Source organism: Sphingomonas faeni, assembly GCF_024273235.1.
In the GTDB taxonomy this organism is placed as follows: domain Bacteria; phylum Pseudomonadota; class Alphaproteobacteria; order Sphingomonadales; family Sphingomonadaceae; genus Sphingomonas; species Sphingomonas faeni_A.
Map to the genome: position 1 here is coordinate 1 of NZ_JANBVH010000012.1, position 57,671 is coordinate 57,671.

Genomic DNA, 57,671 nt, shown 5'->3' on the forward strand with positions numbered 1-57,671 from the left:
ATCACCTTACGGCGCATGATGCAAATGACCATCCCGGCAAGGAAAAGAAGTATGATGGGGGATGTCCAGAATGTTCCAGCCGTTCCCAGGCCGTGCAGTGTCAGGCCCGCGACCGTCAGCAGCACAAGAGTGCCTACAACGAAGGCGATCCCTATTTTACGGGCTGACAACACCAAGCCCAGCGCAAAAATCGCGTAAAACAGCACTTCGTAATTCAGCGTCCATCCCAGCGCAAAAACCGGGTAGGGTTGCCCGTTGTACGCGTTGGCATGCGGGATGAAGAGCAGCGATTTGATGATGTTGACAACAGGCGTCGCCTCCTTGGCAAACGCCGCATAAGCAAGTGTCAGCAGCCAGTATAAGGGAAATACGCGGATCGCGCGATCCCTGAGGAATCGAACGGCCTGTCCTTCGGTACCGAATCTGCGCCAACTCACGTGCAGCATGATGAAGCCGCTAATCACGAAAAACGTCCACACCCCCAGACTGCCGAGTTGGGCAACGAGGTCCGCGATCCTCGGATCGTGAGGAACGTCGCGAAACGCTCGAACGATGACGTGCGAGAACACGACCAAGAGCGCCGCCGCGGCGCGTAACTGTTGTAAGCCGTGATATTTGGCGGCCGGCGGTTGATCTCCCGGCAAGACAGCACCTTCTTGCAGGACGGGGTTTGGCGCGGGCACTGAATCGATCATTGTTCGCCTTAACAGTGCGAGGACCCCTGTAAAGATAGCGAACACCATCGGGGCGTGGTCTTCGATCTGGCCCAGGCGGCGAGGCCTCAGGGTAGAGCACGTCGGCAACCACGTGATCGATCCATTCTAGAATTTCTGGAATGAAGTGCCGTTGCAATGCCGAATATGCCTGAAACTCAAGGCCATGAGCGGCCGCGCCTATTGCGGCGAGCCGCTCATCGGATTGATATCGATCGGATTGTCAAAGGCTGGGCGTCAGTTCGGTCGCTGGATACCAACGATAAGATCTGAACGTCGCAGCCTGTCTCCGGGACGGTGACCGTCACACCGGAAAGCGCATTGCCCGGCGTCGCGAAACGGCGGATTAGTGCCGTGCCGGACGGAGAGCACGCTAGCTGCCATTCAGCCGGTGCCTGCTGTACCGAGCCTTGAACGATATTCGCATCGATCGTGTGCGTACCCGGTGTCAGCATTAGGGTCTGCCTGATCAACGGCACGCTAACGTCGGTGGCCGGATTGACGTCCAGCAGATAGCCGTAATTGTCTTGGCGGAATGAGACGAACTGCGGGGCGTCGTCGCCAACGCTCCATTCGAACGGACTAACCTGAGCCGTCTTCGACCGCGTCGCGACAGCGCGAAACGCAGGATCGTAGAGTACCTGGCTATGGGCAGCCGGTGCGATATGGAATGTGCGTATCCAGTAGGTACGTGCCTTCGCGCCTTGGCCTGTTTCCGTCATCCGAGCAATGAACGTCATGCGCTCAGCCGATGATGGCGGCATCTTCGATCGATCGAGCAGATCGAGCAGCGCTTCCATCCGGTCATAAGACTGAGGCTGAAGATTGACGCGCGTATCCGCGAAAAAACTACTCCGCCAAGGTGGATTATTTGCCAACTTTTCAGCTAGCGCTTGACGCGAAACCGCATCATCGAGGCCAGCGTAAAACAGGCTTTGGACCAGTTTAAATTCGGTCTGGCGCCGGGCAAGCGCATCTAACTGGCCCAAGATCCGCGGCAAATTTCTCTGTAGAGCGGCATCGTGTAAAACCCACATGCTCGTCGGTGTATCGCGCCAACTCAACGTTTCGGCAGCGCGCATCACGCGCGTCGAGGCCGTCTTCTTGTCGCTAGCTTCTAACGCCAAGCCAAGCGTGCGGACAACGCGCACCTCCATTGGATTGGCCAGCGTCGCGGGGCGCGCCATCTCGACCGCCTTGTCGGGTTGCCTGGCCGTCAAATAAATGCGAGCAAGCTGATAACCGACTGCCGGGTGCGCCCCAGGATCAAACAACTGCAAAAGCGCGGGACTGGTACTTTTTGCAGCGATCGCGGCAAGCCCTTGCACGCCGACGAACCAGGCAAGCGACGCGGCTGCCACGATAACCGCGCCCTTGCGTGCGAGGGCGAGCGTGGACCGCTCCGTACCGGTGTGTTCGGCGTGCATCATTCAACCTTACGCAGGGCGCTCGCCGTAATTGTAGACGTAGCCGTAATCGTTCGAAGAATATCCGATCGATTTTGCATCGAACTTGGTTAGCAGCACGCCGAGGACGTGCGTGTTGCCCGACACCAGACGCCCCAGTGCGTCCTTTGCTTGACGTCCGTGCACGCGGTTGGCTTCGACAACAAAGATCGTGCTGCCGACATTGGCGACCAGCGTAGGCGCATCGGCGAGGCCAAGGACAGGTGGCGCATCGATGATGACGATATCGTAGGCGCGCTCGCACCGCTCGATCAAGGCTTGCATCCCAGGTGCTGCAATCAATTCAGCAGGATTGACGGGTACGGGACCGGCAGTGATGAGATCGAGGCCGGGCTGATCGCTGTCGATCAGGACATTCTCAAACGTCTCTTGGCTGGCAAGCAGACTAGACAGGCCGCGCGCATTGTCGACTTCGAACCGCTTATGCTGAGACGGACGACGCATATCGGCATCGATCAGTATCACCTTGCGACCGATCTGCGCGAAGCTACGCGCGGTAGCGAGTGCACTCGTCGACTTGCCCTCACCTGGCCCACTGCTGGTGAAAATCAGGCTTTTCGGTGCGCCCGTTGGTGTCGAGAGCAACAATTTGGTCCGCAGTGCCGCATATGCTTCGGACATGTCGGATTTGCGATCCGCCATTTCCTCGCGGGCGTTGGTGTCTTCCTTCAACTTCGGAATGACCCCGATCGCCGCCAACCCGAGCATGCGTTCGACATCGTTGGTCGACCGGATCAAGTCGTTGAAGTTTTCGCGGAGGAATATGAGCCCAGACCCTGCCAAAAGGCCTGCGACGATCGCCAACGCAAGGTTCAACAACGGTCTCGGTGATACGGCGCCGATAGGTGGATCCGCACGATCGATAATTGAGATGTTGTTGGCCGAAATGCCTGACGCCGCACTGATCTCCTTATAGCGTTGGAGCAGCCCGTCGTACAGCGTACGGTTGGTGTCGACTTCGCGGCGCAGGATATTGTAGCGGACACCGCGATCTTGCTCGGCCAGCGTCGTGCTCTTGAACTGGGTAAGCTGTTCCTTAAGCGCATTTTCCTGACGCTGGGCGACAGCATAGTCCTGACGAATACCGTCTCGCAGTTCGGTCGCAATGCGCGTGGCCTGCGCGGAAAGAGTGTCCATCTGCGCCTGCAGCTCCTGCTGCGTCGCGTATGACGGATCGTAGCGCTTGCTATTTTGCTGATACTGGGCGCGCAGCTGAGCTCGTTGCTGGACCAGGGCAGAGATAGCGGGATTTTGCTGAACGATCGAGAGATTCATCAACGGCGAAGCCGTCGTCTCGCGCCAGCGCTCTTCGGTCTTGATACGATCAGCGATTGCCTGAGACAGGTTTTGGTTAAGTTGGATCAGGCTCGATGTCGTCAGGGAGCTTGGCCCGGAGGATTGCGCACCGCTCTGGCCCGAACCTGTATCAATCAGCCGCGCGGACCGTGCATAGTCGATCAACGCGCGCTCGGATTCCTCCAGCCGCTGACGCGTTTGCTTGAGCTGGTTCTCTAAGAACTGCCGTGCATAGGCACTGGTATCAAACTTGCGCCGTAGATTGCTGGTGATGAAATTGTCCGCGAAACTGTTCGCGATTTTCGCCGACAACGCCCGATCGGGACTTTGAAACGAGACATTTACCGCGCTGGAATCGACCGGCAGCTTAACTTTTAAATTGGCCTCGAGTGCGTTCACCACCTGCTCGCGTTGGGTCTGTGCAAGGTTGAACGAACCTTGCGGAGCCTCGGCGACCTTCATGTGCATTAGCGGCAGGAAGGTTGGATCGCGGAACAGGCCAAGCTGGGTCGCGACGGCACGAGCGAGCGAACGGCTCTGCAGCACGTCGACCTGCGTTTGGAGAAAGCGGTCGGCGTCCTGCGAAGGCGCCTTAACATCGGCGCCCTCGATGATCTTGGCTTCCTGAATGTCGATCTGAATCTGGGCCGTTGCCTTGTAGATCGGCGTGCTCAAAAACGTGACTATCACGCCCAACGCGATGCAGACGACGAGCGCGCCGATCATCAGGAACCGGTTGCGGTACACTGTTGACCAGATCGCGCGCACATCGATCAGGTGCTTTGTAGCATGATCCTGCGATTGGCGCGCGACCACGCCCGGCGGCAGTCCGTTATCCACGGGCCCTCGGGCGGTCTTGCCAGGCAGGTCGTTATGGTAAGCATCGTTCATACAGGGCTCTGCGATTTCGTGATGTGCTGAAGCAGTTCGATCATCGGACGAGCGCTACGAACGTAGCGAATGTCGGGAGAACGGCCAAAATATCATAGTAGCGGGATTTGCTCGAGGATGTTCCCACGATCACGTAATCCCCGCTCTGGATGTAAGGGTCCGCCATGCGTCCCTCGCGAATGGCCATCACGTCGAACAGTGCGCCGCTACGGACTCCGTTGATCGTCCGGAATATCGCCACACGATCGAGCTTGGCGACTTTGCTCGCCCCCTTGGCCATCGCGATGCTTTGGAGCAGCGTAGTCTGTCCCAGAAGCTGATACACGCCAGCCTCTTGAACAGCGCCATCGACGACGACGTTTTGTGACTTCGTCGAGGCAATGATTACCGAGACGCGAGGCTGACGCAAACCGCGTTGACGTAGCGCGGTCTCGATATCTGCTGCCAGCTCGGAGCTCGTACGCCCAGCGGCGTGAACTTCTCCGATTAGCGGGAGCACCAGCCCGCCGCCCGATTCTACCGGCGCCTCCTTGACCCCAAGCTCCGCCTCTCTGAACACGGTTATCGTCAGACTATCGCTCGGATTGATCCGGTAGGCAGTCTGATTGGCCTCAATGCGCTGGGGAGGGATTACCTCATAGGCTTGCTGACCTTGGGGAAGATCGAATTGTTCGGAGGTCGCGCAGGCGGTCAAACAGACCGCCATGCTCAAGAGACCGGCTGCAACTGCCTTTGTCATAGTGTTACCGAAACTCTCTTAGGGACTCGACCGGACGGTTCCGGTCCACCTCAGGGCGCGCACGACTGCGATTTCCACGTCGATAGCGACTGAGCTCTTGTAAATCCAGCGCAGTTGGTCGGTTAGAAAGGACCGCGCAATAAACGCTGGCTAGGGTGGCGAGCGCAAGCGTGCGAAGCGGATAGTCTAGAACCGAATGCAATAGCAGCTCGGTGATGCCAGCGACCGCGATCGCAACCGGCGCGAAGCCCACCTGTCCTCGCCGGCAGGTTCGCAATCTGACGATCGCGGTCGCCGCAAACCAGACGATGAAGGCGAGCATAAGTATGACGGCTACCAAGCCGCCTTCCAGCGCGATTTCCAGGTAATCGGAATGGGCGTGGTTGACGTATGTGGGCTTGACGATGGAAAGCGGTTCGAGCGCGGCGAAGACCGGCTGGAATGTGCCAAAGCCTGAGCCGACCGGAAAATAGGCTCGGATGCCGTCCTTGACGACCGGCCAGAACTGGTATCGCAGATCCGATGTAGCGTCGAAACGGGCCAGCGCCCGCGCTACGACGTCGGTTTTTGGCAATATGACCACAAGCAACAGCATCAGTGCCACGAAGCACCCGAAAGCCACCGCGGTGCGCCGCCCGCCAACTGCGCCTGGTGCCAAGATTACTGCCGATACTGCAATGCCTAGGGGCAGAAGACCCAGTCCTGCGCGCGAAAGGCAGCCAAATACGGCGAGCGACAGGAAGCCAATGGTGCCGACCGCGATCCAGCGGCGGGTCGTGATCGCGACGGTCTGCCGGCTTTCCATGATCGCCCAGGCCACCGCAGGCATTGCCGCCACGAGGAAGACCGCGCTATGGTTTTTGTTGGCGAACAGGCCGGTGCCAGGCCGGCCATAGGTGCTGTAGAAGGTCAGCCACGAAAAGCCCTGGAACTGGGCCATCACCAGAAAGCCGTTCAGCAGGCAGAAGGCCGCGATCACCATAAGCAGGCGTCGTTGTGCGTCGCGGTCGATACGTAGGACTGCGACAAACATGGACAGTGGTACAAGGAAGAAAGCGATCGTGTCGCGCGTAGCGGAGGAATTGAGGCTGATCGGCGCCCAGCGGTCGGGGGCGCCGGCCGCAGTGTAGACGTCCAGTTGATGCTCACGGCCCGGAAGGCTGTGCCATATCGATGGCGATACCGGTACCAGCTGCACCAGCAGTAGTAGCAGGGTCGCTACGATCAGCCCGATTATGACCTTGGTGGAGATGCCCGTCGTATTTCCCTGCGGCATCCGCCCAGGGCGTAGGCAGAACCACGCAAGGACTAGTACCGCTGCGATCTCGACGATCATGCGTTGCAGGGGGAAAAGCCAATTGCCCCCCCCAAGGAATAAGGCAACGACCAGCAGGCCCCCAGCCGCAATGGCGTCGCTGCGAGCGCCGGCTTGCGTCATTTCGTCTTTTCCTTAACGTGTTCCATCGTTATGGGGCTGCCTTTCGCATAAGATGCCCTGAGTGGCAATCTGACCATCAATCCATTGCCGTACCGGGGAGCAATTTCGGATGCCGAACCCCAGCGACATGGCTCCTGTGTCGATTTCTGACTCACCTTCAGACCCCACCTTGCCTCCTCCGCGGGCAGGGGGGCAACTTTGGTTTCTCGCCTCTCTGCCTCCGCCCATCAATGGTCAGGCGAACTGCAACGCGGCCATGTGGACGCTGATGTCTCGAACCATGCGTCTGAGGCCGCTCTTGTTGGGCCGCTCGACGCTCGGCAAGATCGGTCGGTCCCTAGCGAATAGCTGGAGGCTTCTGCGCGCAGGGCGGCGGGGCGATGCGGTCTATATATCAATTCCGGGACAATTGGGCGCATGGCTGTTGTTGCCAACGATTGCTGTGGCACGGCTGCGCGGGCTTACGATGTGGTTTCATCATCATTCGTTCCGATCGATCAATCTTGGGCCCATGCGGGTCATGCGCACCCTTGTTGCCTGGGCGGGGCCTGCGCAGAACCATATTCTGTTGTCGGATGGCATGCGCGATCGCTTTGCAGGCTTGTATTTGCCTCCCGGCGCGGGACGCGCCCACACGATGTCGAACACGGTTCTGCTAGGTTCTGACATACGGAGCAAACTCTCCCCGCGACCGGGCCGACCACTGACATTGGGCCATGTATCCGTACTGACTCGCGAAAAGGGCGTATCGTACCTGTTCGAGCTGTTTGACGCTCTATGCCGCGAGGTACCCGGCATCCGCCTCGTGATTGCCGGTCCTTCGAGTGACCCAGCGCTTCTCGCGACAGTGCGTGAGGCTGAGGTACGCCACTCTGGAGCGTTCGACTATCGCGGAGAAGTTGCCGGGGAGGAGAAGGAGCGCTTCTACCAGGATATCGATCTGTTTGTGTTGCCGACCACCTTGGTGGACGAAGCTGAACCGCTGGTTATGATCGAGGCGTATTCGCGCGGTGTCGATGTTTTGGCAACGTCTACCGGCTGTATTCCCGATCGCATTCGTGACCCCGGATTGCTATTGTCGCTTAATATTGCGGGCGATACGGCGCTCGTCGCCTCGGCCGCACGTTTCGGTGCGTCCGATTGGGCAAGGCGACGCGAAGATTGCCTGGCCCATCTCGCAAGGCTGGCAAAGAACGGCGAAGAGCAGGGGGCTGCGGTGCTCAAGGCAATGTACGACAGCGTTCAGCAGGTCCGTATGGGGCACGACAAAACGGCTCGCGCGAACGCGACGAAGGCAGGCGAACCTTGAACTTTTATTTCATTCTTTTCCTATTATATGTAGTATCTCCAAAGATCTCACTTGTTGGAGAGGGCGCACCCGTGCGTCCGGAAGATCTCATCAGCATTGTTGCGATTGTAGCATTTATTATGCTGCCTAGGCGGCGAGATATATCAGTATCTCTTCCAGTAAAATTATATTGCGTATTCATTTTTGTAAATTTCGCATCGGTCATCATCAACTTCGCCGATATCGGGCCAACGGGACTTCTCTATGCATTTAGACTGATCCAGTATCTCGCCTGGTACTTTATACTTTACGAGGCATGTCATGAAGTGAGCTGGTTGACGATGCGTCGATCGTTCATCGTAATTAGTTCTATTTTCATAATATGGGGCGTGCTGGAAGCATCTGCCGTTATCCCGGTAATCGGTAAGTTTGCAGGCGCGACGCAGCGACTGACAATCAATACCTCAGGCCCCTTCGAAACGTCGGTGATGTTGGCAATGCTGGCCTATGCGGTATCAAGTTACATCGTTGCGGTCCCGCTTCTGGTGCTGGTGTTCTTCACTCAGTCACGGGTGACGCTTGTAGGAATGGTGGTAAGCTATTTTTCGTCAAGACCGCTAAGGGCCGTAGTCGCCGGGATGCTCGTCTTCGTCCTGTATCCGCTTGCAATTCAGCCTTTGATGAATTCGCTGAGCGATACGCGGATCGGGCAGTCCGAGTCACCCGAGCGCATGGCGAACGTCTTGATCGTATCGTGGCAACGCGCGCCAGTTCTTGATGATCCCAGCTTCTTTCGCGAGCGCTTGCTCGATGGCAACACGATTACGCGCTACATGGTCGATACCAAGGGCGATATGAGTTTCCGTCTTCGGGCGGTGCGTTGGCCCACACTCATCAAGTCCACATTCAACAACCCGCTCGCTTTGCTTATCGGATGGTCGCCCGGCGCTTGGAGCAATGCGCTCGACAATTACTACGTGCGGATATTCGGCGAGACCGGGTTGATAGGGCTCGTTACGTTCCTGATCTGGCTTGGGGTGACAATCAAGCGCCTCGAGCCCAACGGCGTGGCACGATATTCGTTGATCATGATGGCGGTGGTGGGCGTGTTCATCGATATTTTTACCTCGTCTAAGGTGATGCCGCTCCTATGGGCTTTCATCGCGTTCGAAGAAGCCCGGCATCCGTTTGCGCTTCCCCAGAAGCTGAAACCGGGCGAGATGCTGCGGCGACCGCGCGGTCGGTGGCTGGGCTTCGGCGGGGGGGCAGCACGATGATTGCCCCCTCTACACGCTCTGTATCGGGCATTCCTGCGCCCAGTGACGTCGTCGTTGCGCTCGTGACGTACGGGGACCGCAAATCGATGCTGTTATCCGTGCTCGATCGCCTTCGCGAGGAAGGTGTGGGGAAGGTCGTGGTCGTGGACAACGGCGCGCGCTGGCCGGTTGAAACGGACCTGGCGGCGCTGTTCGGCGATTGGGTCGAGATCGTCTCGATGGGCGGCAATATGGGCAGTGCGCACGGTTTCGTCGTGGCATTCGAGACGGCCATACGAACCGGCAAGCCTTTCGTCTGGATACTCGACGACGACAATCGCCCGAAACCCGGCTGTCTGGCGGCGTTGCAGGCGGCGTATGCCGAAGAGGCGGAGCGTACGCCTCCTGCGCTATTGGCGGTTGTCGCCATGAGGGCTGAGCATGCCACGGGCGATGTCTCTGCCAAGCAGTTGATGACGCGGTGGGACAGTTTCAGCGGTTTTCACATCGCTGATATCGTCTCGAAGATCGCCCACCGCCTGCCTGGGCGACGCAAGGCCCAGCCACACCGCGTCACGCTGGGGATCACGCATTTTGGCGGAATGTTCTTTCACCGTTCGCTGGTGGACAGCATCGGGTTGCCGCGGCGCGATTTCTTCATGTACGGCGACGACACCGAATTTACGTGGCGGATTACCTGCAAAGGCGGGCGCATCGTCCAGGTGCCCGAGGCGCTGGTCGAGGATCTCGAAGGCTCCTTCCAACAGACGTCGCACGTCCGCAACCGGTTCATCGGCGCGCTTTTGTCGGACAGCGATTTCCGGACCTATTATTCGGTGCGCAACCTTGCTTATTTCGAGAGCCGTTTCCGGCGTCGTCAGCCTGCAATGTTCGCGTTGAACCGCCGGCTGTATTTCGCGATCCTGCACCGGTATGCGCGACGTCTCGGGCGGATGGACCGCTATCGCTTCATCCGAGAAAGTATGGACGAAGGGTTACGCGGCCAATTGGGGCCGAACGACCGCTATCCTTTGGGATAGGCCTCCGCACCAGACCGACGCGCGCCCTGCCGCAAACCTATCGCGCTAACCCCTGCGCCGACATCCGGATCAAGACATGCGTATCCTCACCATCAGCCAGAACCACTACGTCGTCGGGGGCATGGACCGGATGATGTTCGAGCAGACGCGTATCCTCCAGGAGCGCGGGCACGAGGTCGTGCCATTCACCGCATCCGATCCTGCCGACCAGTCCAGTCCTTGGGCAGACCGGTTCCCGTCGGCCGCGCGGACCGATCACACCCCGCTCGCCGAAATGCCGGCCACGCTATACCGCCCCGCGGCCGCCCGCGCGCTGCGCGCACTTATGCGCGACGAACGCTTCGACGTGGTTCATCTCCACAGCTGGTACAAAAGATTGTCGCCTGCCATTCTCCCCGTCCTGCGCGATGCAGGCGTGCCGGTGGTGCAGACGCTGCACGAATATCGTTCGGTCTGTTCGCGCTCGACGATGTTCCGCGACGGTGCGATCTGTCGGCAATGCGCAGGCGGGCGCCACTGGCATGCCGTCATGCATCGCTGCAACGGTTCCGTCGCTAAGACGCTTGCATCGGTCGCCGAGATGACGATCGCCGACAGCCTCGGCTATCGCTCGATCGTGCGCCGGTTCCTGCCGGTCAGCGATTTCCAGCGCGATCTGCTGGGTGAGATGGGCCTGCCTGCCTCGCACATGCAGACACTGCCCAACCCGGTTGACCTGCCCGACGCGGCCACTTTGCCGCCTGCGGGCGTGCGAGGCTGTGTCGTGTTCGTCGGCCGGCTCGAAAGCTACAAGGGCGTCGCGCTGTTCGTTGATCTTGCGCGGGCCCGGCCCGATACGGCATTCGTCATGGCCGGCGAAGGCAGCGCGCGGCCTGCGATCGAGGCGGAAGCGCTGGGCAACCTCACGATGCTCGGTCAGCTCGATCATGCCGCGTTGCTCGACACGGTCCGTACCGCAGCCTGTGTCGTTGTTCCGTCACTCTGGCCCGAGGCGTTCGGCCTGACCGCCGTCGAGGCGATGGCCGCAGGTACACCCGTCATCGCGAGCCGGACCGGCGGGCTGAGCGAGATCGTGCGCGACGGCACCGATGGCTATCTCGTCGCACCGGGCGATCTCGAAGGCTTCATCGCAGCGGTCGACCGGGTGCTTGCCGATCCGGTGCATGCGCGCAAAATGGGCGAGGCGGGCCGAGCTCGCGCAAGCGACGTTTTTTCCGAAGACCGGTTCTATACCCGACTCATGACCATCTACCGCGATGTCATCGCAGAAGGAGCGCCGCGATGATCGCCAAACTCATCAAAGTCCTGACGGGGCGGGACTACGCCATCGGCGCAGGCGACCTGGGTTACATGATCTCGAAGGGCGCGGTGCCGATGGTGCGCGGTCTTGTCTGGTCAATGCTCCATCTGCGGCGCTGGCGCGGCGTTATGCTGGGACCCAACATCCAATGGGTCATGTCCGGCAGAATCCGCACCGGTCGTGGCGTGCTGATTGGTGGATTCAGCTACGTCGACGGGTCCGCCCGTGATGGCATCGTGCTGGAAGACCGAGTGACGATCCGCGAACATGCCTGGATCCAAGGACGCAGCGGTTTGAACGACCCGGCCGAGGGGCTGTGGATCGGCGCGCATTCCTATATCGGGCCGCGTGCGGTAATCGGGATCGGAGGTCCGATCCGGATCGGCAGCGGTGTCCAGGCCGGCGCCGGTCTCACCATCACCGCGGAAGCGCATGCGGCGGACGAAGCCGGCAGCTTCGTCTCGGGTCATACCGAACGCCGCGGCGTCCGAATCGGCAATCGCTGCTGGCTCGGCAACAACGTCTCTATCCTGGATGGGGTGGAGATCGGCGACGATTGCGTGATCGGCGCGAACTCGCTCGTCACGCGCTCGATCCCGGCGGGATCGATGGCGTTCGGCACGCCCGCGCGTGTGCAAAGGCGGGTATCGGAGCCGCATGGTCCGGTGCTGGGCAATAGCGAGCAACCTCATCATCGGTGACGGGACGAGGCGTCATGGTTCTTGTCGATCATTGTCTATCGGCTCGATCCTGCAGACGTCGCCTTGCTTTGCGTCGATCTGTCGGCCGGTCATCGAGAATTTAGGCTATGAAAAGACGGCTCCTCGAAGGTCATAGGAGCAAGCCTGTTCATCACCCCGGTGAGCATGACGTATGACCGGCTGTAGACGGTATTTCGCGTTAAGCGCAGAACATCGAACGGCTCCCGCCACAGGCATGTTCGGGGAAGCGTAGGCGGAACACTTCGCGCACATCGCTCGACCAGCGGAACCAAGTATCTCGCCACCAACGAGTGCCGCGTCTGTTGATATACCGTCGCCCAAGGGCGGTAGCCCGTTCGGCATTAACCGTCACCGCGCGTCGGCCATAACGATAGAGCGGAGACCATTGAACACTTCGCCCAGGTCGTGTCCCCGCTGCCGGCACCCCTTGTCCTGCAACAGCAGGTACGGCGCGACTCGCGGCCATTCCTTGGTGCTGACGACAGCCGGATAAGGCGTGTGGCAAACGTTCATCCAAAACCGGATGAATAACGCATGCTTCCAAGTCGATGACGGCTTTTAGGCGCTTGCTGCCACCCCGCGATATCGCCATACCGACCGCTCGAATTAGGGGTAAGGCGAAGACGTTGGTGGCATTTTTCGATATCACTTCGCTCGCCGCCTATCGTCACTGCTATTTCGTGTTGCGTAGCGATCATGCCACGAAACCCGGCGGTGACGTCGATTTGGCGCGTCAGATCGGCCGATCGGCAGAAGCCGCTGGAGCAACGGTATCGATCGTTGGGATCAAAGATCTTCCCGCGGCTCTGGAGGCGCAAGACCTTCTGTTTCTTTTCAATATAGATCGCCCTTATGATGCGGCCACCGCGCTTGGCCGCGCCCACCCCGATGGGCGAGCATTGCTGTACCCGCTCCATCATCCCAATAAGGGTGTCAGAAAATATCTGACCCAGGTGCATGGTCCGAAGCGGCTGCTGAGTGCGATCGCCGGTGGTCGGCCCGATCGATACGAGGCGATGGTCGATACGGCGAAGGCGGTGCGGACGCTTGATATCGGCCGATTGCGTGCTGCGATCGGTCGTGGGCGCGTGATTGCCGGCCTGATCGAGCGCTGCGAGCTGCTGGTGACATCGACGGCAGAACTCGCCGAAATCAGCAAACGATACGGCGTGCCACCTCGCGGAGCATGGCTGCTACCGCATCCCGTGGCGGCCTATGTATCCGCGGTTGGGCAAGGTGTGCCACGATACATATTGGTTCCGGGCAGGATCGAACCACGCAAAAACCAGCTTGCGGCTTTGCAGGCGCTGGCCTCGATGAACATGCGTGAGCATGGATACGAGGTGGTGTTGGCTGGCGGGAAAGGATCGGACACGGCCTATTTCCGTTCGTCGATCGACTTCGCCCTGGCTAATGGCATCATCTATGTGAGCCAGCTTCCAAAGTCGCTGTTCTTTCCCGCCGTGTCGGGCGCCGCGCTGGTCATTAATGCGAGCTTTTTCGAGGTAACCTCACTTATTGATCTATACGCGATCGAGAACAAGGTTCCCCTCGTTACCACGACCCACGGCTATTACGATCCCGCTCCCGCATTGCGCCAGGTCGATCCAGAGTTTTGGGGGCCATCGCCGACAATAGAGGTCGTCGATGCAATCAAAGCGATGCTAACGTTAACCGAATGCACAGCCCGGGCCTAGCGATTATCTGGCCAATATTATGGTCGGAATTGAAGACGACCCATTATTAGGATCGAGCTATGCTGTGCATGTTATCAGCCGGTCGTCGTGGTGATCGTTCGCCGGCGATGGCGTAAGCTTTGTGTCGGAAGGCGAGGTGCTGATCGCGACGTCGCAAGCAGGGGCGCGCGCACCGCAGAACGGGCTGTTCGCGGTACGCAAGGCCAGGATGCTAGACTATGAGGGCATCTGAACATCACCCATTGGATAGCCCTTCGATCAGCGCCGTCCCGCCACCGGCGCTATCCACGGATCCGGTGGATAGCGTCCGCATAGGGTGACTTCAGGGAAGGGTGGCGCGGAAATCACCGGCATTGAGCTGCCATTCCCGGCGATAATGATTGACGAACATCCGCGTAGGGGAATGTCCGCGCGGGACGCGGTTGCCGCGGATCGTGATGAAGGTCAGCTGTTCCTCCGGATTGCGACCCAGCTGGACAGGATCGCCGACCACGATTGGCACAGTCGGCTTGGTGGGCGTGAATTGGTTGTCGGTGACGGTCACGTAACTGACATTGTAACTGAACTGGATGCCAGCGGCGGTGAACCCCCGGACGATGTTGCGGCTGATCGTCACTCCCCCGGTATCCCCGCCAATCGCCAACCCGATAGGGCCTCCGGTAATGCGGTTGTTCGTAATTTTCAAATTGCGGGGTTGGCCGTTGATCCGATTAACTCGAATGCCAGCTGCCCGACACGCGGTAATGTCGTTATCGACCGTCTGGCAATCGGCGACGGTTTCGAGAAAGATGCCGATGCTGCAAGCGCGCACGGTATTGGCCCGGATCAATCCATTGTGCGAGGTCGAGACGATGGAATGGCCTGCATCGTCGTTGCCATAGATATCGATGCCGTTGTCGACGCAGTCGGACACGGTATTGCGTTCGATCACGAGCCCGTCGAATTGCGAGCTCTGGATGCCGATATAGCTCGCCCGTTCCACCAAGCAGTCGGTGACGCGCAACTTCCGGCCTGGATTACCAAGAGCGCCGAGAAGCATGATACCCTGTCCATTGGCGTCGTACACGTTCAACCGCTCGATCGTGACGTTCTCGCACCGACCGCCCCAGCCCAGCACGACGGCACCACCATTGCCGTCGTTGCGAAACTCGCCCTGTCCGGTACGGTTTGCATCGACCGTGAAATTGCGGAGAATGGCATTTTCCAGTGCGCCATTGGTCGAGATGATGCGCGCATAGGTACCATTGCCACGTTGCGCGTCGGCCAAGCGCAACACCGAGCGGGCGCGATCTACTCCCTCAAGTGTGACGCCGCCCCGCATCGTGAACGCCTCGACACCGATCCCGTCTTGGGCAGGACGAAAGCGCAGGAGAAAGGTGCCAGGACCAAAGCGAACCGTGCCTCCGCCTGCAGTCGCTGCGGCATCGATCGCGCGCTGGAATGCTGGGGCGTCGTTGCTCGTATTATCGCCGCGTGCGCCAAAATCGCGCACGTCGAAAACGCGCGATGTGGCGCTACGCTGTGCACAGGCGGGAAGCGCGATAGTGGCGATCCCCGTGCCGAGGCTGAGACCGATGAAGGTCCTTCGGGTGTGTTGATCGGGCAAACAAGCCTCCTGTGATAGGTGAATGAACGCAAAGGCATCTGGGGAATACAGCGCGGCAGAGAGCGGTCGACCCCTAAAATGCCAACCTTCCCCGTCGATCGGCCACGCGTCTATCATACGCAAGGGTGGGACCGACACACCCAGCATCTCCGCGTACGCGCGGCCAGCATCTCCGCGTACGCGCGGCATTCATCTATCTGGCCATTTTGATCGGTTTCGGGCATCTGGACGATCCCGACCCCCTTTTGTCGATAATCATCTAGGATAACGACCTTGTTGGAAGCCGAACGTGCCAGTATCCCGCCCGGAATGACTTCCCAACCGTCTCCGGTCCAACTTATCCGGCCTACACGCCACGGCGATTCCCGAGGCTGGTTTGTCGAGGTGTACAACCGCGAGGCCTTCGCGAAGATCGGCATCACCTGCACGTTCGTGCAGGACAACCACTCTTTGTCGGTCCCGGCGTATACGCTGCGAGGGCTGCATTTTCAGACCCCATCGCGCGGTCAAGACAAGTTGGTGCGCTGCATCCGCGGCCGGATCTTCGACGTCGCCGTCGATATCCGCAAAGGGTCGCCAACTTTTGGCCATTGGGTCGGTGCCGAACTGTCGGCGGAAAATGGCCACCAGCTGTTTATCCCGATTGGCTTTGCGCACGGCTTCGTGACGCTTGAGGACACTTGCGAAGTCTCTTACAAATGCTCGGACACCTATGCGCCCGCCAATGACGGGGGCATCCGTTGGGACGACCCCGCCATCGGCATCGATTGGCAGCTGCCCGCTGGCACCACTCCCGAACTGTCGGCCAAGGATGCGGTACAGCCGCTTCTCGCCGATTTCGACAGTCCCTTTCCCTATGACGGCCGCCCTTTGGCGCCGCTCGCATAAAGGATAGATCCATGCGTATTTTCGTTACCGGCGGGGCCGGCTTCATCGGCTCGGCCCTCGTTCGTCACCTGATCGAGAACACCGAGCACGAAGTGCTTAACTTCGATAAGCTGACTTATGCCGGCACGCTCACCACGGTCGAGCGCGTCGCCGACAGCAACCGCTACCGCTTCGTTCAGGGCGACATCTGCGACGCCGACGCCGTCAAGGCCGCGATCGCCGAGTTCAAGCCCGAGATCATCACCCATCTCGCCGCCGAGAGCCACGTCGATCGCTCGATCGATGGTCCCGGCGCCTTTATCCAGACCAACATGGTCGGCACCTACACGATGCTGGCCGAGGCGCGTGCCTATTGGCTCGGTCTGGACGACAACGCGAAGGCGGCATTCCGCTTTCACCACATCTCGACCGACGAGGTCTATGGCTCGCTCGGCGACACCGGGCTGTTCACCGAGGACACGCCGTACGATCCGCGCTCGCCGTATTCGGCGTCGAAAGCCGGCTCGGATCATCTCGTCTCGGCATGGGGCCATACCTTCGGCCTGCCGGTGCTGATCACCAACTGCTCGAACAATTACGGGCCGTATCATTTCCCTGAAAAGCTGATTCCGCTGATGATCGCCAAGGCGCTCGATGGCGGTGACCTGCCGGTTTACGGCAAGGGCGACCAGGTCCGCGACTGGCTGTTCGTCGAGGATCACGTCCGCGCGCTCCATGCCGTATTCGAAAAGGGCGAGCCCGGCAGAACCTACAATGTCGGCGGGAACAACGAGAAGCAGAACCTCGAGGTCGTGAAGACGCTGTGCGCGATCCTCGACCGACTGCGTCCGCGCGGCGATGGCAAGTCCTATGCCGAGCAGATCACGTACGTCGCCGACCGTCCCGGCCACGACAAGCGCTATGCGATTGACGCGAGCCGGATCAAGAACGAGCTCGGCTGGGAGCCGGCCGAGACGTTCGAAACGGGTATCGAGAAGACGATCGCCTGGTATCTCGACAACGAGTCTTGGTGGCGGCCGCTGGTGGCAGCCAAGGCGTCCGAGCGTCGCGGTGCGAGCGTCTGACGTGTCCTCGTGTATGACTGTCTACAGGGAGAATCGGCGATGACGACATCTGTCCGCACCGTCCTCGTCACCGGGGCCAACGGCCAGCTCGGCACCGAGCTGCAGCGTTGCGCCTGGCCCGAGGGCTGGACGGTCGTCGCGGTCGATCAGGATACGCTCGATCTGCGGGATACGGCCGCGATCGCCGCCAGAGTTGCTGCCGGTCCCGATGGGGCCGGGGCGCGCTGGTCCGCGGTCATAAACGGGGCTGCCTATACCGCGGTCGACAAGGCCGAGACCGATGTCGTCACCGCATGGGCGGTCAATGCGATGGCACCCGCCGCGTTCGGTGAGGCTTGCGCGAAGGCGGCAATCCCGCTCGTCCAAGTGTCGACCGACTATGTCTTTGCTGGCGACAAGACGGGAGCCTGGGAGATCGATGACCCGGTCGCGCCGCTCGGCGTCTATGGCGCGTCCAAGCTCGGGGGCGAGCTGGCGGTCCGGACCAGCGGTGCGCGCCATGCGATCGTCCGCACCGCATGGGTGGTCAGCGCGCACGGGGCCAATTTTATCAAGACCATGCTACGCGTCGGTGAGGCCCGTGACAGCCTGACCGTCGTTGCCGACCAGCGCGGCAGCCCAACGGGCGCGGCGGACCTGGCACATGCGTTGATGACGATGACGGTGCGACTGGTCGAGGACGAGAGCGCACCCACCGGCACTTTCCACTTCTCCAACGCCGGCGACATCAGCTGGGCCGACTTCGCGACGGAGATTTTCCGCCAGTCAGCGCTGCGTGGTGGGCCAAGCTGTGCGGTCGTTCCGATCCCGAGCAGCGACTACCCGACACCTGCGGCACGCCCCGGCAACTCGCTGCTCAGCCACGTCGCGATCACGGCCGCGTACGGCATTGCACCGCGGCCCTGGCAGGCGGCACTAAGCGATATTCTCGACGAACTGATCGGCCCGACGGCCAGCAAGGAACACAGCATATGAAGGGCATCATTCTCGCAGGCGGCTCGGGCACGCGCCTCCATCCGGCTACGCTTGCGGTCAACAAGCAGCTGTTGCCGGTCTACGACAAGCCGATGATCTATTATCCGTTGTCGGTGCTGATGCTGGCCGGCATCCGCGATATCCTGATCATCTCGTCACCCGAGTTCATCGACAATTACCGCCGCCTGTTCGGCGATGGGTCGGCGCTCGGCCTATCGATCGTCTATGCCGAGCAGCCTAAGCCCGAGGGCCTCGCCCAAGCGTTTACGATTGGTGCGGACTTCATCGGTGACGACAATGTCGCGCTGGTGCTTGGCGACAACATCTTCTTCGGCGCACATCTAACCGAGCTGCTGGCCAGCGCGGTTGCACGCAAGGGCGGCGCGACGGTGTTCTCCTACCGCGTCGAGGATCCCGAGCGCTATGGCGTGGTTGAGTTCGGCGAAGGCGGCAAGGCGATCAGCCTTGAGGAAAAGCCCGAAAGTCCCAAGTCGAACCACGCGGTCACCGGTCTGTACTTTTACGACAACCGTGTCGTCCAGTTCGCCCGTGACCTGAAGCCGTCCCCCCGCGGTGAACTTGAAATCACCGATCTGAACCGTCTCTACATGGAAGCGGGCGACCTGTTCGTCGAACAGATGGGCCGTGGCTACGCCTGGCTTGATACGGGTACGCACGACTCCTTGCTCGAAGCCAGCGAGTTCGTCCGCACGCTTCAGCACCGGCAAGGTATCCAAATCGCGTGCCTCGAGGAGATCGCTTACGAGATGGGCTTCATTACCGCCGACCAAGCGCGGGAGGCCGGTGAGCGCTTCAAGAAGACCGCCTATGGCCGGGCGATCCTGACCGCTGTGAATGGCTAACAGCCAGCCGATGTAATCAGGCTTGGTCAGTAGGGCATGACCTGCTGTGTTCTTGTGGGACGCAGCAGGTCATGCCCGAATAAGCCAGCGCTGCACCGGCTGCTCGGTCGATAGCTGTCATGATCGTTAAATGTATGTTGGCACTACCGGCATTCGGGAGCCAGCGACTGAAAATAGCTCACGTCGCTATGCATTCTACGCATGAACCGCATCGATGGGCCGCGCAGCCAGCAGTGCGGTGTGTATTGCGTCTGGTCGTCCAAATATTTGTCAAAAGTAATGCTCTTCAAACGCAAGACACAGAAACATCGTAAGCGCTGTTCTGCGGGCACCTTGTTGAGGGCTGCGTAAGCGCGGACGGATCGGCCTTTCTGAAAAGCAGGGAGGCCTACAGCCATGACGATGTCATGTGACGATGCTGGCACTAAGCCGGTCCGGTTCGAGGTGTTTACGGGAGCGGGCCGGCGTCGCGAGTGGGCAGACGAGACCCGGGCTCGGATTTTGGCGGAGAGCTACGCGGGGCTGGAAAGCGTCAGCGCGGTGGCCCGACGCCACGGGCTATGTCCATCGCAACTGTTCACGTGGCGGCGGGAGGCGCGGAAAGCCATTGAGGCGGCAGCGCCGGTGTTCGTGCCTGCGGTCATCGAGCCGGCTTCGGTCACCGCTGTTCCAGAGCGATCGGTCCGACGGCGTTCCCGACAGGCGCGTGCCGATGGCATGGTTGAGTTGGAGATCGATGGTGTGGCGGTGAAGATCGGGCGCGGTGCGGATGCCAGCGTCATCGCCGCGGTGATCGATGCCTTGAAGGTGTCGCGTTGATCGGTCCTGGCAGCGACGCGCGGGTCATGGTGGCGACCGCGCCGGTGGACTTTCGCAAAGGTGCGGACTCGCTCGCGGCGTTGGTGAAGGCTCAGTACGGCGCCGACCCGTTCTCGGGCGTGGTCTATGTCTTCCGTGCGAAGAAGGCGGACCGGGTCAAACTGGTCTGGTGGGACGGCACGGGTCTGTGCCTAATGGCGAAACGGCTCGAGCAGGGCGGCTTTCGTTGGCCAGGTATCCGGGACGGCGTGATCCGGCTGACGGCCGCGCAGATGGCGGTGCTGCTCGAGGGTTCAGACTGGCGCCGGGTCCATGGCGGTCGCAAGCCGGTGGCGCCGCAACTGCCCGGTTGACGCCGCGCGAGCGGCCTGATTCACTGCTCCGCGATGCTGCTTGAGGCTGACCTTCCATCTGATCCGCACGCTCTGCGCGCCATGCTCGTTGCGACCATGGCGCAGTTGCGATCGCACGATGAAGAACTCGCCTCGCTGCGTGCCACCAACGAGCAGAAGCAGGCGGAAATTGCCGTCCTGCAGGCGGTCGAGGCGGAGGCTCAGGCAGAGATCGTACGGCTCAGCGCCGTCAACGACCATGCCGAGGCAGAACTGGCCCGGCTGCACGACATCATCTCCGCGCTGCGTCGGCACCGCTTCGGTGCACGCTCCGAGAAGCTCGACGACGAGCAGTTGGAGATGGCGTTCGAGGATACCGAAACGGCACTTGGCGTGGTCGCCGCCAGTCTCGATGCCGTTGCGGCCACCCCGCGCGAGCCGCGCCGGCGCAAGACCAACCGCGGGCGCCTTCCCGCTCATCTGCAACGGGTCGAGCAGGTCGTCGACATCGAGAACAAGGCATGCGGCTGCTGCGGTGGTGCTCTGCACGTCATCGGCGATGACGTCTCCGAGCGGCTCGACGTGGTGCCCACAACCTTTCGTGTCCTCGTCACCCGCCGCCCGCGCTATGGTTGCCGTGAATGTGAGGCGGCGCCCGTGCAGGCACCGGCACCTGCGCATATCATCGACGGTGGCCTGCCCAGCGAGGCGCTCGTCGCTCAGGTGCTGGTGTCCAAATACGCCGACCACCTGCCCCTATACCGGCAGGCGCAGATCTACGCCCGGCAGGGCGTCGAACTCGACCGTTCGACGCTGGCCGACTGGACCGGGCGCGCGGCGTGGTGGCTGCGACCGCTGCGCGACCATCTGCTCGACACGCTCAAGCGCTCGGACAAACTGTTCGCCGACGAAACCGTGGCGCCAGTGCTCGACCCGGGACGAGGCCGCACCAAGCGCGGTCAGCTATGGGCCTATGCGCGCGACGACCGACCATGGGGCGGCAGCGACCCGCCCGCGGTCGCCTACCGTTACGCGCCCGACCGAAAGGCCGAGCAGCCTATCGAACATCTCGCCGGCTTCCGCGGCGTGCTGCAGGTCGACGGCTATGCCGCATACGGCAAGCTCGCGCGCATCGGCGACGTGCAGCTCGCCTTCTGCTGGGCACACGTGCGTCGTCGCTTCTTCGAGCAGGCAGCGAGCGGGACGTCGCCGGTCGCAACCGACGTTCTCGCGCGCATCGCGCAGCTCTATGCCGTTGAGGCCGACATCCGTGGTCAGTCGGCCGAGGCACGCCGGGCCGTCCGGCAGGAACGCAGCCGGGTCATCATCGACGACCTTCACCGCGTGCTTGAGATGCGGCTCGGTCAGATCAGCCGCAAGGGTGGCCTCGCCGAAGCCATCCGCTATGCACTGAGCCACTGGGACGGCCTCTGCCAGTTCCTCGACGACGGACGCGTCGAACTGGATTCCAACACCGTCGAGCGCAGCATCCGGCCGCTGACGCTCAACCGCAAGAACGCGCTTTTTGCAGGCTCCGACGACGGCGGAGACAACTGGGCGGTTATCGCCTCGCTTATCGAAACCGCCAAATTGAACCGCGTCGACCCACAGGCCTGGCTCGCCGACACCCTGAAGCGTCTCGCCAACGGCCACCGTATCAATGCCATCGGCGACCTTATGCCATGGGCCTACGCCGCCCGCGTGGTAAGTTAACAGCGCTTACTCTCAAGCAGCATGTCAGTCAGATTTACCGCTTCGCGATTCCGCAGGGCTGGGCTGACAGGGATCCGGCCGAGCATCTGAGCGACCTGCTCAAGCCCAAGCCTCGCACCCGGCATATGGCCAGGGTTGGTATAGACGAGCTGCCGCTGCTCGTTCGCGCGATTGACCGCTATGATGGTGATGAGACGCCGAAAAGGCGCGCGGTCACCCGCGGGGCATTGTTGTTCACGCTGCTCACCTGGGCGCGAACGAACGAAACGCGGCTGGCGACATGGGATGAGTTCGCGGGGCTGGGTACCACTGACCCGATCTGGCGGGTGCCTCCTGCGCGCATGAAGATGCAACGCGAGCATATTGTGCCGCTTGCACCGGCCGTCGTGGCGCTGCTGGCCGAACTGCGGAGGCTGAGTGCAGGGACCTATGTCTTTGCCGGCGACAAGCTTGGGAAACCCATCTCCCAGAATACCATGATCTACGGTTGCTACCGGATGGGCTATCGCGGGCGTCAGACCGTCCACGGATTTCGCGGGATCGCGTCGACATGGGCCAATGAGGCCGAATGCTACCGCCCCGACTGGATCGAGATGGCGCTCGCGCATGCGGAACGCGACGATGTGAGGGGGGCTTACAACAGTGCGCTCTACCTATCCCCGCGTAGGCGGATGCTTCAGTCCTGGGCGGACATCGTCATAGGGATGATCGACGCCGTGCCGGACCAAGACGCTGCTCCGATCTCGGCGAAAATCGCTGCCGAAGCGTGCTCGTGGCATGAGCGTATTTGAATGTGGACCGTCCGCATTTCGGCAAAACTGGTGGAAAGCGGCCTGTCCGCTTTCAGGCAACCCACCGCGGTAAGCTGCCGTTCGTTCAGCAGAGGGGGGCAGGGGCCACGGCCGCCCGTCGAATGGTGGATAACGGCACGGCCGCTTTGGAGCGCCAAGCCAGCGTAAGCAGACGTTCGTTCACGTAGCGCGATGACCTCATGGTCTTCATGGCCCGCACCTGTTTGCCCAAGGCCGCGTGGGCTCGCGGTGCTGGCGAGGTCATCCTGCGATTCGTAGAGCTGACCGTGCCGGTCATTTGGCCTATAGGTGTCGTACCACTTCCTGCGGGGGCAGCCACATTGCCGGCACCACCGGCCTGAGGTTCACCTGTTCCTTGCCGAATATCTTTGGAAGGCGGTTATCTCGTTCACGGACGGGATCGATCGCGAACCCAGGATCTCCGTCTTGAGGAACGCGATTTCGGTTTCAACTCTGGCTTCGTCGACGTCGATGCGCCACGCGCGCGGGCCAACGGCAGCGTCCGTGTTCCATCGGTAACCGCGCTGTTTGAGAACCTCCTTTGTCTCAAACGGCGCCCCTTCTGCAAAAATTCGCCAGGTCGGCTGACGCGCTACCTCCAGAAGCCTGTCGAGAACCGTTCGACCGCTGACGGGCAATGTCATGGTGGTCAGCGCAATGCCTGCATTGCAGTCGTCGACGGCGCGGTGCGCGTCGAAGAAATATGAAAATCTCGAGAGCAGATCCGACAGTCGACGGCCTTCGATGCCTTCCTCTTTCCACGGTACGTCGCACATCGTGCACGCCCACGGCTTTGCAGCGAACACTGACGAGATCCTTTCCGCGAATGGGCGATCGAAAGCGGCGTTGTGCGCGATTATGATCGCGGCCTGCGCGGCGAACATCTCGATGGCGGAGACATCGAGTTTGTGACCGGCAACGTGGGCGTCCGAGAGTCCGGTTATGGCGGTTATCTCTGAAGGGATGGCTTCCGTTGGTTCGTTGAACTGATGGAGTGGTTCGCGAACGGCGACCACCCTGCCATCCGGCGTATATTCGAATGGCACCATCGCGAACTCGATCGGTTCGTTCAGCACGGGGTTGAGACCTGTGCTCTCGATGTCGAGGAAGATGCCGCACCTGGTTGGAGTGCCGAGGTTCTCCGCAAGCTGCCGAGGCAGATCGAGCCTGCGGAGCACACGGTATTTGCCGCTCGCCTCAAGCTCTCGCACGACGCTTTCAGGATCATCAATCATTTTCAACCCCTAGCACTAGTCCGTCAGCCGTTCAGCCCGCCTCTCGACGTGGGTCGTCCTCCATCGATGCGGGTACCGCGAGGACCGGCCGGTCAGATGTAAGCGCATCTTCTTCGCCTGCGGGCTGCGCCAGCATCCGGGGATCGGGCTGCCAGCGATCGTCGACGTAGATCCAGTCCACGAGGACAGGTAGCGGCGAGAACGGGGGGAATTTGTAACGTTCATCCGCGAACGACGCGGTTCGCTTGACCATCCATGAAGGATCGTCGACGAACTGCTCCAGCAGCAGCAAGGCATTACGGGTAGCATCTATGGCGCCAATGTAGTTCGCCGACGGGGATGTTGCAGGATTTGCCACATTCCCGACGGAACGCCACGAACCCTCAGCCTGCAGGGCGGCTAGAAGGACGTACGCGGCTTCTTCAAAGATCTTCTCGAACCCGTTCACCGCCTTTTTGCGAACTCGGCGATCCTTATGCGGATAGTCGCCCGCAGCCTCACCCCCGCGTCCCCGTTCTGTCGCAAAAATCATCGGCAGATGCGCCACGAGCTTCAATGCCTTGGTCTGGTAGTGCGGAGTCGGTTTCTGCTCGGTCGTTCGAAGCAGGTCCAGATCGGCGATGACGATGGCCGACTCGTTTTTACCTAGTGGTCCGCTATGTTTGCTGCTGCCGAGCTGAAATACGCCGGGAGACTTAGAGCCGTAGGGCGTGCGGATTGCTTCGGTGATCTTCCAGCCGTCCAGGCCGACGAAGGCGCTCTGGCCACATCCATATGGTGGGGACACTGCATTGCAGAATGCCGTTACCAGGCCCGTCGCGAGATACTGGTTTTGCCCGAATATGTGATAATCCGCGGAGCGGGCGGTCATCGCCGGCAGGACGACGAGCGTACGCTGAAGCTTCTTTCCTCGCGCGAGTTTGTCATGTGGATCCCCGACTACCGTCAATGGATTTCGGTACGCGGTCCATCTGGCGAACTCGTAGATGTCGTTGCTGAGATATTCGAATGGCGCCAGACTGCTATTCGGAAGTTGATAGCGGCGCGCGAGTTCGTGATTTTCCTCTATGACGCCAACGAAATTCGCGCTGCTCGCATGTGGAAACATTTCCGAGCAAATGAGCTCGAGCGTAAAAGTGCCGATGTCGAAGGGATCCGTCACATTGTCCAATTGCGGAGACCAGGACATGTTTAGAGGCGGTCTGATCAGTTCGCCGGCCGCCGCGGAAGGATATCGTTTCTGTCGAACGAAATGCGCGGAATCGATCCCTTGCCCGTCCTTGCTCTCCACAGTTCGAAGGCACGACAGGAGGGCGGTATGCGCCTCCCATCGGTCGCGGCCGGCGGGTGCTGTCGCGAGGTCCGCCGTCACGAACGGCACCAGTGCATTTGGCAGATAGTTTCGGTCGAGCTGGGTGCCCGATGGCACCCGAAACGTGCCCGACCAGATTGTAACGGGTAGCGCCATCGCTCGAATGCGCCGCGCCAGCCAGTTGACCGTTTCGGGGCGGACGCTGTATTCCGGAAGTACGATCCCCTCGACCTTAAACTGCTTACAAACCTCGAGAACCTCTTTTAGAATCGCGCGCCGTCTAAACTCGGTCGTCGATACGAACACGCCGCCTTTTTTGATTTTTCCGTTGGCGGCAACGATGCTGCTCGCCGGGGCCAGCAATCCTTCAAGTTTGCCGTCTCCGTCTCCAGGCGAGGAGTACGTCTCCGCAACGTCCCACTGCACGATGGCCAGTCGGCGTGCGGTTAAGCTCTTGTCCTTTCCTCGGGCTGTCCACGACGAGCGTTGAATTCTCCGAAGCGATTCGAGCGGCGGAATTCCGAGGTCGTCCGCGTCTGTCGGTTGCACCGACGCTGGCGTTGGAGCAGGCGTCGATCCTGCTGCGTCCGTTTCCGTATCCGCTCGTGGCTCCCCTCCGATCTCGATCGCTGGCGTTTCGGTGCGCTCCAGGTTTGATGAGGACCCGCGCGGACCGGCATCGAACGGATCCCCTCCCTGAATTGATGTTGGGGAAGTCGCTGCCGTGTTTGGGAACTCGCCATGCTCCCCAAAGACGGCATCGGCGAGCTGCCGCGAGATGAGGTGCATGCCGAGCACCTGATCTTCGCGCCTGCTCACCGAATAGCGGAAGCGCATTCGGCTCCCCACGGAGTGGGCCTCGGTCGCCGTGCCTCGCTCCCCGCGCGAGTGGGCGATGTCGACCTGCCAGTCCGCCAGGCTCTGCGAGCTTCCGTCCGCCAGTCGCATGACCGCTCGATCGGATTGCGACTCGCCGGTGCGGGGGTTCGACCAGGATTCCTCGTTGGTCACGTCGAGACGAGCGCATTCGGTCAGCGTGCGCAGCACGGCGGCGAGATCGCTCGGCTTGTTTCGTCCCAACTCCTGGAATGCGCCCCACGGCCACTCCTCGTCTGTTTCCGGAGTTTCGCACGTGCTGGCGAAAAACCCGATGAGTTCGCAGAGTGCGGTCTCGGCTTGGGCGAGCCTGGTCGCATCCATCGGCCAAAGACGGGGTCTCAGGCGTTCTCGGCTCTGGCGCAAGGGCGCCACCTGAAGGAGGATCGCGACCAGAACCGCCCAGCCCGTCGGCGCGATGCGGTCGCGCAGCGCACCGAGGCCACCTTTGCGTCCGAGCACGATCTGGCTGAATGTCTTGAGCAGCGTGCGCGCCTGGCCATCCAGGCTGAGATCGACATCGCTGCCGTCTGCATCGACGAGGATCACGTCGAGCCCGACGAGATCGCTCAACCATGAAGGCTCGAGCCCACACTGCTCCAACTGCTCGATTGCTTCGCGCGGCAGGCCGCTTGTCAGTTCGAACGCCAGCGCCCGGATATCGGCCACGGCGGCGAGAATACCCACCCCAAGCGAAAGGTTCACGAGCGGAGGAACAGCGCTGCGGGCGACACCGGGGATATGGTCGGCGATTTTGACACTTATGGTTTGCCATGCTGCGGCACTTCTCCGGTATGGAAGCGGCGCGTCGATCGTGCCCGGCCAGAGCTTCACGGCCTCGGGAAGACTTCGCGTCAGTCGGCGGGAGGAGCTGACCATGAGCGCCGCGGGCTGCCCGGGCGTTCCGAGATTGACGTCCGAGTTGATCCTCTCGCTCATGTACATGCCCTCGGCCATCGCCGCGACGAGATAGGCTGCGTGGCTTGCGGGGGATTGGGAGGCGTCGAAATGCTCGAGAAGGCTTAGTGCTCGTTCGACTCGGGTTGGTATTGGTTTCTCGGCAGTGACATCGCCGGCGCCCCATCGATCTGCGCCGGAAAGCTTTGGCAGCACTCGAACCACGATCGCCTCGCGGCGCTGGATGTCGCGGTGAAGTTTTGTAAGTGCGTCGGCATCGATGCCAGGCTCCTCATCTGTCGCCAGATTGGCGCGCTCGCAGACATCGCGGACGGCCCAGCCATATCGCCAGTAGTCGGCGCCGTCGAAGAAGACCTTCTTCGCGCCAAGCGAGGTGCCGGCGCGGACGAACGCGAGGCTATCGACGCTGTCGCGCGATGCGTCCCAGCTGATGAGCTTTATGGCAGTGAGATCCTCAGCTTCCGACGCCATTCTGACGAAGAACGAGAATGCTGTGGGTACAGGTACGCGACCGTCCACGGTCAACAAGGATGCGGCGAACGCCGGAAAGCCCGCGCGGTAGACGGTGGCTATCGCGCCGGGAGTCCATTCTCGTTTCATCAGGAACAGAGGCGCGTAGTCGCCCGGAAGATCTGAGACCCTCAGTCGTATCCCGGGGACGGACTGGGTGCTGGCGTCCGTCCAGTTCGTCCCGACCGGCGCCGCATCTGCCCCTTCGGCGGTGGCCAGAAGCAATCTGTTCTCATCGCACCAAAGCATGATTCCAGAAGTCTCGAGACCTGGCGGCGAGGGCAGTGGCACGGCGTTGGAGGTGTTTGCTATGAGGTGCATCAACCTGGGCCGCCGCGCTGCGACGTCCGCGAAGTTCGCGTAGGTGATGTTGACCAGTGTTGCTGCGGCATCGAGCTCGATGGCCTGCGCCGAATGGGAGACGTGAGAACCGGTGTCTGAGGGTGTCCACACCCGCATGATCAAGCTTGTCAGACTGGCGATCGGGCTGAGCTCCTCGGCGACTGCGGCGTCGTAGGGGATGGGTTCCTCGTCCGCCCCGTGGGATGCGACACGCTGAAGCGCGACGATCGTTCGGTTGAGGTTGGCAAACGCGGCATCTGTCTTGGATTGTCCCTGCAGGATGCTTGGCGGTGCCGCCGGGGCGAACGCAGGATCGAACTTGACGAGTGAAAGGCGCAGTCCCTCCGGAAGTGGTTGCCTACCTTCTCCCGACCAAAAATGCGGGCTGACCCGAGCGAACCCAAACGGCTTGGCCTTGTCTAGCAATCGCTGTGCCGCCAGGCATGCGATGATCGCCGTCTGACATCTGATGTCGAACCGGTTAAGCAGAAGCGCTATCTTCGGACCGCCCAGCACGTGGCTGGCGAGCGGCGTGAAAACGTCGTCGAGAACATTTGCGGACAGCCGCAGGAGAATTGCCGCAACTTGCTCCGACGCTTCCTCGGCCAGTGTGTTCATGTGCGTGGATGATCGTAAGGCCCGATCCAGACCTTCGAGGCAGGCCAGTCCGATATCGAGAGCCTTCTCACTGCCGGCCAAAAGTGCCGTTTGGGGTTCGGCTTGTAGGAGCATGGACCAGAAGGCATCCGCGAGGGATTGCCCGTCGTCAACGTCAGGTCTGTTCGCGGCGAGACACCAAAGACGTCGATAGGCGCTGGCTCGATCGCTGAACCGTATGTCCGGGGCGCTGAGCGCCATGCCTAACCGGACAAGACTTGTGTCGGCGTTCGCGGGATCATCCAGCTCAGGATCGAAGAGTAAACCGAGGGCGGTTTTCCGGTCGATCTCGCCCGCATCCGCAAGGGGGTCCATCGCGTCTGTGTTAGGCAGGTCAGCAAGTGGTCCCGAAAAACCGAAACCGGCTCTGTTGTCAGTCAGCCAGGCCCGCGCCTCAGCGCGGGTCATCGGCGGCGGGGTCACATTCTTACGATTGAGCGTAAGCCCCTTCAGCGCAAGCCACGCCTCTACCTTTCGCCTCAAGGCGTTCGCCGTCTCGAGATCGCGACAGATCAGAACGACGTCGTCCACATACCGCGCATATGCAGCGGCACACCTTGGCGGCGCGTCGTCGCTCGTACTTCCGCGATCGACCCTGGCCAGCTGATCGATCTCAGCTTCCATCATGTCGTCTAGGTCGAACAAGGCAATGTTCGCTAGATAGGCGGAAAGGTCGGGGCCCTGCGGAATGCCGAGCCGCTGGTCATGAATCTTGGACTTGCCCGTTTCGGGATCGAGGTAGCTTAGGCCAAAACTATGATTGAGGAGGAAACCGGTGACGGCTTCGGCACGGCCTGCCGTGCTGTGACCCGCATCTGGCCTTAGCATCGGAGCGAATCCAGGTGTGTCGTCATCTGCCGCGGGAAGAAGATTGAGCGCGTGCTCGAGCGGCCCCACCAATGCGCCCGAGACGACGTCCCGCCTGACGTTGTCGTAGAACCCGGTTATGTCGAGGCGGAGGATCTGCAACTCCTCGTGTTCGAAGCGCTTGATCCTGTCATCGAGGAAATCGACGAATGACCGCCAGCATTCGAAGTAAGGGCGGAAGATGCCCTCGCGTCGAGGCGGACGTTCTCCGTTCACGATGTCCATGTCGATTTGATATGCGAAGCTCAGGGAAGTGCGTTCGCCAGTGGATCCAGTCCGGTAGAGGGCCTTGGCGGCACCACGTTCCGGTGCGTATCGGACAGCCGGGATCATCTCCGCGAATGACTGGCAGTCGAGGCGATCCCTGAGCAACTCGAGCATCACATATTGCTGGAGTAGGGCATCCTCCGCCACGGGGCCGGATTTGAGTCGGTAGCGATCATCTCCCTTGGGGAGTGATCGGGATAGCAACGGCGCCGAAGGCCCATCTCCGATTTCAAGCCTGGCCCGGTGGATGTGGAACAGGGGAGAAGCCGCGACCGTCAGCCGTTCCCACGCGTAGTCGTCGAGCGGATATTCTCGACGCGAAGTCGAGGAACGCCCGAGCGTGAGCGCGGAAAGCAGGTCTGCGCGATCGTCGGTTGGATCCCGATACCTTTTGAGCAGTTCGGCGGATTGGCCTGGCACGATGACGTGCCCACCGTAGCCGCGCACCAGCGCCGAGAATTCGGCTAGGCCGTCACCCGCACTACCCGTGTCCAGCGGGGCGAGGATATTTGACCATACTGCGCCAGGGATGGAGAGCGCGACCGCGCGCGCCTCCGCCGCGATTTTCAGCCGGCCGTACTTTTCCCATTCGATCGCGTGAGGATCAGCGCCCAGGCGGAAGGCCGCAAGAAAGGTCAGCGCCGGAAGCCGTGCGGCGCCAAGGGTTTGAAGAGCCTGCGTTCTATCGAGCCCCTTCAGCCACGAATCCGGATCGATCTTGGCTTCTCCGTCGCCGGCCGGCCAGATCACCTCCAGATCGAACGGGTGGGTTTGACCGAGCAAGGTCAGCAAGCTGATCGCAGCGTCGTACGTCCCACGCCGACCGGCGGCGTCACGATCGAACAGCAGGCGTAGCACGACCTGTCGTCCGGTATCCCGGGCGGACTGGATGACGCCGCTCAGGTTCGCCAGCTGGCCCGATGCGATCCTTGAACCCAGGACACCCGCCGCTAGGAGGCCGAACGATCGCAACCGGAGAACGTCGAATATTCCCTCGACCAGGTAGATCTCGATGGGCCCGGCACAGGCGTCTGTCGCGGTGGATCGGACGTGATGAGCAATGCTGTCGAGCCCGTACAACGTGCTTCGACGCGGAAAATCGTACGAGAATAGGTATTTTGGAACGTCGCCGCCCGTCGCACGGGCGGCGAAGCCTGCGGTCTCGCCGTGAACGTCCGTGATCTTGAAGACCAGACGTCGCCCGCCAAAGAAGCTCTTCAAGCTGGGGCCATAGAGCTCCGGCTCGTTGCCCTTTCTCTCACCCCGGCGAAGAATGCCGGCTTCGACCAGTCGCTCTTCGATTGTCCTGTCAGCCTGAGCCTGTCTGGAAATCTCTCGAAGATCGATCACGGCTGCGTGTGATCGCTTGATGAAGTCAGCGTCGAAACCGCGATCAGCGGCGAAGGCGATGAGGCTTGCATCATCGACAGGCGCGTTCTCAATGAGTTCGGAGACGATCGCCGAGCCGCTGCGGCGATCCACGGGTGCGCGCCGCGATGACGCGATCTCCACCCCTTGGATGCTTGCGAGCCTCTGAACCGCTTCCCAGAAGCCTATCCGCTCGAAATTCTGGACGAGAGAGACGACATCGCCGTGCGCGCTGCAGACGAAGCAATGGTAGTGGTCTCGTTCGCCGGCTGCTGCGCCGCCCTTGTACAGGTTGAGGGATGGATCGCTGTCGTCGTGGAACGGGCAGATCGCACGAAGTGGCTGCCGACCCCTGTTGTCGACCTGGATGCCCAGGGATTTTGCCACGATTTCGATGTCGGCGCGTTGGATGACACGCGCAACCTCGTCATTTCCGCTCTTTGCAGCTCGCGCCAAACTCTGTTCCTCATCCCCGTCGCCACCTCGAAGGGTGCTGCTCAAACCGTCATGACGCAAGGGGAGGGCTGGAACCAGTCGAAACGCGGAAGCCTGCCCAGCTGCCGCTTGATCGCCACTTCGCGATCTGGATGACGATCTTCGGGCGGAAGCTATTCAATTTGAAATATGCGTCCACGTCCATGTAGCGACGCGATAGGTGCAGGCTTGCCGTTTCGGCCGCGTTCGCGTCGAAATTGCGACTGCTCGTTTCCACAATACAGCTCGTCGCCGCGCGCACGGCTGCTTTATCCGAAACCGTTCAGCCGCTACCGTCCTCCTGAACGACGTGTTTGTCCCACGAACGGCCGGCATCAGTCGACTAGCGCCGGTCGTTCAACACTGTCTCGGCGAACCTCTGATTCTGATGAAAGCTGTCGATTGCGCCAGTCGTAGTGGCGCGAGGCCGATCTCGTTTCCTATATCGATGAACGGCTGCACGATCGCCGAGACGTTGAAGCTCGAATAGCCCGGGCGGTGCGAACGGCGGCGCTAGACGACGGCGCAGCACTAAGTGGTAGCCGTTTCAGCTACCGGCGGATCGATCAATCGATCGCCCAGCCGCTCGCGCACAGCCCGGCGCAGGCGAACCTTGCCGAGATCGTTTAGCACGGACGTTGGGAGGGGAGCTGGGGCCGACAGCAAGTCTCGCGCTGGATGACCGGGTTCCATCAAATCGAGGATCTGATCGGCTTCCACAGGGTGGTTCGGCGCGAGCGTTGCCGCACCGACCAGCAGCAGGGCGCGGCGGTTGTTCGAGCTGGCGACGCGCTCGAAGACGCTCACCGCCTCCACCGGTGCGGCATGATTGCAAAGCAGGACGGCGGCCGGCACAGCGAGGACAGCCGGGAGCTTGAGCAGTAATGGCGCCGTCACCTGTGCCACGATTTCCGGCTCGACAAACTCGGCGTTCGCCAACGCATCGAGGGCATCGAGCCGGATCCAGCGGGATACTGGCATCAACACCATTTCCCACAGCTTCGTACGGATATCCGCACCGAACGCATGAGCCGCCAAGATGAGGGCATCTTGGCTCACCTCACGATCGGGCGTGCGGTCCGCAAGATCCAAAAGCTCCGGTCCCAGATCAGCCGGGAGATCATCGTAATGAGCAAGCGCCTCTATCGCTTCGCAGGCGATCGGGTGCGATTCGGGCTCATGATGATAGCCGTCGTTGTCCGACCAAGTGTCGTGAATGAGCGAGCGCAACGCGGGGAGGTGATCGGGATGCGGCCGGTTCTTCAGGATCGCGACCAAAGCGCGGCGGACCCGGTTGCCAGGATCGGTTGCAAGTCTGAGGAGCGCGTCCGGCAACGGCGCGGCATGTGCCTTTGCGAGCGCAATGAGCGCGACGCGGCGGGCATCTGCGCGCTTGTGATGCAAAGCTAGTTCCATGAGAGGCTCATTGCCGAGCATTACGGCTGCCTCAGCCGCGGCGCGCGCATCATCATTATCGTCGTCGACGATCAGCCACCGCTTAACAGCCTCTGCGGCATCACCGCCGCTAGCGACAATGATCGGGACGAGCGATTTCAGCGTGGAGGCGGACAGGTTCCCGATCGTGCTGAAAATATGGGCGAGCGCGGTGGCGCCTACGCCTTTCGCGGCGCGCTTCCTGAAACTGAGCGCCTCAGCGATTTCGCCGAGGTCCGGGGAAATCCTATTGGAAATCTGCTTGAGCTTGGCTGACCGCCCCTTCGCGCTGAGCCGGCCTCGAGCCTCCCACACGTCGACGACCAGTCGCACCTGCGCTGCTGGCCTTTGGCTGAGCGCGTTGATCACCTCAATGAGCATGTCGGGCGCGCACAAGACGGCGGTTCTGACCAGTTCCGACCGCAGCTGGCCTTCAGTTGGGTCGGCCAAGACGCGTGCGCGTAGATCGGCTGCAAGTTCGGGGTACCAATTCTCGCGCGCGGCCCACCATGTCTGATGCTCGGACGGCTTGTCCTGACTGAGCCTCATCAGCTCGCGAAGTTCGACGATCTCGGGGCGCTCGGCAGATGTCGCGACATCGCGCGCCCAGGCATAGAGCAGCTCGTCCACGCGGGGGTGGGCGGCGATGTTCCGCCAGTGACCCTCGCGGCGCAGCTGGGCGATATATGCGTCCACGAAGACGCCCGAAGTGTAACCGTCACCCTCATGATTGGACTGGTGGCCTTCCTCGACGGCATGATCGCGCTCGCCATCCTGGATCGCGCGCCATTCCTCGGCGCCTTCCTGCGCGGAATAGCGTCGGATGCTTGTGAGATCATCGAGAGCGGCTTCGACAATCGGCGCAAAGGCCGCGACGTCGCGGACGGCCCCGACTGCCACGGTGTCGGCGTTGGATTCGAACCCGTTGCCGACCATTTTTCTGGCGGCCTCGCAATAGGCAAGAGCAAGGTTGGGCGCGATGCGATCCAACTTCTCAGGGAAGCCGCGACCAAAGCCGCCTCGCTCCCAAGGCAGAGCGTCGCGCACGAAGCGTCCCGCGACCTTAGCTGTCACCGGATTCCCCGCGATACGGTCATACCACTCGTTAGAATAGGTCGGCGGTTTCCACTTCTTGAGAAAGACCGAGGCGCCTCGCTGCACGCCCAGGAGAAGCCAGCGCGCCACTTCGCTAGGCACCGATTCGCTGGATCCCACATCGGTCGACAATTCGAGCAGAGGCGAGAAATCGGATTTTTCGTCGACTAGGCCTTCGTCCAGCCATGCATCGATCGCTGCCTGAGCGTCCGGATCGATGTCGAAGGGCGGGTCGATGCCCTCAATCCGCTTGCTGAACGCCTTGGTCACCTGAAACGCTCTCGCGGCAGTTTCCAGCCCCCACTCGCTATAGCTGCCGCCGAGTTTCGTGAGCGCCTCGATGAGCAGCTCTAGCGCGCCCTCGTTGCGCGGCCAATTCGCCTGCAGGAACGCCTCGAAGCCCTCTTTGACGCTTGGATGGGCGAATGCCACGGTTCGCGCAGGCTGGCGCAGATGACGGGTTGCCACCAGACGATCGACGGCCTTGTCGAGTTCATCGGCGAGCGCTGGCGCGATCCTACGAAGCGCGCGCTGAAGCGCGGTCAGATGCGCGCGGTCGAATTGCGATCGGGCCGCCAGCAGTGCCCAGACGATGGCGGATAGCCCCGCGCTGTCGATCTTCGACAGATATTTTACGACTTCGTTCTGCACCGCTTCCCGGTGCGCAGCCTCCAGAAGCCGGCGGAAGAAGGCGTGGTCCGCTTCGCCTTCCGCAGGGCCTTCTTGCATTTCCTTGAAATAGAGATCGATCTCGAGCGGGGTCTCGAACGCCCGCAGCGCATCTGGACGAAAGGCGAAAGCCTTCGCCTGAAGGTCGGCCGGCAACTGGTCCATGCGATTGTCGTGGATCGCTATGAGCGGACCGTCGCTATATTGATCGCCATCGAGCTCGATCGACCAATGGTTGAGCCCGGTCCCCACGTCGGCGCTTTGCATCATGTCGTCGCGCGAGGTGATCACATACAGGTGATCCGGCCTTGCCTTTTCTAGAAGGCGCGGCAGTTGCGTGGTCCAGGCCTCGGACCGCTTCGCGCTCGACTGATCGCCCGTCGGACAGACTGATGCGCCGCACGGGCGTGTCGGTGGCTATGGTCTACCATGGCGCCAGCTTATGACTGGGAGCCAGGCAATGGCGGAACGCCGCAATCTCGATCGCATACAAAGGTCGCTCGGCAGCCAGCCGGTGATCCATGACAGCCCCACCGTCGACGCCCTCGGCGCAATGGTGATCGCGCTGCTCGGCGAGGTCGCCGTGCTGCGCGACCGGCTCGACGCGAACGAACGTCTCGGCAAGGCGCAGGGCGGTCATGGCCCTTCGGAAGTCGACGCATACCTGCCCGATGTCACGGCCAGCGCAGAGCGTGGGCGTTACCGCGACGCGATGTACGACCGCGTGCTCGGCGTCGCGCGCGACCGGCTGATACCCGAGGCTTTGCGACAAGGTCAGCGCGACTATGATCGCGTCATGGACGACATCTCGACACGCTAGAATTTTCACAGGAGAGCGAACGATGCAGCATTTCGGCCACGCGGTGATGCCGCAAGCGACGCATGACGAGCAGGCGATGGAGGACCATTTCATCGGCATGCGGATGTGGGCGGTGCGCAATCTGGATCCGCTCGACAAGCGCCTGTTGAACGAGGTGGTAGTGCCCGAGATCGAGGCCCGCACCGGCGACCGTCCGCGCAACAGCGCGGCGGTTCGCACACCGCTCGAGGCGCATCCGTTCCACCGGTTCTGGCTGTCGCTCAATTTCCAGTATCAGGACCGGATATGGCAGTCGATCGGTGGCAGCATCGATCGCCAGTACGATACGCTCCGCGACGTCGTCGCCGCACACGACGTGACCCCGAGCGGCACGCTCACGCTCGACCCCGACCTTAATCCGCCGCGCTATATCGACGCGTTCGATCATCACCGGATGCCGGGCAGCTATCATGTCGAGACCGCCGACGATGATTTCCGTGCCGGCGCGATGTACGATCGGTTCGCGACGACGTATCTGCGCAACCACAATGGCGGCTGGCGCAACGACGGCCGCGGCCACACCATCGTCAGTCATGTCCGCGATTTCTATCCCGACCTCGCCGTCGAGCGGATCCTCGATCTCGGCTGTTCGGTCGGACACAGCACCGTCGCGATCGCGGCAGGCTTCGCGGGTGCGGACGTCCAGGCGATCGATATCGGCGCTCCGATGCTGCGGTATGCGCATGCCCGCGCCGAGGCGATGGGCGAGACGATCCATTTCAGCCAGCAAAATGCCGAGGCGACGGACTTTCCCGATGCCAGCTTCGACCTGATCACCTCGTCGGTCATGCTGCACGAGACGTCGGCGAGCGCGATGCGGACGATCTTCGCGGAATGTCACCGTCTGCTTCGCCCCGGTGGCGTGATGGTCCATCTCGAAGTCCCGCCCCGCCGCGAGCATCTCGAGCTGTGGGAGCAGATGCGCTGCGACTTCGAATCGCACTATAACAACGAGCCGTTCATGGCCGCGATCAGCCGCACCGACTTCGCCGAGGTCGCGGTACGCGCCGGGTTCGATCCCGCCGACGTGCGGGTCGGCTACCGCAAGGGTGTCACCGAGCCCCGCGTCGACCGCGAAGACTTCTTCACCGCCGGCGATCCCGAAGGCCGGACGATGCTCGGCAGCTGGTACATCTGCTCGGCGATCAAGCGCTGACCGTAACCGGCCCACCACCCTGACCAGACAGTCAGGGTGGTGGGCCCGGCGTTCAACACGCCGCCTTGTCATCCATCAGCCGCGCCGTCTCGCCACCGCTTGCGACCTGCGCCAGCAGCGCATGGCGGGCGATCCAGAACAACAGGCACCCGGCGACCAGCGCCGGGATCACGACCAGCAGGATTGCATAGCCGACCTTGGCCGGATCGCCGAACAGGTGCTCGGTCAGCGTCGCGACCGCCAGCGGGCCGAGGCTTGCGCCGAGGATCGTGTTCACCAGCCCGGTCAACGCCACCGCGACACCACGCATGTCGGGCGGCACGATCACCTGGAGCAGCGCGAACATCGTCGTCCCGATGACGGCGAACACCGCGCCGCTCGAGGCAACCAGGATCACCGCGCTCGGCAGACCCGGCGCGAATACCGCCAGTGCGGACGGGATCACGCACAGCGGCGCGATCACCAGGATGGCGAGCTTAGCCATGTGATTGCCGCGCCTGGCATACCGATCGACGAGCAGGCCGCCGGTGGTCGGCCCGACGACCGCGAACAGCATCGACAGCGGCCCCAGCCACTTGCCGATCTGTCCGCTGGTCGCACCGAAACCGCGCATCAGCATCGACGGCGCCCACGCGCCCGCGGCATAGGCGGCGAGGAAGCACAGCGCGAACCCCAGATACAGCGGTATGAACAGGCCCCGGTTACGCGACAGGTAGGCGATATTGTTGCGGATCTGGAGACCGACGCCCGTTACCGGTCTCGCCGTATGGCGCGGCGGCTCTTGGGTGGTCAGCATACCGAGCACCACGAAAACTCCCATCGCCCCGCAGCATACGAACGCGATCCGCCACGGCGGCAGTTGGCCAAGCAACGGCACGCCCTCGAACGCGCCGCCGGCGGCGGCCGACACGATGAAACTGGTGACCGTGATCGCGAGGCCGTTGGCGATCGCCTGGCCGATCAGGAAGATGCTGATCGGCCGGCCGCGCCGATCGGGTGGAAACAGGTCGGCGATCAGCGAGATCGCGGCTGGCGCCAGTGCCGCCTCGCCGAGCCCGACCAGGAGCCGCGACACGAACAGCGGCGCGAACGACTGCGCGAGCCCGCCACCGATCGTGGCGAGGCTCCACACCGAAACGCCGATGATGATCAACCGACGTCGCGACGTGCGATCCGCGGTAAGCCCGAGAGGCAGACCGACGGTCGCATAGAACAACCCGAAGGCGAGCCCCTGCAACAGGCTGATATGGATATCGCTGAGCGACAAATCCGCCTTCACCGGATCGACGATGATGCTGAGTATGCCCCGGTCGATCACCGACACCACGGACGCGAGGAACAGGATGGCGATCAGCCACCACGCACGGGCAGGAGAGGGGTAGACGGGTGAATGGACCGGGGCGGTCGCCATTACAGGAGGCCCAACGGGCGCGCGCGCGACTTGATGTACTCGCCCAGCCAGTCGAGGTTGCGGAACCGCAGCGTGCCGCGTCCGACGCTGACCGAGGAGTGTGCCATTCCCGCGATCAGGCGGAACGCCTTGGCCATCAGGAACAGCTCGCCGCTCGCGACTTCGGCGTCGGTGAACGGGCGGACCGTCTGGTAGCCGCGCTCGAACGCCTCGCCGTAACTGGGCGAGAAGCCGTAGAACAGATTGCCCCAGACGTAGTTCTTGACGTCCTGCATGAGGTAATCCTCGCCCGCTGCGTCGAAATCGAGGAAGGTGATCTGGCCGTCCTCGGTGACGTGGACGTTGCTCGGGTGGAAATCGCGGTGGCAGATGCCGAGCGGGATATCCTCGCCCTGCATTTCGTCGAGACGGTCGGCGAGGCGCTGGGCGATGATCTGGTAATCGCGCAGGTCGTCGGGGCGGTCGTAGACGAAGTCGAGCAGCGCCGGCATGCAGATAAGATAGTCCTTCGACGTCTCGCTGCTGAATTTGTGGTCGCCCGCGTATTCGAGGCCGAGCAGATGCATCTCCGCCATCCGTGCGCCGATCTGCTCCGCGACGCCGATATCGAGCATGTCGCCGAACTTCTTGCCGGGCGCCCAGTCGTAGAGCGCGAGCGCACGCGGACCTTCGGGAGAGTCGAGCTTGAAATAGAGGCTGCCGTCCTTGGCAGGGATGCCGACCGAAGCAGGGAAGCCGCGCTGGCGGAGATAATCGAGGAACTTCATCTCGAACGCGACATCGTCGACGTCGCGGTAGCTTTTGCGCCACACGCGCAGCGCGTATTTCTCGTCGCCCTGCTTCAGCAGATAGACGTCGTTCATGCCGCGATAGAGCAGGAAGCCGTCGACCTCGCCGAGCGCGTAGCGGCTCGAAACCTCCTGCGCGATGAACTCGGGGTGCAGTACGGAATGCGATACCTGCGCCATTTTGAGAGGGGAAGTCGTCACTGTTCGGTCTCCGATACGGGAATAAGGAAGTCGCGCAGCGCCTGGGCGATCTGCGGAATGGCAATTTCGAAGATGTCGCGGTCGAGCCCCGGCAGGTCGACGAACCGAGCGCCCGGGATCAGCGCGGAGGCTGCGCGCGACGCATCGAGCAGGGCGTCGTGCGGTTGCAGTACCAACGTCGGCTGGACGATCAGCGGCAGCCGCGCGTAATCGTACGACCACACGCCGTGATAGGCCCATGCACCATGATCGAGCGTGCGGTTCTTCTCTGCGAACAGCTCGACGGCACGTGCGAGCGGCACGCCCGCGGTTCGGTCGGTTACCACATAGCGATACAGCGCGGCGCTGCGGGCGAGTATCCCGGCGCCATCCTCGGTCGGCTGCGGCGTCGCCAGCGCATCGCGGTACCGCGCCGCGCGGTCGGCTGGATCACGCATCGGGATTCCCGACAGCACCAGCCGACCGACCTCGTTCGGCAGCGCCAGGCCCAGTTCGGCGGCGAGCAGCGCTCCGGTGTGAAAGCCGAACACGTCGAGCGGAGCGTTTTCGGCAAGGTCCAGCGCCGCGATCGCATCGACGAAGCTCGCGGCATACTCTGCCATCGTCGGCGGTCCGGGCGGCGCATCCGACATGCCGTACCCCGGCGTATCGAACGCGACGACGCGCCGATCGCGCGCCATCTCCTCGATCAGCCCGGCATATTCCATCGACGCGGACGGATTCTGGTGAAGCAGGACGAGCGTCGGCGCGGTCGCCTCGGCGGGTGTGGCATCCCAGTAATGCATCTGGCCGTAACGGCAGCGCGTATAGGCTCGGGTGGCGCTCACTTGACGCCGGACACGACGAACCAGCAGGCGAACGCGCCGCTCGATACCTGCGAAAAGCCATCGTTACCACGCTGGGCGGCTGGCGTGCTGAGCTGGTAGCCGACCATGACGTCGCGAAACCCGGCTGCCTCGACCAGTGCGCCATGGTCGATCGTGGTGGCGCCGTGCCACCAGTTCTCGTTGTTGTAGAGGCTCTCGAACGCCGCCGAGAGATAGCTCCACGGATCGCCGTCGTCCTGCCGCGCGGGGACTTCGAGATGCACCATGATCCCACCGGGGCGAAGGATGCGATGCGCCTCGGCGACGATCTTCGCGACCGCCTCGTGCGATGTCTCGTGCAGTACGGCGCAGGTGTAGACCAGGTCGAAATGCGCGTCGGGAAAGCCGGTCGCCTCGGCATCGGCCTGGACGAAATGGATCGCCGCGCCGACGTGCTCCGCGCGGGCATGGGCATAGCGGAGTATCGCACCGCCGACGTCGATGCCGACATGCTCGGCGTGCGGGAAATAGCGCGAGACCGGCACCGTGCTCGCACCGACGCCACAGCCCATGTCGAGGGTGCGCGTGGGCGCGAATTCGGGCGCGCGGTGAAAGACATGCGAGATCGCCGCATGGCCGCGACCGTCGTTCATCAGCCCGCCGTTGCGACCCAGAAGATAGACCGCGCCGCCACGATCCATGATCGCGCCCTGGCGGATGTCGTCGCCGCCGCGATCGCTGACGTAGCCGCCCGGCATCAGGTGCACGTCGACCTCGGCAAGATAGGCGGGCGCGGTGAAGTCGGGATCGACCGTCACCGATCCCTTGGGCTCGGCAATGCTGGCACGGGCGGTCAGCGCCGGGAGCTGGCGGTCGACCGAGTCCGCGATCCGTTGCCAGAGCATCTCCTGCGACAGCCGGCGCAGGCTTGTCCATGACCGGTACACGTCGTCGGCCATCATCCGGTCCTGCAACGCCAGACCCTCGTCACCGGTGGCAGCGGCGACCCGTTGCGCGACGGTGCGTTCGATCGCCCCGATCTCGAGCAGCTGCATCTTGAAGTCGCGGATGAAATATTGCGCGGCACGCTCGTCGTGCGACGGCTCGGGCATCATCGGGTGGATCGCGGAGATCATCGCGCGGCTCATTGCTGCACCTGCTGGGCCTGTTGGGTTGCTGCATCCCGCAGCGGGCGAAGCACGCCGGCGACCAGCGCACGGCGTTTCGCGTCTCGCTCGCCCTGCGCCTGTGTATCGGGCGCGAACGTCTCGATCGCGTCGCGCGTCACCAGCGATTGCGCGTCGAGCAGCCGTTCGACCGTATCGAGGCGTTCGGTCAGCACCGCGACTTCGCCGAGCAGCGCGATCACCATCGCCGACAGCCGCGCGACCTCGGGATCTTCGCCGGGAATAGCCCGCCGCGGCCGGGCGATCGTGCGCGCGATCGTACTGGGGATATCGGTCATTTCAGGCCCTTGAGCAGGAGGTTGGGGAGGTGGCTGTCGTCCCAGTCGAGGCTGGGTGCACCGATCCGGACGATCACCATGTCGGCCGACGGGATGACGTAGACTCGCTGGCCCGCCGAACCGTCGAGATAGACGACGTCGTCGCGCGCGAACGGCTCGGCGGCGGGCACCTTCGCCTTGATGCTCTTGCCATAGGTGCGTGCGGGAGCGTGCGGACTGCCGCGCCAGACCTGCCAGCCATAATTGGGATTGGCGGGGGAGGGAGCGGACATCGCTGCGATCCAGCTTGCGGGCACCACCTGGCGCCCCGCCGCCTTGCCCTGGTCGAGGATCAGCCGACCGACCCGCAGCCAATCCGGCGCGGTCGCCATCAAACAGCAGGAATAGCGCGGGCTGCCCCCGGCCTTGTCGAGCCAGAGCCGCGCCTCGCTCGCGCCGATCGGCTGCCAGATGGCCTGCGACAGCCAGTCGGCGTAGCGCATTCCCGTGGCATTGCTCAGCGCCCGACCCAGATAATGGGTGTTGGCGTTGGCGTAGCAGAATTCGGTGCGTGGCGTGCAGGTGTCGGGCCAGCGCGCGACGTCCGCATCGAGATCGTCGCCGAGATAATATTGATAATAGACGCTGTCGTCGCCACCCGGCCGCGGCGTCTCGATCCCGCTCGCCATCTCGAGATACGCGCGCAGCGGTAGCGCACCGCGACGCGTGCCGGCCAGCTCGGGGATGTAGCGCGCGATCGGATCGTCGACGCTCCTGATCTTGCCCGCCGCGACCGCGGCACCGATCGCGAGCGCGACGACGGTCTTGTGCATCGATGCGGTCTCGTATCGCGACGTGCGATCGAAACCGGGCGCATAATGCTCGACCTGCAACGCATCCTTGCTCCAGACCAGCAGCGCATATCCCTTCTGCGCATCGGCATAGGCGATCGCGGCGGCGATCGCCTCGGGCGTCAGGGTCCGCTTCGCCGCACGTGGCAGCGGATCCGACCTTGCCGCACGCGGCAGTGGATCCGACCTTGCCGCCCCCTTCACCGTCTCCTGAGGCTGATACCAGTCGACCGCGGTAACGAGTTTGTCGGCCGGGAACGTCGCGAGCCGATCATGCACCAGCTTCACCTGCGCGGGCGAAGGCCAGCCGTCCTGCGCCGCCGCACCGGCCGCCGCAACGTGCGACAGCGTCGCGATTACGCACGACAACACCCGCTTACGCATCGCGGAGCTTTCTCTCGTCGAGGTCGTAGAAATACAGGAATGCGCCGTTCGCGACGAACATCAGGATCGGAATGACGGCGTAGCCGATATAGAGCGCCTGGACCGCGCTGGCGGGCTGCGCGACGATCTTGCCGCCGAACGTCGGGATGTAGCCGGCGAGGTGGAGGAGGAAACCGACGATCGCGACGCCCAGCGCAAACGCCGTCTTCTCGATTACCGCGATGATGCTGGAGAGCAGCCCTTCGCGGTGCAACCCGGTCAGCGCGCGGTCATAGGCCATCGTATCGCCTAGCATCGACACCGACATCAGGATCAACGAGCCCGAACCAACGCCGCTGACGATGCCGCGGATCAGCAGGCCGGTGGTGCCGATGCCGTGCTCTGCGAACAGCCAGCTCGCGGCGGTAACGCAGAAGATCGCGACGCCGATCAGGTACGTCGACCGCTTGCCGATCCGTCGCCCGAGCCGCACCCAGAGCGGCATCGACAGTGCCAGCGCCAAATTCTGGCTGACGGTGAGGACGATCTGGCCCTGATACCCGACACCCAGCACGTTGAGCAGAAACAACAGGCCTGTCGTGGCGATGCTGGCGAAGGCGAGGAACTGGAAGACCTTGGCACCAAGCAGCAACATGAACGGCCGGTTCTTGAGGAGCAGCGCGACCTGCCCGCCGGTCAGATGCGGCTTGGCGGCGGCGCGCTCGATCGTGGCCGTGTTGGCGGTGCCGAGGAACGTGGCGGTCATCGCCGCCAGGATGATGAGCGCCATCACGAGGCCCATGGTGGCGTAACCCGACGCACCGCCGCCACCGCGACTGATCAACGCCGCGGTGGCGGCAAGCGCCAGCAACTGCCCGATCGATACGAAGATGGTGCGGAACGACAACAATCGCGTGCGTTCGTGGAAGCCGTCGGTCATCTCGGACGGCATCGTCATGTACGGCACGTTGAACAGCGAATAGCCTGCCGAATACAGGATCAGCGCCGCCGCCATGTAGGGGATCAGCAGCCCCTGGCTCATCGCCGGCGGCGCGAACAGCATCAGGAACGACGCCGACGACAGGATCGCACCGGCGAGCAGATAGGGGCGGCGTCGGCCCCAGCGCGACTTTGTCCGGTCGCTCATCCGGCCGATCAGGACGTCGGCGAACGCGTCGAACAGCTTCGACGCCATCAGCAGGTAGCCGGCGATCTCGGGCGACTGGCCGAGAACGGTCGACATGAATGCCGGAAAATACGCGGTGACCGTGTTGAGCATGATCGAGACGCCGATCGTGCCGACGCCGAAGCCCAGGCAGGTGCCGACGCTCAGCTTGATCTCCGATGCGCGGGTCGAACTGGTCATGCTAGGAACTCCGCAATGGCCGCAGCCTTGGCCGTGTCGCCGCCCGTGATCGTGGCCACCCGGGCGTCGCGGATCAGCCCGAGCGCGGTATCGATCGCCGCGTTCAGCACGGGCAGCTCGGTGTCGGGCTTGAGCAACAGGACGGGCGCTTCGATCGCCGGCATCCGCGTGAAGGCGCGGTAGGCGAATGCGGCGACATAGGGCTTTGAATAGGTGTCGAGCGCCTTCAGCACGTCGAGCGTGATGCGGTGCAGGGTCGCCGGATCGGACAGCGGCACCGACAGGCGATGGGCGGGATCGCGCTTGAAATACGGAAAGAAGAAATGCTGGTCGCGGACGAAGTTGAACGCCCATAGCAGGTGGAGACCATATTCGTCGGGCTCGACCTTCGGTGCGTATTTCTCGATCACCAGCTGGCGCGTGGCGTCGTCATATTCGGTGATGCCGTCTAGGATCACCTTGCCGACCCGGTCGGGATAGGCGGCGGCGAATTCGCACGCGATCCGGGCACCGGTGTGCGCGCCGTACAGGTCGACCTTGTCGATCCCCAGCGTGTCGATCATCCGCAGCTTGGCATCGGCGAAGTAGGCGATGTCGGGCATATCGGGCGTCGGCGCCACGCTGTCGCCGTTGCCGAGCGTGTCGGGCGCGATCATCGTCCGGTCGAGCCCGGCACCGACCAGCGCGGTCATCAGCGACTGCATCACCCAGGACGAGGCAGGCGAGGCGTGGAACAGCAGCAGCGGGTTGCCGCCTGCGGCCCGGCTTCCAATACCGCCGCCGCCATCACCCCCGTCACCGCCGTGACGTCGGCGAAGATGCATCTGTCCCTCGCTCAACGTAACGAATGCGCGTTCGATCATGCCCTGGCCTCGATCCGGAATGTCGAGGTCAGGGCTATCGTGTCGCGGCGCGCCGGCGACGTGGATCGGAACATCTATCCGACTACCGGATAACCAGCGCGCACCGCAGGACTAACGCGGTCGCGGGCCCTCTTTCTATGGCCATGGAAACGTTGACCGATCCCGCCGCCGATGCGGTGCTCACCGACTGGCTGCGTCGCGAGGCGCCGATGAACATGGCCCGCGCCTGCCAGGTGATGGACGAGCAGGAACTCGACGGCATCGTCCTGGGCGATCCGCTCAACCTGTTCCACGCGCTCGGCTACTGGCCGCAGATGGCCAATACCAAGGGGGGGCAGCCGCCAACCAGTTTCGCGCTCCTCACGCGCGATCGGGGCCGGGCGGCGGGGTTCGTCACCAGCCGGTTCCTGTATTACTACACCTACGCCGACGGACAGTTCTCGCAGGCGCTGGAGACCTGGCTCTACACCGAGAATGGCGACGCAGGCGATTTCGCGCCGCTGCCCGACATCGATTATTTCCCGGATCGTGCCGCGGCTCCGCTCACCGAGGTCGAGCGCCGCCGCCGTACCCTGCTCGATGGGGCCGTGCCGTCGCAGCGGAGCTTCCGCGATGCCGGGGCGGCGCTGGTGCAGGCGTTGAAGGGCATGGGCCTGTGGCGCGGGCGCATCGCGTTCGATCATCCTGTGATCGCCGCGGTCTGCGCGCGGCACGAGCGCCCCGGTACGTTGGTCCCGGCGGACAACATCCTGCGCGCGATCCGGATCGTCAAATCGCCCCTGGAGATCGCGCTGATGCGTCGCGCGTCCGCGGCCAACGTCGCTGCGGTCGGCGCGGTCGGCGCCAGCGTACGGCAGGGCGCAAGCTACGCCGACCTGCGTCACGTGTTCGACGTCGAGGCAGCCAGGCGGGGCAATCGCGGCGTGTTCATGACTGTCGACCGCGTTTCCTCGCCGCTGTCCGACGACCGGATTTGCGACGGCCAGACGCTCTTCATCGACGGTGTCAGCCATTACAGCCACTATCACGGCGACTATGCCCGCACCGTCTTCGTCGGCGACCCGACCCGCGAAGCCAGGCGCGCGGCGGAGGCTGCGGCGTTCGGCTGGAACGCGGTGCGCGACGTCCTCCGTCCGGGCCTGCGCTATTCGGAGATCGCCGCGATCGGCGCCGCGGCCGTGCGGAAGGCCGGCTATAGCGAGATCGTCGGCTTCGGCCCGCACAGCGTAGGCCTGATGCACACCGACGAACCCGGCGAGGACGCCGGCGGCTTTTACCGCAAGGCTGACCTCGTGCTCGCCGAAAACATGATCGTGAGCGTCGACTGCCCGGTGATGGACACCGGGATCGGCGGCTCCGCGCACATCGAGGATCTCATGCTGATAACCGCCGACGGCGCCGAACCCATTCACGATATTGGCCAAGGAGTGATGACCATATGACACGCGCACCGCTGATCCTGTCCGCAGGCATAGGCGATGCCCGCCTGTCCGACCCGGTCTGGGCCAAGGAGATGGTGGCTCTGGCCGATCAGGCCCGCATCGATCTCCTGCTGCTCGGCGACGGGCACGCATCACCGTTCGATCCGCTGGTCGTTGCCAGTTGGCTCGCGCCGCACGCCGGTTCGGTCGGGCTGGTGCCGACGATCGACACCGGGCGCGACCTGCCGTTCCACGTCGCCCGGGCATTGTCGGCGCTCGATTTCCTGACCGGGGGCTGTTCCGGCTGGCAGCCGTCGACGCTGGTTCAGCCATCGATCGGCGACAGCGTGCCGCGGGGCGTCGATTTCGTCGGTGCAACCCGCAGCCTGTGGGACAGCTGGGATGCGGACGCGCTCGTCATCGATCCCACGACCGGGGTTTATCTCGACAGCGGCAAGGTTCGTCGCAACGACTATCGCGGCGACTATTTCCGCGTCCTCGGCCCGCTGAACGCGGCGCGTCCGCCACAGGGGCACCCGGTGCTCGTGCAGACCGACGCCGATCCGCTCTGGTCGCAGGTCGCCGCCGATGTCGTGATCATCGACATGGATTCTCCCAAGCCGCCACCAGGCCCGAAGTGCCTGCTCAGGACCTACACCGCGCTCGCCGGGCTCGACCAGATCACGCAATTATACCGCGACGGGATCATCGACGGCATCCACCTGACGCCGCCCTATCCGCGCAAGGGCCTTCAGGAGTTCGCCGATACGATGCTGCCCGCGCTGATCGAACGCGGCCTGCTGCCGGCGACGCGGCCCGAGATACAGCGCGCCGGCACCCTGCGCGAGCGACTCGGCTTGTCCGTGGCTCCGCATTCCTTCCATCCCATTCAGGCGGATTGATCGACATGGCACACCTCCATCTCTGGGCCTTCCTGCAAGGCATCGGCCATTACCCAGGCGGCTGGCGCGATCCGGGCGCGACGCCGCGCGCGGTGTTCGACCTCGACTATTACCGGCGCATCGGCCAGCTGATCGAGCGCGGCCGGTTCGACGCGATCGTCTTCGGCGACCAGCTGCAGGGGCGCGGCGCCAACGGGCATACGCCTGCACGGCTGGCGATCCCGACGCTGGACCCGATCACGTTGCTGTCCGCGATCGCCGCGGTGACCGAGCATGTCGGCCTCGTCGCGACGGTGTCGACCACCTACAACGAGCCCGACGCGCTGGCGGATCGGTTCGCGACGCTCGACCGGCTGAGCAACGGTCGCGCCGGCTGGAACATCGTCACCACCGCACATCCTGCGTCCGCGTGGAATTTCGGCGATGATGCGATGCCCGAGAAATCGACGCGGTACGCGCGCGCTGCGGCGTTCGTCGATGCCGCTTCGATGTTATGGGACGGCGCGCTGCCGGCGGCGAAAGCGCCCAATCCGCCGGTCGCGATCGCCAATGACTGGTTCACGCTCCACGCTGCACTGGCAACGCCGCGTACCCCGCAGGTCCGTCCGGTCTTCGTGCAGGCCGGCCAGTCGCCCGACGGGCGCGACTTCGCGGCACGGACGGCAGAAGCGATCTTCTGCCCGGCGCGCACCATCGAGGACGGCAAGGCCTTTCGCGACGATATTCGTGCGCGCATCGCCAAGTTCGGACGCGATCCCGACGCCGTGAAGGTCATGCCCGGCCTGTCCTTCGTGCTCGCCGCGACCGAAGCCGAGGCGATCGCCAAGGACGAGGCTCTGGTGAACCTCGCGGATCCGGCGATGTGCATCGAATATCTCGGTGAATCGCTCGGCTATTATCTCGGCGATCACGACCCCGACGGCCCGATCCCGCGCGACGCCATCCTGGCCGGCACCGACTTTCCGCCCGAGGATATCGCGAAACCGATCGACGCCGGCGTGAAGTCTGGCGCGAGCCTCGTCGAGTTCGCCAAGACCTTCGTCCGCGTGCCCCGCGGTCACCACGTCTTCCGCGGCACGCCCGAACAGATGGCGGACATGATGGGCGAATGGATCGCGCAGGGTGCCTGCGACGGCTTCACCCTGCAACCCGCCTACATGCCGGGCGAACTCGAATTGTTCATCGATCAGGTCGTGCCGATCCTCCAGGCGCGCGGACTGCTGCGCACCGAATACGAGGGTACGACGCTGCGCGACCGTCTCGGTATGGTGGCGTGAGGATGCGACGGGTCGTCGGCTATGGCGCGCTGCTCGGCGGCGCGGCCCTGCTTGGCACGTACGGCACGATGCGTGCCGGGCTCTGGAACACCGACTACGCCACGGTCCGCGCGAAATACGCAGGTGCACCATCGAAGTTCGTGACGATCGACGGCGTGCCGCTGCACGTCCGCGACGAAGGGCAGGGGCCGGTCGTCGTCATGCTCCACGGCAGCATCGTCAACCTCCACGAATGGGACATGGTGGCGGACCGGCTCAAGGGCCGGTACCGGATCGTCCGGCTCGACTGGTCGCCCTACGGCCTGACCGGCCCCGACCCGTCGGGTATCTATTCCACCGCGCGGGCCGCGCAGTTGCTGGCCGGGCTCGTCGACCGGATGAAGCTCGGCAAGTTCGCGCTCGTCTCGACGTCCAACGGGGCGAACGTCGCGCTAGAATACAACGCGCATCATCCCGAGCACGTCGCGGCGATGGCGTTCTCGATCCTCCCGCTCGAGCGACCCAGCCAGACGCGGAAGGTCGATTGGCGGATCAAGTGGATGCAGTCGTTCCACAAGACGCTGCTGCCCGACTATCATTCGCATCTCTGGTACCGACTGATCCTCAAGGACACCACGCCACCGGGCTTCGAGCCGACCGACGCGATGGTCGACATGATGTACGACATGAACAACCTGCCCGGTGCGGTCGCGCGGCAGAAAGCCTACATCGATTCGAATACTAAGCTGTTCAAGACCAGCGACGTCGGTGCGATCGCGGAAAAGGTGACCGCGCCGGTGCTGCTGCAATGGTGCGGCTACGACACCGTGATCTCGCAGGGGCCGGAGGCGTCGATCAAGCGGTTCACCCACACGAAGGTCGACCTGGTGCGTTACCCGAACACCGGCCATTTCCCGATGTGGGAAGAGCCCGACCGCTTCGCCGCAGATCTCGGCAAGTTCCTCGACCGGGTTTCGGTGCCGGCGCCGATCTGAACGATCCTCCCCCGGCAGGGGGAGGTGGCTGGCGCTTGCCAGACGGAGGGGGAGGAAAGCGAAACCCCTGTTCCGTGACCTCCCCGTCCGTCACCTGCGGTGCCACCTCCCCCTGGCGGGGCAGGATCGCGGTGTGGCTCAGGCTGAGATAATCTCCAGCACCGCACGCTCGGAAGATTCCAGCGCGCCCTCCAACCCGCGATTGGTGGTCGCGGTGTGCTCGCCGCAGAAGTGCAGCCGCCCGCTCGGCAGTGCCATCGCCTGGCCGAAGCTGCTGACCTGGCCCGGCGAGAAATACGACCAGTCGCCGCCGTTGAACACTTCGTTGCCCCAGCTGTGGAACGCCGCGCCGGTGACCAGCCCCTTCGAGGCGGGGCGCACGCGGGCCAGTTCGTCGACCACGAGCTTCAGCACCGCGTCCTTGCCCAGTCGATCCCAATATTGCGCCAGCCGACCACGCGCAAACAGGCTGAGCCCGGTGACTTCGGAAACGCCTGCGCCGTAACGCTGCGCCAATACGGTGCCGAGCGGACCATCCGTCCACATCGAGACGGGCAGCTTGTCCGCTTCCCAATAGGGTTGCTTGACGGTCAGGAACGCGATCGAGAGCGGCTGGTAGTTGAGCGTCATCACCGCGTTGGCCTGCGCTCCCGTCAATGCGGGCGTCAGGTGGACGTTGCGCAAGGTCGAGAACGGCAGCGACGACAGCACCCGGCCACCGCGATAGACGCTGCCGTCGCGGCAGGTGACGCTGGCGCTGTCCTTGCCTGTCTCGATCCCCACGACCTCCTTGCCGAGCAGCACGTCGCCCTTGATCAGGCCGCGCATCGCATCGGTCAGCTTCTGGTTGCCGCCCTTCACGCCATAGCTCTGCGCACCGCCCTGCATCTGCGCCTTAACCCAGCCATAGTTGAAATCGTAGTTCAGCGCAGCGGAGTCATAGGCGTTGGTGCCCGCATAGGGCGCGGTGTCGAACACCAGCCGGATCGCCGCGTCGCTCAGGCCCTGTGCGCTCAGGAATTGCTGCACCGATATGTCCTGCGCCGGCGTCGCGTTGATCCAGCCGGTCCAGTCGGGAAAGCGCGGATTCTGCATGAACAGCCCGGGCACGACCTCCCACGGCATCTTGCTCTTGAGCGCGGAGGGCAGCGGGTTGAGCGGCGAGGTCGCCCATTCGGCGCGGGTGATCGATTGTCCGCCGAGGAGCAATTGCTGGGTGGGATCGACCGTGTAGCGCGGGGAGACGTCGACCAGCTCGACCCCGGCACGCTTGGCCGCGTCGATGCCGCGGCCATAACCCGCCGCCATCGAATTGAAGCCCATCTCCGGGTAGCCGGGCTGGTCGAACAGCGTCAGCACGCGTCCGCCGACACGGTCTCGCGCTTCCAGCACGAGCACCTTCAGCCCCTGCTGCTCCAGCAACCACGCGGCGTTCAACCCCGAAATACCCGCGCCGAGAATGATGACGTCGGGGTCGTTGCTTCTTGCGGGCGTCCGCTTCTTGCCCAACGTCTGGGCGAGTGCGGGAAGGGGGGCGGCGAGGCCCAGAAGGGCGGCCCCGGCAACGATATCGCGGCGGCTGAAATGCATGTCGTCCCTCTCGTGGCGGCGCGCCCGTCAGGCGAACCGGATGCGAGGGTGTCTGGTGTGATGCGACGCCGCCACCCGTCGAGCCGGGCGGTGGGGATGGTCGGCAGGCGATCATATACGGTGTAGGACGGCGCGTCCGTGAAGGCCTGGGTTAGTCGGGGGGCAAGGCGTGGTCCTGCCACGCTGCCGCCATTCGAACCAGGAGCCCGCCATGCGCCCGACCGCCCGTCTTTTCGCCGCCGCCATGCTGCTCGTGCCGCAGGTCGTGCTGGCGCAGGGCGATCCGGTGCGCGGCGGCAAGCTGTTCCTCCAATGCCGCGCCTGCCATACGGTCGGTGCGACCGAGGCGAATGGCGTCGGCCCGAACCTGAACGGTGTGGCGGGAGCCAAGGCGGGAGCGAAGCGCGGCTATTCCTTCTCGCCCGCGCTGGCGAAGTCCGGGATCGTCTGGACCGGCGCGCAGCTCGACGTCTTCCTCAAGCGGCCGAGCGCCGTGGTACCGGGAACGAAGATGGCGTTCCCGGGGATTGCCGCGCCGCAGAACCGGGCCGACATGATCGCCTATCTCGTGACGCTCAAGCCCGCCAAACGCTGATTTTCGTGTGAAAGGACCCGTTATGAAGGCTCGCGTCATCCTGCCGATCCTCGCTGCCGTCGCGGCGTTGCCCTGCGCCGGCCACGCGCAGACGCCAGCCGGCGTGCCGGTCCCGACCACGGCGCCACCGGCCGATGCGCCGTGGCTCACGCTGGACGCGTTGCGGGCGAAATACGGCGATCCCAAGGGCAGGATCGCGACGATCGGCGGCGTCGAGGTCTATTACAAGGACGAGGGAAAGGGGTCGGTGATCCTGTTGATCCACGGCTCCGTCAGCTCCCTAAAAACTTATGACGCGCTCGCCGCGCAACTGTCGAAACGCTACCGCGTCGTCCGCTTCGACATTCCGCCGCAGGGTTTGTCCGGGCCGGTCTCGAACGCGGCTTTGGCGGCGCTCAAGCCTACCGATATCCCCGAGCAGCTGCTCGCCAAGCTGGGCATCGCCAAGGCAATTGTCGTCGGCGTATCGAGCGGCGGCACGATGGCGGTACAACTGGCTGCCAAGCGCCCCGATCTCGTCACGCGGCTGATCATCTCGAACGCGCCCGCCGACCAGGTGCGCCCGGACGTCGATACGCTGACCCCGGCGTTGCGCGCCGCGATCGCCGACTACAAGGCGCGAGGCTATCAGACCCAAGCCTATTGGGATGCATTCCTGGATTTCTACGCGGGCAATCCGGCGCGTTACGATGCGGCCTATCACCGGCAGATCTATGACATGAACCGCCGTGCGCCGCGGCCGAACATGATCGGGCTGGTCGCGGTCGTGGAGGATCATGCCAAGGCCGTGGCGGCGATGAATGCGGTCAAGGCGCCGGTCCTGCTGATCTGGGGCGGGGCCGATCCGCTGCTGCCCTATGCGGCTATGGACGTGCTTGCCGGCTATCTGACGAACGCCCAGATTTCCAAGATCCGCCTGCCCGACGTCGGTCATTATCCGCCGATCGAGGTTCCGCTCCGCTATGCCGACCTCGTCACCGCCTATATCGAAGCAGCCGTTCCCGACGACGCGAAGGACAAGCGCTGACCCCAGCGGTTCTCTGACGTGCCGACCCGATTACTGGCCCGCGTCTTCCGCGGATGCCTGCAGGCCCATGTGAAACGCGGTCATACGTCCGTCTTGGCGCTGTCCAAGATCTGGTCGCCGCGTGCGAACCAGGTGGTCGAACGAACGGCCAGTTCGGCGAGCAACGCCTCGAACGCATCCATACGATAGGGCAGGCCGATGATGTACGGCGTCAGGTGCAGCGGAAGTAGTCGCCCGCCTCCTTGCATAGCCGCCTCGGCGGAAAGCCAGTAGTGCGCATCGAGGATCTGCTCGGCATAACTGTCGACCGACTGTTGTTGGACGTTAAGGATCTGGCGGTCGGACAGTTCGTGGTTGAGCGGCACGTTCACGAGGCCATTCGCAAACGCCTAGGGCATCTCGTCATTGCTCCAGTCGCAGCAATACTTAACGCCCGCCTCCTTCAGCAGCTGCACCGTGTTCCAGCTCTGCGACCGCGCGATCGAATGCCAGCCGCGCGGGCGGATGCCTGAGGCGCGCTCCAGCGTATCGAGCGACTGCGCAATCAGAGCGCGCTCATCCTTGCCGGCACACGTCTCGATCGGGACGATCGTCCGATAGCCGCGGCTGAGCGAGTCTACCGCAGCCGCGCGGATGCAGCCCGACGTCGATCCGCCGGTGATCACGACCGTGTCGACCTTGTGCCAGACCAGCAGGCTCTGCAGCGGCGTCTCGAAGAACGGCGACGGCATCCGCTTGGTGTAGATGGCGTCCTTCGCATGATCGATCTCGCAGCGATCGTCGAACGCGTGCCGGCGCGAGCCGTATTTGATGTTCTGCAAGCTGTCTGGGGTAGCCGTGCGCGTGCCCCACACCCCGCGTCGCTGGCATCGTCCATGTACGCAACATGCGTCCATACGACGGGCATACCCTTCGCGCGAGCGAGCCACGAGAGCGTGTTGGCGTATTCGATCTGGCGCGGGTCTGTCTCGTACGCGGTCCTGAGTGTCAGTCCGCTTCGAGAACTGGAGAAGTAGGCGGGGCATCACTGCCCCGCCCTTTCGTCCCGGTTTCCCGTGTCGCCACAGGTGGATCAGAACTTGTAGCCCACCTTCAGTCCGAAGGTCCGCAGTTCTGGCAGGCCGAGCGTCAGATAGCTGTAGGTGCTGGCCAACGCGTAGCCGGGGGTGATCAGCGTGTTGTTCGCCACCGCGGTATAGCGCTTGTTGTTGAACACGTTGGTGACGAACGCCTCGATCGACGCCGGGCCCTTCGATACGCCGGTGCGGAAGTTCACCTGCGTACGGCTTTTGATCCAGGTCAGGTTCGCTGCATCCGAATAGATCCGCGACTTGTACGACAGGTCGCCCCGCACGAAGAACGCGGCATCGGGTTCGCTCTTGATCGGCGCGCCGAACTGCAGCCCGACGTTACCGGAGTATTTCGATCCGCCCGGCAGCTGGTTGCCGCGGAATTCGTCGCCGAACACACCCGTCAGCTTGGAGACGGACGGATCGGCAAAGCTCCGGATGCTGCTGTCGTTCATCGCCCCCGCGAGGTCGAGCGACAGGCCGCGGAACGGGAGGATCTGCACCTCGGCCTCGATCCCGCGCATGATCGACTTGCCTGCATTCGCGACGCCCGAGACGATATTGATGCCGCCGGTCGTCGCATCGGCGAACGTGATCGATCGATTGTTCATCTGGTTGGACCAGATCGAATAATAGGCCGAGAGCGACGTGCGCACCTTGCCGTCGAGGAACTTGCCCTTGATGCCGACTTCGTAGTTCGACAGCGTTTCCGGTTCGACGACCACGCCGAGACCGATCGATGCCGCGGCTTCCGCGGCAGCAGCTGATCCCGACTGGTTCAGAAAGTTCGTATTGAACGATGCCAGGCTGACGTTCACGCCCTTGGACCACGAGGCATAGCCCATCAGGTTCGTGTCGACCGTATATTGCGCGATCACGCGCGGCATGAAGTTCTTGAAGGTCTTCGAATAGAACACCGACAAGGGTTCGAAGTGACCGCTCGGCAGGCCGAAGCTGTTATTCTCCGCCAGCGTCAGGCCGGCGGCATTGCCGCCGGTGTACGCGAAAATCTCGTCCTCCTGGTACCGACCTTCGCCGCTGATCGTGAAATGGTCCGTGAGCGCATAGGTCAGGCCGAAGAACGCCCCCTTGGTGATCGATTTTTGCGGAGCGACGAGCGAACTGGAGTCAGGCGACAGCCCGAGCATCAACTTGTTCGAGATGCTCACCGTGTCGCTGGAACTCTTCGTCCGCAGATAGCTCGCGCCGAGAACGGCATGCACCGGACCACTGTCGTACGACGCGCGGACCTCCTGCGAGAAATCCTTGGTTTGCCGCTCGACCAGGTAGGGGAAGTCGAAATAGCTGATGAGGTTGGCATTGGCACCGGTCGCGTTGCTGGTGTTTTTCAACAGACTGCTGTCGTAATTGTCGAGATCGGCGAGCTGGCTGTAATATTCGTTGTTGTACCCGGTCAGCGACGAGAGGATGACCCCCGTGTCGCCCAGCGCATAATCGATGTTCAGATGATAATGCTGGAACTGACCTTTCAGGCCGTAACCGTCGGTGCCCTTGCCGGGCGAGACGATCCGGTTGGTGCCATCGGCAAGCGCGTTGGTCAGCAGGCTGCTCGACCCGGTGTTCTGTGCGGGGCTGGTGCTCGACAGCGACGGCACCGCACCGCACATGAAGGGTCGCGACACCGATGCCTCGCTGCTGCTGAGCCCCGACGTCAGCCCGGAAAGCGTGCAGTTTGACTGACCTGCGACGATCACCGTACCGGCGTTCGATCCGCTCAGCCGGGGAATGTTCACGGCGCCATTGTTCGCCCGGACTTCATAGGCCGATACCGAGCCCTGCGCGCTCGGGCCGTCGTCATTGCCGGAGATCAGGCCGAACGCCTTGATCGTCAGGCGATCGGTGGGCTTGGCGACGACGAACAGCGTGCCGGAGACGGTCTTCTGGTCACCCAGCGTCTGCGACCGGTCCGCTCCGTTCACATAGGAACCGTCCTTGGAAAAATAGCGGCCTGTCACACGCGCCGTCAGCTTGTCCGGGATGATCGCACCCTCGACCGCCGCGGTGAAATCCTGGTTGTCGCGCGTACCCCATGAGCCGGTTACCGAGCCCGACAGGTCGTTATGCGGCAGCTTGTTCACGACGTTGACGGCACCGGCAAACGTGTTGCGACCGAAATAGGCGGCCTGCGGTCCGCGCAGGATTTCGATCCGCTCGGGATCGGTGACGGTGCTCAGCGCGGTTGCCGACGCGACGGGAACGCCGTCGATGAACATCGATGTCAGTGTCGAGGTGATCGTCGACGGCGTGAAGCCTCGGAGCGAGATTTGCTGGAACGATCGATCGCTGCGCCCCGAACTGACGTTGCTGATGTTGATGCCGGGCGTGTTGAGCGCGACGTCGTTGACCGAGACGATACCCTTGGCGGCGATCGCTTCGGAACTCAGGACGTTTACGGCGACCGGTGTTTTCAGCACGTCCTCGGATCGTTTGCGTGCGGTGATGACGATGGCACCATCATCGGCCGCCTCCGGGATCGGCTTGGTCGCCTCCTGGGCGAAGGCGGGGAGCGCCGGCAGGCACGTCGATGCCAGCAACATGCTCGTCAGTATCGGCGATCGCACAACCGTTTTCGTGATCGATTTCATCGATATTCCCCTTTGTGGGCCTCGGCATGCGCCGGACCGAAGACAAGAACGAACCTGCCTGCGAAGCAGTTGTGTCTTTCAAGTCCCCCGCAGATCTTCTGCTTTCTTTTCAATCGCGATAGTTCGCGTATCGTGAGGGCCGGTTTTATTAAGGTCTTGGTTGTCGAGTGATCGGGTTTGGGACGATCGATATTGCTACCGGCGTCCGACACATCAGACCTTGCGACTTGCCGGGCCTCGCTCAATCTCGCTTCGTGGCTGTATCCGCCACGCGATCATGAGCCCTGCGACCGGATAATTACCCGGACGACTGTGGCTCTTGGCCCTTGCCGGAACCAGACGCAGGACTTTGCCGATGCACGACAGACCCGCCCACGCGCTTTCTTCCGCCGCTGTCCCGACCGCGGTGAAGGCGGGATATGGTGCTGGCCAGATCGCCGGCCAGCTGTTCCGCGATGCGCCGTCGCTGTTGCTGTTGTTCTACCTCACCAGCATCGTCGGCATGCCGCCCGCGATCGCCGGTGCGGCAATCTTCATTCCCAAGGTGTTCTTCGGCGCGGTATCCGATCTAGGCATCGGCATCCTCTCGGATCGACTGGTCGACCGGGTGCCGCGACGGCGGTGGTTGCTGATCGGCGCGGTGATGGCGCCGTTTGCGATGGTCGCGACGTTCGCGGTGCCGGACGCGGCGTTGTGGATCCAGGTCGCCTATGTCGCGCTGGCGTTCAGCGTCTACATGATCGCCTTCTCCACCTTCTCTGTGCCCTATCTCGCACAGTTCGCCGAGATGACCGACGATCCGGGGGAGCGAACGGTATTGATGGCGTGGAAGCACGGTATGACCGGCGTCGGCGTATTGCTCGGCGCGGCGCTGACGCCGGTTCTCATCCATCTGCTAGGTGGCGGACGGGCGGCGTATCTGATCGCGGCGACCGTGCTCGGGCTGCTCTGTGCGGTTACGCTGCTGCTGGCCTGGGCCGCGGCGGGACGCATCCGGGTCGTGCCAAGCGTCAGGCGGGTGCTGACGGTGCGCGCCCTGCTCGGCGTGCTCACCTACCGCCCATTCGTCGTGCTATGTGCATCGGCAGTGGCCATGACGGTGGCGGCGGGAATGTCCTACGCCTCGTTCGCGTTCTTCGTGACCTACAACATGGCACGC

The 57,671-nt window shown here is 63.0% G+C and carries 44 protein-coding genes (1 of these 44 running past the window's edge); 23 read left to right on the forward strand and 21 right to left on the reverse strand.

Annotated elements, in window-relative coordinates:
- From NLI89_RS08365 to NLI89_RS08385, 5 genes are all read right to left on the reverse strand, one after another.
- Positions 1-695: acyltransferase family protein (locus tag NLI89_RS08365; protein ID WP_254686619.1), on the reverse strand; the 695-nt coding region annotated here is incomplete at its 3' end.
- Between the two features lie 215 nt (positions 696-910).
- On the reverse strand, positions 911-2,143 hold the full coding sequence (locus tag NLI89_RS08370; protein ID WP_254686620.1) for a hypothetical protein: 1,233 nt from the start codon (positions 2,141-2,143) through the stop codon (positions 911-913).
- Between the two features lie 6 nt (positions 2,144-2,149).
- The gene (locus tag NLI89_RS08375) at positions 2,150-4,366 is read right to left on the reverse strand and encodes a GumC family protein (protein ID WP_254686621.1); all 2,217 of its coding nucleotides are present in this window, start codon (positions 4,364-4,366) and stop codon (positions 2,150-2,152) included.
- Positions 4,367-4,406: 40 nt separating this feature from the next.
- On the reverse strand, positions 4,407-5,105 hold the full coding sequence (locus tag NLI89_RS08380; protein WP_254686622.1) for a polysaccharide biosynthesis/export family protein: 699 nt from the start codon (positions 5,103-5,105) through the stop codon (positions 4,407-4,409).
- A 4-nt stretch (positions 5,106-5,109) separates the two neighbouring features.
- Positions 5,110-6,543 carry an O-antigen ligase family protein gene (locus NLI89_RS08385; protein WP_254686623.1) on the reverse strand — a complete coding sequence of 478 codons (1,434 nt, stop codon included), beginning with the start codon at positions 6,541-6,543 and terminating at the stop codon, positions 5,110-5,112.
- A gap of 256 nt (positions 6,544-6,799) precedes the next feature.
- Here NLI89_RS08385 and NLI89_RS08390 point away from each other — a divergent pair, with 256 nt between their 5' ends.
- The 6 genes from NLI89_RS08390 (at position 6,800) to NLI89_RS08420 (ending at position 13,846) form a co-directional block, all read left to right on the forward strand.
- A complete protein-coding gene (locus NLI89_RS08390; RefSeq protein WP_254686624.1) occupies positions 6,800-7,852 on the forward strand; it encodes a glycosyltransferase family 4 protein in 1,053 nt (350 codons plus the stop codon).
- Entirely contained in the window at positions 7,849-9,108 is a 1,260-nt protein-coding gene (locus tag NLI89_RS08395) for a hypothetical protein (protein WP_254686625.1), read from the forward strand. The genes NLI89_RS08390 and NLI89_RS08395 overlap by 4 nt, the downstream gene beginning before the upstream one ends.
- A gap of 86 nt (positions 9,109-9,194) precedes the next feature.
- Positions 9,195-10,127 (forward strand): glycosyltransferase, encoded by a 933-nt coding sequence (locus NLI89_RS08400; protein WP_254686626.1) that lies wholly within the window; start codon positions 9,195-9,197, stop codon positions 10,125-10,127.
- Positions 10,128-10,203: 76 nt separating this feature from the next.
- A complete protein-coding gene (locus NLI89_RS08405) occupies positions 10,204-11,412 on the forward strand; it encodes a glycosyltransferase family 4 protein (RefSeq protein WP_254686627.1) in 1,209 nt (402 codons plus the stop codon).
- Positions 11,409-12,128: an acyltransferase gene (locus NLI89_RS08410; protein ID WP_254686628.1), complete on the forward strand. Its 720-nt coding sequence runs from the start codon at positions 11,409-11,411 to the stop codon at positions 12,126-12,128. Before NLI89_RS08405 ends, NLI89_RS08410 begins: the two co-directional genes overlap by 4 nt.
- Positions 12,129-12,775: 647 nt before the next feature.
- Complete coding sequence (locus NLI89_RS08420) at positions 12,776-13,846, forward strand: hypothetical protein (protein WP_254686629.1); 1,071 nt, start codon at positions 12,776-12,778, stop codon at positions 13,844-13,846.
- A gap of 322 nt (positions 13,847-14,168) precedes the next feature.
- Here the strand turns inward: NLI89_RS08420 and NLI89_RS08425 are convergent, their stop codons facing one another.
- Positions 14,169-15,452 carry a right-handed parallel beta-helix repeat-containing protein gene (locus NLI89_RS08425; protein ID WP_254686630.1) on the reverse strand — a complete coding sequence of 428 codons (1,284 nt, stop codon included), beginning with the start codon at positions 15,450-15,452 and terminating at the stop codon, positions 14,169-14,171.
- Between the two features lie 273 nt (positions 15,453-15,725).
- On the opposite strand from NLI89_RS08425, the gene rfbC reads away from it, so the two are divergent.
- The 8 genes from rfbC (at position 15,726) to NLI89_RS08465 (ending at position 22,897) form a co-directional block, all read left to right on the forward strand.
- A complete protein-coding gene (gene rfbC / locus NLI89_RS08430; protein WP_368077256.1) occupies positions 15,726-16,340 on the forward strand; it encodes a dTDP-4-dehydrorhamnose 3,5-epimerase in 615 nt (204 codons plus the stop codon).
- A gap of 11 nt (positions 16,341-16,351) precedes the next feature.
- Positions 16,352-17,404 (forward strand): dTDP-glucose 4,6-dehydratase, encoded by a 1,053-nt coding sequence (gene rfbB / locus NLI89_RS08435; RefSeq protein WP_254686631.1) that lies wholly within the window; start codon positions 16,352-16,354, stop codon positions 17,402-17,404.
- Positions 17,405-17,443: 39 nt separating this feature from the next.
- Positions 17,444-18,379 (forward strand): dTDP-4-dehydrorhamnose reductase, encoded by a 936-nt coding sequence (gene rfbD / locus NLI89_RS08440; RefSeq protein ID WP_254686632.1) that lies wholly within the window; start codon positions 17,444-17,446, stop codon positions 18,377-18,379.
- Positions 18,376-19,242 carry a glucose-1-phosphate thymidylyltransferase RfbA gene (gene rfbA / locus NLI89_RS08445; RefSeq protein WP_254686633.1) on the forward strand — a complete coding sequence of 289 codons (867 nt, stop codon included), beginning with the start codon at positions 18,376-18,378 and terminating at the stop codon, positions 19,240-19,242. Before rfbD ends, rfbA begins: the two co-directional genes overlap by 4 nt.
- A gap of 396 nt (positions 19,243-19,638) precedes the next feature.
- Entirely contained in the window at positions 19,639-20,061 is a 423-nt protein-coding gene (tnpA, locus tag NLI89_RS08450; RefSeq protein ID WP_254686634.1) for an IS66-like element accessory protein TnpA, read from the forward strand.
- A complete protein-coding gene (tnpB, locus tag NLI89_RS08455; protein WP_254686635.1) occupies positions 20,058-20,414 on the forward strand; it encodes an IS66 family insertion sequence element accessory protein TnpB in 357 nt (118 codons plus the stop codon). The genes tnpA and tnpB overlap by 4 nt, the downstream gene beginning before the upstream one ends.
- Before the next feature lie 177 nt (positions 20,415-20,591).
- Positions 20,592-22,106, forward strand: a complete 1,515-nt coding sequence (tnpC, locus tag NLI89_RS08460; RefSeq protein WP_439144497.1) for an IS66 family transposase — start codon at positions 20,592-20,594, stop codon at positions 22,104-22,106.
- The gene (locus NLI89_RS08465; RefSeq protein ID WP_254686637.1) at positions 22,076-22,897 is read left to right on the forward strand and encodes a tyrosine-type recombinase/integrase; all 822 of its coding nucleotides are present in this window, start codon (positions 22,076-22,078) and stop codon (positions 22,895-22,897) included. Before tnpC ends, NLI89_RS08465 begins: the two co-directional genes overlap by 31 nt.
- Positions 22,898-23,262: 365 nt before the next feature.
- Here NLI89_RS08465 and NLI89_RS08470 read toward each other — a convergent pair whose 3' ends face one another.
- The 3 genes from NLI89_RS08470 to NLI89_RS08480 all read right to left on the reverse strand — a co-directional run bounded on the left by NLI89_RS08470 (position 23,263) and on the right by NLI89_RS08480 (position 35,233).
- The gene (locus tag NLI89_RS08470; RefSeq protein WP_254686638.1) at positions 23,263-24,153 is read right to left on the reverse strand and encodes a 3'-5' exonuclease; all 891 of its coding nucleotides are present in this window, start codon (positions 24,151-24,153) and stop codon (positions 23,263-23,265) included.
- Between the two features lie 31 nt (positions 24,154-24,184).
- A complete protein-coding gene (locus NLI89_RS08475; RefSeq protein WP_254686639.1) occupies positions 24,185-31,771 on the reverse strand; it encodes a CHC2 zinc finger domain-containing protein in 7,587 nt (2,528 codons plus the stop codon).
- Positions 31,772-32,275: 504 nt separating this feature from the next.
- Positions 32,276-35,233, reverse strand: coding sequence for a HEAT repeat domain-containing protein (locus tag NLI89_RS08480; protein WP_254686640.1), 2,958 nt, complete (start codon positions 35,231-35,233; stop codon positions 32,276-32,278).
- A 169-nt stretch (positions 35,234-35,402) separates the two neighbouring features.
- Between NLI89_RS08480 and NLI89_RS08485 the strand changes: the two genes are divergently transcribed.
- Entirely contained in the window at positions 35,403-35,762 is a 360-nt protein-coding gene (locus tag NLI89_RS08485; protein ID WP_254686641.1) for a hypothetical protein, read from the forward strand.
- A 22-nt stretch (positions 35,763-35,784) separates the two neighbouring features.
- Positions 35,785-36,957: a class I SAM-dependent methyltransferase gene (locus NLI89_RS08490; protein ID WP_254686642.1), complete on the forward strand. Its 1,173-nt coding sequence runs from the start codon at positions 35,785-35,787 to the stop codon at positions 36,955-36,957.
- Between the two features lie 52 nt (positions 36,958-37,009).
- Here NLI89_RS08490 and NLI89_RS08495 read toward each other — a convergent pair whose 3' ends face one another.
- Genes NLI89_RS08495 through NLI89_RS08530 form a run of 8 tightly spaced genes read right to left on the reverse strand, consistent with a single transcriptional unit; the run spans position 37,010 to position 45,050 of the window.
- Entirely contained in the window at positions 37,010-38,368 is a 1,359-nt protein-coding gene (locus NLI89_RS08495; RefSeq protein WP_254686643.1) for an MFS transporter, read from the reverse strand.
- Entirely contained in the window at positions 38,368-39,357 is a 990-nt protein-coding gene (locus NLI89_RS08500) for a phosphotransferase enzyme family protein (RefSeq protein WP_254686644.1), read from the reverse strand. The genes NLI89_RS08495 and NLI89_RS08500 overlap by 1 nt, the downstream gene beginning before the upstream one ends.
- Entirely contained in the window at positions 39,354-40,184 is an 831-nt protein-coding gene (locus tag NLI89_RS08505; protein ID WP_254686645.1) for an alpha/beta fold hydrolase, read from the reverse strand. Before NLI89_RS08505 ends, NLI89_RS08500 begins: the two co-directional genes overlap by 4 nt.
- On the reverse strand, positions 40,181-41,311 hold the full coding sequence (locus tag NLI89_RS08510) for a class I SAM-dependent methyltransferase (RefSeq protein WP_254686646.1): 1,131 nt from the start codon (positions 41,309-41,311) through the stop codon (positions 40,181-40,183). Before NLI89_RS08510 ends, NLI89_RS08505 begins: the two co-directional genes overlap by 4 nt.
- Entirely contained in the window at positions 41,308-41,628 is a 321-nt protein-coding gene (locus tag NLI89_RS08515) for a hypothetical protein (protein ID WP_254686647.1), read from the reverse strand. The genes NLI89_RS08510 and NLI89_RS08515 overlap by 4 nt, the downstream gene beginning before the upstream one ends.
- Complete coding sequence (locus NLI89_RS08520) at positions 41,625-42,842, reverse strand: serine hydrolase domain-containing protein (RefSeq protein WP_254686648.1); 1,218 nt, start codon at positions 42,840-42,842, stop codon at positions 41,625-41,627. The genes NLI89_RS08515 and NLI89_RS08520 overlap by 4 nt, the downstream gene beginning before the upstream one ends.
- Positions 42,835-44,187 (reverse strand): MFS transporter, encoded by a 1,353-nt coding sequence (locus NLI89_RS08525; protein ID WP_254686649.1) that lies wholly within the window; start codon positions 44,185-44,187, stop codon positions 42,835-42,837. The genes NLI89_RS08520 and NLI89_RS08525 overlap by 8 nt, the downstream gene beginning before the upstream one ends.
- Complete coding sequence (locus NLI89_RS08530; protein WP_254686650.1) at positions 44,184-45,050, reverse strand: alpha/beta hydrolase; 867 nt, start codon at positions 45,048-45,050, stop codon at positions 44,184-44,186. Before NLI89_RS08530 ends, NLI89_RS08525 begins: the two co-directional genes overlap by 4 nt.
- A gap of 143 nt (positions 45,051-45,193) precedes the next feature.
- Here NLI89_RS08530 and NLI89_RS08535 point away from each other — a divergent pair, with 143 nt between their 5' ends.
- The 4 genes from NLI89_RS08535 to NLI89_RS08550 are packed head-to-tail and all read left to right on the forward strand — an operon-like array spanning position 45,194 to position 49,624.
- Positions 45,194-46,492: a M24 family metallopeptidase gene (locus NLI89_RS08535; RefSeq protein ID WP_254686651.1), complete on the forward strand. Its 1,299-nt coding sequence runs from the start codon at positions 45,194-45,196 to the stop codon at positions 46,490-46,492.
- Positions 46,489-47,373: an LLM class flavin-dependent oxidoreductase gene (locus NLI89_RS08540; RefSeq protein WP_254686652.1), complete on the forward strand. Its 885-nt coding sequence runs from the start codon at positions 46,489-46,491 to the stop codon at positions 47,371-47,373. The genes NLI89_RS08535 and NLI89_RS08540 overlap by 4 nt, the downstream gene beginning before the upstream one ends.
- Before the next feature lie 5 nt (positions 47,374-47,378).
- Positions 47,379-48,650, forward strand: coding sequence for an NtaA/DmoA family FMN-dependent monooxygenase (locus NLI89_RS08545; protein WP_254686653.1), 1,272 nt, complete (start codon positions 47,379-47,381; stop codon positions 48,648-48,650).
- Between the two features lie 2 nt (positions 48,651-48,652).
- The gene (locus tag NLI89_RS08550) at positions 48,653-49,624 is read left to right on the forward strand and encodes an alpha/beta fold hydrolase (protein WP_254686654.1); all 972 of its coding nucleotides are present in this window, start codon (positions 48,653-48,655) and stop codon (positions 49,622-49,624) included.
- A 138-nt stretch (positions 49,625-49,762) separates the two neighbouring features.
- Here NLI89_RS08550 and NLI89_RS08555 read toward each other — a convergent pair whose 3' ends face one another.
- Entirely contained in the window at positions 49,763-51,214 is a 1,452-nt protein-coding gene (locus NLI89_RS08555; RefSeq protein ID WP_254686655.1) for a flavin monoamine oxidase family protein, read from the reverse strand.
- Positions 51,215-51,425: 211 nt separating this feature from the next.
- On the opposite strand from NLI89_RS08555, the gene NLI89_RS08560 reads away from it, so the two are divergent.
- Both NLI89_RS08560 and NLI89_RS08565 read left to right on the forward strand, forming a co-directional pair.
- Entirely contained in the window at positions 51,426-51,809 is a 384-nt protein-coding gene (locus tag NLI89_RS08560) for a c-type cytochrome (RefSeq protein WP_254686656.1), read from the forward strand.
- Between the two features lie 22 nt (positions 51,810-51,831).
- Entirely contained in the window at positions 51,832-52,836 is a 1,005-nt protein-coding gene (locus tag NLI89_RS08565) for an alpha/beta fold hydrolase (protein WP_254686657.1), read from the forward strand.
- An 80-nt stretch (positions 52,837-52,916) separates the two neighbouring features.
- Here the strand turns inward: NLI89_RS08565 and NLI89_RS08570 are convergent, their stop codons facing one another.
- The 3 genes from NLI89_RS08570 to NLI89_RS08580 all read right to left on the reverse strand — a co-directional run bounded on the left by NLI89_RS08570 (position 52,917) and on the right by NLI89_RS08580 (position 56,512).
- Positions 52,917-53,207: a hypothetical protein gene (locus NLI89_RS08570; protein WP_254686658.1), complete on the reverse strand. Its 291-nt coding sequence runs from the start codon at positions 53,205-53,207 to the stop codon at positions 52,917-52,919.
- A gap of 18 nt (positions 53,208-53,225) precedes the next feature.
- A complete protein-coding gene (locus NLI89_RS21990) occupies positions 53,226-53,657 on the reverse strand; it encodes an isochorismatase family protein (protein ID WP_439144495.1) in 432 nt (143 codons plus the stop codon).
- Between the two features lie 251 nt (positions 53,658-53,908).
- Complete coding sequence (locus tag NLI89_RS08580) at positions 53,909-56,512, reverse strand: TonB-dependent receptor (RefSeq protein WP_254686659.1); 2,604 nt, start codon at positions 56,510-56,512, stop codon at positions 53,909-53,911.
- Between the two features lie 355 nt (positions 56,513-56,867).
- On the opposite strand from NLI89_RS08580, the gene NLI89_RS08585 reads away from it, so the two are divergent.
- Positions 56,868-57,671 carry the 5' portion of an MFS transporter gene (locus tag NLI89_RS08585; protein ID WP_254686660.1) on the forward strand. Its footprint extends 579 nt past the window's final position, so 804 of the gene's 1,383 nt are visible here — the first part of the coding sequence; it begins with the start codon at positions 56,868-56,870; the stop codon falls past the right edge of the window.

Excerpts from the sequence above, each read along its gene's own strand:
- NLI89_RS08370 (WP_254686620.1), bottom strand. The coding sequence starts at position 2,143 with ATGATGCACGCCGAACACACCGGTACGGAGCGGTCCACGCTCGCCCTC.
- NLI89_RS08375 (WP_254686621.1), bottom strand. The coding sequence starts at position 4,366 with ATGAACGATGCTTACCATAACGACCTGCCTGGCAAGACCGCCCGAGGG.
- NLI89_RS08380 (WP_254686622.1), bottom strand. The coding sequence starts at position 5,105 with ATGACAAAGGCAGTTGCAGCCGGTCTCTTGAGCATGGCGGTCTGTTTG.
- NLI89_RS08385 (WP_254686623.1), bottom strand. The coding sequence starts at position 6,543 with ATGACGCAAGCCGGCGCTCGCAGCGACGCCATTGCGGCTGGGGGCCTG.
- NLI89_RS08390 (WP_254686624.1), top strand. The coding sequence starts at position 6,800 with ATGTGGACGCTGATGTCTCGAACCATGCGTCTGAGGCCGCTCTTGTTG.
- NLI89_RS08400 (WP_254686626.1), top strand. The coding sequence starts at position 9,195 with ATGCTGTTATCCGTGCTCGATCGCCTTCGCGAGGAAGGTGTGGGGAAG.
- NLI89_RS08405 (WP_254686627.1), top strand. The coding sequence starts at position 10,204 with ATGCGTATCCTCACCATCAGCCAGAACCACTACGTCGTCGGGGGCATG.
- NLI89_RS08410 (WP_254686628.1), top strand. The coding sequence starts at position 11,409 with ATGATCGCCAAACTCATCAAAGTCCTGACGGGGCGGGACTACGCCATC.
- rfbB (WP_254686631.1), top strand. The coding sequence starts at position 16,352 with ATGCGTATTTTCGTTACCGGCGGGGCCGGCTTCATCGGCTCGGCCCTC.
- rfbD (WP_254686632.1), top strand. The coding sequence starts at position 17,444 with ATGACGACATCTGTCCGCACCGTCCTCGTCACCGGGGCCAACGGCCAG.
- rfbA (WP_254686633.1), top strand. The coding sequence starts at position 18,376 with ATGAAGGGCATCATTCTCGCAGGCGGCTCGGGCACGCGCCTCCATCCG.
- tnpA (WP_254686634.1), top strand. The coding sequence starts at position 19,639 with ATGACGATGTCATGTGACGATGCTGGCACTAAGCCGGTCCGGTTCGAG.
- NLI89_RS08465 (WP_254686637.1), top strand. The coding sequence starts at position 22,076 with ATGGGCCTACGCCGCCCGCGTGGTAAGTTAACAGCGCTTACTCTCAAG.
- NLI89_RS08470 (WP_254686638.1), bottom strand. The coding sequence starts at position 24,153 with ATGATTGATGATCCTGAAAGCGTCGTGCGAGAGCTTGAGGCGAGCGGC.
- NLI89_RS08485 (WP_254686641.1), top strand. The coding sequence starts at position 35,403 with ATGGCGGAACGCCGCAATCTCGATCGCATACAAAGGTCGCTCGGCAGC.
- NLI89_RS08490 (WP_254686642.1), top strand. The coding sequence starts at position 35,785 with ATGCAGCATTTCGGCCACGCGGTGATGCCGCAAGCGACGCATGACGAG.
- NLI89_RS08495 (WP_254686643.1), bottom strand. The coding sequence starts at position 38,368 with ATGGCGACCGCCCCGGTCCATTCACCCGTCTACCCCTCTCCTGCCCGT.
- NLI89_RS08510 (WP_254686646.1), bottom strand. The coding sequence starts at position 41,311 with ATGAGCCGCGCGATGATCTCCGCGATCCACCCGATGATGCCCGAGCCG.
- NLI89_RS08515 (WP_254686647.1), bottom strand. The coding sequence starts at position 41,628 with ATGACCGATATCCCCAGTACGATCGCGCGCACGATCGCCCGGCCGCGG.
- NLI89_RS08520 (WP_254686648.1), bottom strand. The coding sequence starts at position 42,842 with ATGCGTAAGCGGGTGTTGTCGTGCGTAATCGCGACGCTGTCGCACGTT.
- NLI89_RS08525 (WP_254686649.1), bottom strand. The coding sequence starts at position 44,187 with ATGACCAGTTCGACCCGCGCATCGGAGATCAAGCTGAGCGTCGGCACC.
- NLI89_RS08530 (WP_254686650.1), bottom strand. The coding sequence starts at position 45,050 with ATGATCGAACGCGCATTCGTTACGTTGAGCGAGGGACAGATGCATCTT.
- NLI89_RS08535 (WP_254686651.1), top strand. The coding sequence starts at position 45,194 with ATGGAAACGTTGACCGATCCCGCCGCCGATGCGGTGCTCACCGACTGG.
- NLI89_RS08540 (WP_254686652.1), top strand. The coding sequence starts at position 46,489 with ATGACACGCGCACCGCTGATCCTGTCCGCAGGCATAGGCGATGCCCGC.
- NLI89_RS08545 (WP_254686653.1), top strand. The coding sequence starts at position 47,379 with ATGGCACACCTCCATCTCTGGGCCTTCCTGCAAGGCATCGGCCATTAC.
- NLI89_RS08550 (WP_254686654.1), top strand. The coding sequence starts at position 48,653 with ATGCGACGGGTCGTCGGCTATGGCGCGCTGCTCGGCGGCGCGGCCCTG.
- NLI89_RS08555 (WP_254686655.1), bottom strand. The coding sequence starts at position 51,214 with ATGCATTTCAGCCGCCGCGATATCGTTGCCGGGGCCGCCCTTCTGGGC.
- NLI89_RS08560 (WP_254686656.1), top strand. The coding sequence starts at position 51,426 with ATGCGCCCGACCGCCCGTCTTTTCGCCGCCGCCATGCTGCTCGTGCCG.
- NLI89_RS08565 (WP_254686657.1), top strand. The coding sequence starts at position 51,832 with ATGAAGGCTCGCGTCATCCTGCCGATCCTCGCTGCCGTCGCGGCGTTG.
- NLI89_RS08580 (WP_254686659.1), bottom strand. The coding sequence starts at position 56,512 with ATGAAATCGATCACGAAAACGGTTGTGCGATCGCCGATACTGACGAGC.